The sequence below is a fragment of the Veillonella rogosae JCM 15642 genome, assembly GCF_002959775.1.
GTDB classification, from domain to species: domain Bacteria; phylum Bacillota; class Negativicutes; order Veillonellales; family Veillonellaceae; genus Veillonella; species Veillonella rogosae.
The window spans coordinates 57,672-115,342 of record NZ_PPCX01000004.1 but is presented as its reverse complement, the minus strand read 5'-3'; the positions used below and the strand labels follow the sequence as shown (position 1 = coordinate 115,342).

The window sequence follows — 57,671 nt, the reverse complement described above, 5'->3', positions numbered from 1 at the left end:
TTCTGTACCACACAAAACAATTGAAGCCGTTCAAGAAGCAGCTAAGGCTAAAGGCTGGAACGTTGCTATCGGTGGCGAATTATACTCCGACTCCCTCGGTTCTGAAGGCACTGAAGGCGGCACATATATTGGCATGGTAAAAGCTAACATCGATACCATCGTTAAAGCACTTAAATAAACAATGATTTGATTAACTTAATCAAATACGACAAAGTAAATTTACAGGTCTGGTTACAGTTCGGACTTAGGACTTAGATAGTTTTAAATTTACTTTGTTATTGTAAGTACAAGTGCTACTAGCAATATTAGCTAGTAGCACTATTGATAAAAGGAGGTCTCTATGGAATGGGCCGTTGAAGTTGAAGATATGACCGTAGCCTATACGACAAAACCTGTATTATGGGACGTAGATATGAAGGTACCCATCGGTTCCTTAGCGGCCATCGTCGGCCCTAATGGAGCCGGTAAATCTACATTATTAAAGGCCATGTTAGGCCTATTAACAGTTATCTCAGGTAGTGTTAAGTTTTATATCGACCACCACCTTGCAATGGACAAAAAGGATTACAAGAAAATCGCCTATGTCCCTCAAAGCGGTAGCGTAGACTGGGACTTTCCCACTACCGTATTAGACGTTGTACTTATGGGTCGCTATGGTCATCTAGGTTGGTTCAAACGACCAAGTAAAAAGGATAAGGAGCTCGCCCTCTCCATGATTGAAAAAATGGGCATGAGCGACTATGTAAACAGGCAAATCCGTCAACTTTCAGGGGGCCAACAACAGCGTGTATTCCTCGCGAGAGCCCTCGTACAAGAGGCAGATATATACCTCATGGACGAGCCTTTCAAGGGCGTCGATAAAACGACGGAGCACGCCATTATCTCCCTTTTACAAGAAATGAAAGCGCGCGGTAAAACGGTAATCGTCGTACACCACGATTTAAATACGGTACCTCAATATTTCGACTGGGTAACGATGGTCAACAAGCAAACTGTTGCCTATGGCCCCGTAGTAGATACCTTTACTGATGAGGCCATCGAGCGCACCTACGGCAAGGGGAGGATTGTATGACCATACTCCAATCCTATACAACACAGATGGTATTGCTCGGCACAGCTCTTTTGGGCCTTGCCAGTGGTATTGCAGGCACCTTCGCAGTACTGCGCAAGGAAAGCCTCATCGGTGACGGCCTCTCCCACGCGGCACTGCCCGGTGTCGTTATCGCATTCTTGCTGACCGGTATAAAAGACATTGAGGTACTCATTATAGGTGCCGCCCTGTCCTCTATCACTGCGGCGTGGCTCATAACCATCACCGTTGAAAACAGTAAAATCAAATTCGATGGTGCTCTAGCTACTATACTATCTGCTTTCTTTGGTCTTGGTATGGTTCTACTCACCTACCTTCAAAGTCTGAACAATGCAGGTCAGGCGGGGCTTTCAAAATTTATATTTGGACAAGCCGCCACCATATTAGCCCGCGATGTGTACATTACATCGGCGGCAGCGCTCATCATAATCGTTTTAACAGCCTTATTTTGGAAAGAGCTAAAACTCATTTCCTTTGACGTAGAATACGCTAAAACATTGCAAATTCCCGTCACCTTTACACTCATTTTATATCGTTCACTATTGATCATGACCATCATCATCGGCATTCAATCAGTAGGTGCTATCTTGATTAGTTCCCTACTCATTGCACCGGCCGTAGGGGCCCGTCAGTGGACGAACAAGCTCGGTACCATGTGTATACTAGCAGGATGTTTCGGCATGGTATCTGCTATGGGCGGTACCATTTGGAGTACAACAGTACAAAAACTGCCTACAGGTCCTGCGATCATCGTCATTCTGTCGGTTATCGTACTGTTGAGCCTCATATTTGCACCTAATAGAGGCATCTTGTGGCAATATCGTAAAAACAAACAATCAAAACAAGCTTTATTATCAGAAACTGCAAAGATAAGTCCCTCCGATTTACAACAAAAAATATATAGAGCAGAGCAGCCTCGCATAGGAGGTGCCCCATGACAGTACATACAGAGATTTTACTCATCGCTATTGCGGTATCCATCGCGTGTGCTATCCCTGGTGTATTCCTCGTGCTACGCCGCATGTCCATGATGGCTGACGCCATTACGCACACCGTATTCCTCGGCATCGTGCTCGCTTTCTTTGTAACGGAAGACTTAAACTCTCCCTTGCTTTTAGTAGGGGCAACCGTAGTCGGCGTAGGAACGGTATGGCTTACAGAGATGATTCATAACACGGGCCTCGTCAACGAAGACGCGTCCATTGGTATCATCTTCCCGCTCCTCTTCTCCATTGCCATCATCCTCGTCAGTCTCTATAGCGGTAACGCACACCTTGACGTAGATACGGCACTTCTAGGGGAAATCGCGTTCGCCCCATTCGACAGATGGATTATAAACGGTACCGACTTAGGTCCTGTATCTCTATGGATTTCTCTTGGAGTAGCGGTCATCAACCTCGTATTAGTTATGCTCTTCTACAAGGAATTGCAGCTATCTACCTTCGATCCACTATTAGCAGGGCTCTTCGGCTTCATGCCTGCCCTCATCCACTACGTGCTGATGACCATGGTGTCCCTTACCGTGGTAGCTTCATTCCAAGCAGTAGGCGCTATCCTCGTTATCGGCCTCATGATCGGACCTGCGGTTATCGCTTATTTATGGACGGACTCTGTGAAAGCCATGCTCACTAGCAGCATCATCATCGGCATTATCTGTGCCGTCATCGGTACAGAAGTCGCTTTCACCCTAGACGTATCCATTGCAGGCGCTATCGCAACAACAATCGGTCTCGCCTTATTAATTGCCGTTATTGGCACGCCAAAGACAGGCTATATTGCAACCTATCTTCGCCAGCGCCACTTGCGTCGTCACTATCGAGAAACGATGATGCTCTGCCACATCTATACCCATATGAACACACCTGTGGCGGCCATTGAAAATGGTATCGGCACCATTCACGAACACTTGAACTGGAAACCAGACTATACCCACCAAGCCGCATCACACCTTAAGAAACAAGGCTTGTTGTACGTAACAAATGGGTACTATATGCTGACCGATAAAGGCGTGGCACAGGTAAAGGAAATCATTTAATTAACCATATGAATTTTGGTGTACACAATAATAGGCAAACCCGTATAGTCTAATTAAAGTAATTGTAGAAACTTAATATTTTTCCTTACAAAAAAGAAGCTGAAATCAATGCACTGCAAAGATTTCAGCTTCTTTTATTTGTTGAACTGATGCGTTAATCAGTTAATAGCTTCTAATGGAATGACATGAGGCATGCCTTTGTCGTCCATATAGATTTTAGTTTTAACACGGTATACATCTTCCATCATGGCTTCTGTAAAGATGTCTTTCGGTGCACCTTGAGCGTATACTCTACCCTCTTTGAGCACGATGATTTCATCTGCGAACATAGCCGCCAGATCAAGATGATGTAATGTTACAAGTGTTGTAAAATCATTTTCTTGAGTCAGATTTTTTAGCAATGTTAACAAGTCAAATTGCTTGTGCAAATCTAGCGCACTCGTCGGTTCATCAAGAATTAAGATTTTAGGTTCTTTTACAAGGGCCTGGGCCATGAACACAAGTTGGCGTTGACCACCGCTGAGCTCCATAATGCTGCGCGATGCAAAGCGTTGCAAGTTCAACCGTTCCAACACCTCTTGTGTAGCTGCAATGTCTTCATCACTTACGCGGAAGGACATGGATCCCATGCGCCCTAGCATAACGACTTCAAAAACAGTCAAATTGACTCTACAGTCATTATCTTGAGACAAGTAGCTCACTGTACTACTGAAATCCTTTGTAGAATATTCAGCTACAGATTTACCATTGATGGTAATGTCGCCCTTGCCTTTCAAGATACCCATAATTGTTTTTAACAGTGTAGATTTACCAGCACCATTGGTACCGATGAGAGCCGTCAATTTACCAGTTTTAGCGGCAAAATCAACGCCCTTCAAGATTTGTCCGTCTTCCGTAGAGGAATAGCCAAAGGTTAAATTATGAACTTCAATCATTTGAAATAGCTCCTTTTCCTAGTTAATACCAACGAGAAGAAGAAAGGTACGCCGATGATTGCTGTCACAATACCGATTGGGAACATCGCCCCAGGAACGAGCATTTTACTCGCAATAGATGCGAGAGACAAAATCGCCATGCCACACACTGCAGATAGAGGCAAGAAATACCGTTGATCCTCACCTACGAGCATACGTGCAATATGTGGACCTACAATACCGATAAAACCAATAGTTCCAACGAAGGAAACGGCTACGGCAGTGATAAGGGAAATGAAAGCAAATACTTTTACGCGCAAGCTTTCAACATCAACACCTAGACCAGAGGCCTTTTCATCGCCTAATTTTAAAGCCGTTAAACGCCAAGACTCACGCATCATGAGTGGAAGCATGATAACTAGCACGAGGAGAACGATGGAGATATTAATCCAGTTTGCCTTTGCTAAGCTACCCATTGTCCAGAATACGATGTTTTGAAGGGCCTCAGGAGATGCCATATATTGCATCAAGGATTGAAGTGCTTGGAACAAGAACATCATGCCGATACCAGCGAGAATCATCGTTTCAGAAGAGAAATTCTTAATCTTATTGATGGAATAGATAAAGAAGCTCGTCAAACTAGCAAATACGAAGGCGCCGAATGGAACCATAAAGACACCTAAAAACTCTAATGCACTAGCGCCTACAACTACCATGAGAGAAGCACCGAAGCCAGCCCCTGCAGATATACCAAGTGTATACGGGCTAGATAACGGGTTATCAAGGATAGTTTGCATACCAGCACCAGCAATGCCCAAGGAGGCGCCTACCAGTAATGCCATAATGGCCGTCGGAAGGCGAATTGACCAAATGATGACATACGCATTTTTGGAAACCTCGGATGGGTCTGTTAATGCTAGCCATACATCACTCAACGTAAGTGATGCAGGACCTACAATAATATCGGTAACAAAACTTACCGCGCAAATGATCAGACCGATGATAATAAACATGAGCTTTTTATAGCTCTGTTTCTTATAATTGTACTGATTGTTAGTTTCTGTCACTACGAAAAACTCCTTTTTAGTTCAACTGCATAAACCAAACGCCACCGTAAGAGAATGGAAGGAATTTGTCATAGAATTCCTTAAGTGTACCTTCTGGATCTACGTCCTTGAATTCCTCAGGGTAGAATGTTTTAGCTAAATATTCGAATACTGCAACGTCATATACTTCACGAGGTAAACCATGGTGAGTAGAGTAAACGTTTTTAGATTGAACGGCTTTCAATTCAGGCCAGCCTTGACGTTCTGTGGTGAAAGCTTTCAACAACGCTTGAGATTTTGCTTCATTTGTATCGAAACCTAAACGCATGGATGTCGGTTTCTTAGGCCAGTAGGAACCGATAATGATGATGATATCTGGGTTTCTTTCCAAAATAAATTCTGGGTTAACAGGACCTGCTTTTTGAACTACATCTTTAGTAATAAGGTCGCCACCAACTTGAGTTGCTAATGCGCCCCATGCTACGTTTGCACTATAGGCAAAACCTAAACCTTCTGGACCTTCGTTACCTGTTTCAATGTAAACAGTTGGTTTTGGTTTGTTAATTTTGCTAATGCGGTCCATAACTCTTGTTAAACGTTCAGTATAGAACTTGTTGATTTCTGCTGCACGCTCTTCTTTACCCAATGCTTTACCGATAGCTTCGATAGATTTTTGGTGGTTTTCAAGCTTTTCAGCATGGTAATCGATATAAATAGTAGGGATACCAGCTGCATCGATTTTAGGTTTGTAATCAGACTCGTATTGATCTTTAAAGTATAAAGGCATGAAGATAACATCTGGATTCAAGGAAATTACTTTTTCCACATCAAATGTTTTGTCATTTACGTTACCAATGAGAGGAATTTTTTCCAACTCTGGCACTTCAGATTTGTAACGATCCCACATATCTGTACGCAACTTGCTCAAATAAGGGTCAATACCAACAATAGTCTTAGCCACATCTTTGCCTTGCAATGCAGCCATAGTCAAGAAGGCCCCACCAGAAGCACTCAATTGAACTACTACGCGTTCTGCAGGTTTTTTCAACGTAACTTTTTGACCTGTTACGTCTGTAATCTCAATTTGCTTGCCAGATTGTGCGGCATCCTTTTTCGTATCTGCTGGACCACCACAAGCTGTCATAATCATGCTCACAACTAGCAGGAGCACCGTGGCAAGATAAGCCATAAATTTCTTTTTCTTAAACATAAAAGCACCTCAATTCAAAACTCTCAAAATACACAATCACATGTTATCAACACAAAAAGCCCGTTTCCCCACGAAGAGGAAACGGGCTGTCATCTCAGTTAGACTAACTACCACGCCTAAAAGCTAATAGATAGAATGAACTACCAACTATATACTTATAGTTCGACCATTCATCTATGCAAATCCCCATCCCTGTCACTCGCAGGTCAATTGGCAATTGTTAATTAGGCAGTTCTCCTGGCTTCAGTTTAACGTTACTTTGCGCCTTCCCAAGATATTATCTCAGTGACTAAGAGCATATCGTCATTTATGCAAAGTCCCTCGCTGTTACAGTGGCGTGACCGCTTTGGCTTGTACCAAATTCTCTATTAAGTCTATAAACACCTAACCCAATCATATGTGATTTTTCTCATCGTAGCATGCGCTATATACAGTGTCAATAAACGTATAGGGGTAAGGCTATCCTTGTAACATCTACACTTTTTAGCAAAAAAGAAGCCAAAACTCAACCACAAAGCGGAGTTTTAGCTTCTCATTAGAACAATCTATAAAAATGTCCATCAAACTCTATAATTTATTTTTATCGATTAATAACTATATTGCCATAACAAAGTCACTAAAACGCAACACGCATCTGATACCATTTGGCACCACCATGATCAGACTCTGATTCACCTTCATTTACAAAACCAAACTTTGCGTAATAAGGAATCTTTTCTTCCTTACATGTTAAAATGACACCCTTACGTTTTTCCTCTCTGGCCAAGTCTATGAAAGCCTCTATCAACTGACCTCCAACACCACGGTTGCGGTATTCTGGCAATGTATTTAGGCCAAAAATCATTTGCCATGCACCGTTCAGATTGTGCAGCGAAGCATCGGCGAACATCTCATCCGTTAAGATTTCATCATCAGACACAAAACCATCGATAAAACCAATAGGTGTATCGCCGTCAAAGGCAATTAAAAACTGACCTGCATAATGATCTAATCGTTCCTTAAAAGCCTCACGAGGCGCCGCCTCAGCAGGAGGGAAACAAATTGCTTCTATATGTGTTAACAAATCTAAATCAGAGGTTGTCGCTTTTCGTATTAAAATATCCATATCCATCTCCATCGTATCTACATATCGATTCTAGTATATACCGTTTTACATAACAAAGGCTACACGTAACTCTATGTACGTGTAGCCTTTTATTAACAATTTGACCACTTACTTGCTATACAGATTATCCGACCAATTATTTTTTTGTATATTTCGGCACATTCCGATATTGCATTGGCAAGGAATTCTCTTTTACCTTAAATCCATGTTTCTCATAAAATGGTGCATTCTTGCTATCACCAATCATAACATTAATGTACAGGTAAGACTTGTAAGCCTCTTTCACCACTTCTAGCAAATGACCAGCAATACCGCGGCCATGATACTCAGGATGAACCAGTACATAATTGATGAAGCACACCAACTCGCTATCATCCATGACACGAATAAGACCAACTAAACGGTCACCATCCCACGCAGAAATCACACGAGACGAATTCATGAGAACCTTGTGTAATCGATCAGGATATTTACCTACTACCCAACGAACAGATAGAAATAAATCCGCTACTTGCTGAGGGGTAAAATTTCGTTCTTCTGTATACGTAATCGCCATAAAAGCTCCTTCTAAAGATTATAGAACCACCAATGGATATAATACTCTACAATTGTTTTCTCCCATGTGGTTTATGTTGAAAAATTTCTTTTACAATCCCTTCACCAACAATAGTGCTGCCTTCTATGATAAAGAACTCTGTACCTACTTGTAAGGCAGAATAATCTATATCTTCATTTACTGGCAGAGCATTAGTTCGTATTGGTCGATCAAAGATGACATCTTCACCATCAATAAAATTTACACCTAACATCTGATTAGAACCCTTTATAACAAGACGAGGACAATACTTTCCATTATTCAAATTCGGTGGAGTCCCCCTCTTCTTGCTAAAGAAAGTAACTATACAGCAAATAGTAAAATCTAAATTACTCATATTAGGCCTCATCGATTACATATACCATATCACCTGTAAAGTATATGTTCATTATACAATGTACGGGATTCCCTTCGGTCCGTAACCACCCTTGGAATACTGCTCGGCCCCAGTTATAAGTCTCTGTAATGACCTCGAACTCACTTTCACTATAATCCTGCTGATACTGAGGTAAATCAATCCTTTTACCTTTGAAAGTATCTAAGATTGTACTATTAAAAACGAGAATTTCTAGATCATCAACATCACATTTCTCAAATACAATCTTGGCCTTATGAGTTTGTTCAATACCGTTCTCATAAGAAAAAATATAGTCAAATGTAAAGATTAAACTATCGTCTACGTATTCTATTTTTTGGACTCTTGCATCATGGAGAGAATATTTTGGATACTCTCCGAAAGATTTTGTCGTTTTCATAGGCCCTCTATTTTCAAACAACTATTTAACCAAAATCTATAACTTAAAATCAGTATACCAATTTTTTTGTATAACATAAAAGGGGCTGTAACAAAACAGCCCTCAATCATTAATATTTAAATACCTAAAGTAAAAACCTCTTTATAAAATGCTATCATGTCTTTTGCATATTTCGCGGCCCGAGGAATGCCCAATCTTTTATAATAGTCAGCTACTATCTCTTGATGATTCTTCAAGAGGTCAAATTCAATTATATACAAACCAATACTTGTTATAGAGTATTTTCCTATTTCAATTACAGTTGATTCGTCATCTTCAGACAGATCTTCACCTATAGGAAATTCACCATCTGGATATGAATCAATAGTATCATCGTTATATTGCCAAAACTTTTTAGACCAAACGATAATATCTTTTCCATATTCTTCTATCATTTGCTCGTAAAACTGCACCATCTCTTTTTCTGAAAGCACCTTACAATTAAAGCCTTCTAGTAAGAATTGTCTCTGTCTCAATCGATTTTTTAGCTCTTCTACTTCAACACTTTGTACGTCTTGATTAAAGTTATCGACACCTAGCTCTTTTATAATATCTAAATATATGTCACTAACTAAAAATTCTTTTATGGTTTCCATACCCTGATTTCCTTAAAGATATCTACTAGTAACAACAAAATAGAAAAAATAAATTAGAGCAACTACTACTTTCACAAAAAGCCTCTCACCATAACGATGAAAGGCCTTTGTATATGTATTCTTTAAATACTATGTTGTTCTAATTTTTATTCCCACTCAATTGTAGCAGGTGGTTTAGATGTAATATCGTACACGATACGGTTGATGTGTTGTACTTCGTTTACGATACGACGGGAGATTGTGTCCAATACGTCGTAAGGGATGCGCGCCCAGTCAGCAGTCATGAAGTCTGTTGTTGTTACGCCACGCAATGCCAATGTGTAATCGTATGTACGGAAGTCACCCATAACGCCTACAGTACGTGTAGATGTTAATACTGCAAAGTATTGGTTGATGTCGCGATCAAGACCAGCTTTTGCAATTTCGTCACGGAAGATGTAGTCCGCATCACGCAAGATATCGAGTTTATCTTTCGTGATTTCACCCATTACACGGATAGCAAGACCAGGACCTGGGAATGGTTGACGCCATACGAGATAGTCAGCCAAACCTAATTCAGAACCAAGTTCACGCACTTCGTCTTTGAAGAGATTACGCAATGGTTCGATAAGGCCTTTGAAGTCTACAACTGCAGGCAAGCCGCCTACGTTGTGGTGAGATTTGATAACTTCTGCTTCGCCAGTACCGGACTCAATAACGTCAGGGTAGATTGTACCTTGCGCCAAGAAGTCGACGGAGCCGATTTTACGGCCTTCGTCTTCGAATACGCGGATGAATTCTTCGCCGATAGCTTTACGTTTCGCTTCTGGATCTTCAAGACCAGCCAATTTATCTAAGAAACGTTTTTCAGCATCGACACGGATGAAATGCATACCGGAATCTTTGAAAGCTGCTTCAACTTCGTCGCCTTCGTTTTTACGCATTAAACCATGATCAACGAAGATACAAGTCAATTGGTCGCCTACAGCTTTAGAAATAAGAGCTGCCGCAACGGAGCTGTCTACACCGCCAGACAATGCTAACAATACTTTGCCATCGCCTACAGTGTTACGGATTTCTTCAATAGCAGTTTTTGCATAGTTTGCCATTGTCCATGTGCCTGCGAAACCACATACTTCGTACAAGAAGTTGTGAAGCATTTCTTTACCATGTTCAGTGTGCAATACTTCTGCATGGTATTGCATAGCATATAATTTACGCTCTTTGTTTTGCATAGCTGCTGCAGGGCAGTCTTTTGTATGCGCAACGATTTCAAAACCTTCAGGAACTTTTGCTACATAGTCAACATGGGACATCCAAACAACTTGGTCTTCGTCCAAGCCTTTGAATAATGGGGATGTATTGTCCACTTTAGTAGGTGTTTTACCGAACTCACGGTTATCGGCAGATTTAACTTCGCCGCCCAATGTATGCGCCATAATTTGCATACCATAGCACATGCCAAGAACAGGAATACCAAGTTCAAAAATCTCTTTTTCGATTTTTGGAGAGTTCTCTTCATACACGCTGTTAGGACCGCCTGTGAAGATAATACCTTGCGGCTTTAATTCTTTAATTTTTTCCAGCGCTTTGTTGTATGGATATACTTCGCAGTATACGTGATTTTCACGAACACGGCGCGCGATCAATTGATTATATTGACCACCAAAGTCAACAACAATTACAAATTCCTTGTTTTCCATGCCTTCCTCCATATGCATCTTTGTGAAAGTATATTCACTATTATTTATGCCCATCCATTTCTGTACTGGGGAGCGCGTTTTTTCGAGTCAAACGCTAATTTTTCATTACAGTTTATTATACCATACGAAGTATTCAGACTCCATATATTCCGTATGAAAATTATAAATAAGTTTTTAATGTTCGGATTTTTAATATTCTTAACGTTCGAATTTCCAATATTCTTAAGGTTCGGACTTTCAACATTCCGAATTCTGACTATTACTCTTTGGCGTCTCCCGTTTTCTGACTACTACTCTTTGGAGTCTCCCGTTTATGCATCTTCACAGCCCCAACCGGACAGATTGAATAACAATCGCCACAGCCGATACAGCCTGTACCGATATTAAAACGAGTCATACCTTCAGTGATGCATTGAACAGGACAATCCTCAGCACAAGCACCACACTTAACGCAAGTATCATCGATAGTAAACTTTAGATTTCCCATTATACATCACCTCCTGTATCTAACACCGCTACATCAATTTGCTACATCACTGATATATATGTTTTTTCCAGATACTACCAGTTAAAAGTATATATTTTTAACTGGTAGTATCTCAATTATAGATATATTTCTAACACCATTTAATACAAGCGCCACTTAATACAGGCTTTTTATTTTTAACTGGTAGTGTTTCAAATATAGACATATCTAATCTAATCGATCGGAATTAAAGCTATTTAGTTTAATTTAGCTATTTAGTTTTATTTAGCTCATCGTTATGTGCTATGGCGGAGTAGATTGCTTTTGCCACGCCGTGATGGTTATTATCTGTCGTTTCGTACCGTGCTGCTTCTTTAATATTTGGTTTAGCATTGCCCATGGCAACGCCAGCACCTGCAAAGCGTAGCATAGACAGATCATTTTCGCTATCCCCTAGTGTCATTACTTCGTCTGGGCTAAAGCCCCAGTGTTTTGCCAAGGCTTCTACGGCTGTACCTTTTGTAGTATGAGGCAATACGAATTCTAAATTACCTTCACTAGAGAGCAGTACATCGTAAAATCTTTCACGGCCCGTACCATCGTGAGATAGACCTTGGTATTCATCGCGCAAGTCTTGTAAGATCCGTTGACGCATCGGTTCATCGCCGTAGAATATTTGAATTTTCTCAGGACCTTCGGCTAAAGACTCCATATGAGCTAGTAGGTCACATACCATAGTACGCGTTGCTAAGATAAAGGGACGAATATTAGGTCTAAAGAAGAAATTAGACTGTTCTACTTCACATTCGGACATAGTCGCTTTTGCCGCTTCATCACTTTCAGCAAGAGCATAGCGATCATGGGTTTCACCAGGTAGATGTTCGTCAGGTACACCAAGTTGAGGATGATTCATTGAGCTAGGTAGATGATTATCCATGAGGCTATTCGAACCCTTTTTATTAGGGGCTTTACACTCACTAGCACATGCGCTTAATCGTTCAGGTGTAATACATCTGGACGGTGGGTACATACCAAAGATTTGATCTTTCACATAGGCCTCTACATAGACACCGTAGGTTAAGAGTTTACGCAACAAGTATAATGCTTGTTCCTTATCAAAGTTAACGTGGAATAGACTGCGATTTTCATCCTTGTCCATCACATAGGCGCCATTTGTGCACATAAAATAGCGCAAGCACGGCAATTTTCCGATGACATCGTTCATCTCATTCCAGGCACGACCAGAAGCGATAGCTACGCGAATGCCACTTTCACGAGCCGCTCGAATCGCCTCGATAGCATCCTCAGGGATGGCCTTTTCGTCATTTACCAAGGTACCGTCCACATCAGATGCGATAAAGCGAATTGGCTTATCGCCTGTGAGACCTATGTAGTTTTTAATTTGTAATATTTCAGTTGAGGACATGCAGCCTCCTTTAATACAGTAGTATATAATTAGATAAATAATTAAATAGATAGTAATAGAAATAAATATATTCCTACTAAGTAGGATATTAAAGATTATAAGGTGTAAAATATAAACTAAAAGAACACCTAGATAGAAATTAAAACATAGATTGGAAGCGAGATACTATGCGCATAATAATCGATAGAGACGCCGTTTGTGCAGCGGATGATACTAGTTGGCATCGCGAAGAGTTTACCGTACCAGATGGTATCACCATAGCCGGTTTATTTGAATTTCTTGAGTTTAAATACATCCCTGTCATCGCCGGAAATAACGTAGTATGGGTTCTCTATCACCAAGATGTTGAAGTAGGAACCTATTTTACCAAAATTCAAAGTTTTATAAATGGCAATGTGTCATTATCGTCCATTATTAGTAATTCTGAAGGAGACAATAAATTCTATCTAAGATATTACAGCCACCCTGATAGATATAAAAAGAGCTTTATTTAGTTGCATTAAATTCGGCTACAATCTCTTGTAAAATATCTGGAGTCTCAACCAAGCACAACAATGTACGACCAATGATATTAGCACCATCGATGATGGTTTGTTCAATAGTAGGATCTAGCATGGCAGCGGCAAATTCTTTAGAGTGGCACACTTTATCGTCCCCAGCGAGTCGTAATTTAGGGTGGAACGCCGCACATTGATAGCTTACATTACCAATATCAGAGCTACCTCCGAGGGCCGCCGGACCAGGTTCAAAATCGAGACCCATATCGGCCATTACCTCTTCAATGAGCGCTGTACCACGATGGTTTTGGTTCATATCATCATAAGGATTACCATAAAACTCAACATCTACTGTTGTACCCGTACAAAGGGCAGCACCTTCAAAGATTTTTTTAATCTGTTCAGATAAACCGTTCAAATAGTCACGTTCTGTATGACGCACAGTGACCTCTAATTCACCATATGGAGGAATGACATTGGACGCAGTACCGCCAGCGATAATCCATGTACCGATGCGCGTTTCAGGGCGTACTTGTTGGCGCATCATATCCATAGCATGAATAGCGAGTTGTACACCGTTCACCGCATTGACCCCATTCCAAGGCTCGCCTGCTGCATGGGCCGGTTTACCGTGGAATTTGGCGCGGAAACAATCGAGGGCCAAGAATTGTGAATTAGGACGCGTTTCCTCTCCATCGAGGTGAACCATAATAGCAAAATCATAGTCTTTAAATACGCCGGCATTGCACATATCTACCTTGCATCCCATCGCTTCTTCGTCTGGTGTTCCGATGATATCGATATCCATATTGAAAGCTACACCGTCTTGCTGCATTTTACGGAGTGTTAATGCCGCTAGTATGCTCATGGCACCACTCGCACAGTGGCCGCACGCATGACCTACTTCAGGCAATGCATCATATTCACATAAAATTACCAAACGACCTTGAGGGTTATCTACTTTTACAACAGAGGCCTTGAAGGCTGTTGGTAAGTTACAAAATTCATAAGTTACATCCATGCCATGCTTTTCGAGGACCGCACCAATAGTTTTGACAGACTCAAATTCTTGACTAGAAATCTCAGGGTTCTTAGCTAATGTATAATTCACCGCAAAAGCATCAGTGGCAAAGCTTTTACAAAGATCTGAAAAGATATGTGTAAGGGACATATGGCCTCCAGTGATAAATTAATATATATAAATTAATATAACAATCTAGGATATTCTTAAGTTAACATAATCATTAAGGGTATTCTACCTCGTAAATCACAAGGTTAAGTAGAAAGCATCCTAAAATATGAAAGTCATGTATTCTTAATTATACAATGTTATTGCCTATTGGTGTAAAATTCCGTACAATATAAACAGAAATGTATAAACCATGTATATGGATGTTTGAGGAGGATACTATGTTTAAGTTCAAAAAATTGACAGCCATCGCCCTCGTAGCGGTAGCAGCAATGGGTTTATTGGCTGGTTGTGGCAATGAAAAACCAAAAATGACACAACAAGAAGGTGTATTGCGTGTAGGTTCTGAAACTACATTCCCACCATTCGAATTTACTGAAGGCGAAAAATACGTTGGTTTCGACGTTGATTTGTCCGAAGCAATTTCTAAAAAGATCGGTCTAAAAATGGAATTCAAATCCATGGGCTTTGACGCTTTGATTCCAGCTGTTCAATCTGGTGATATCGACATGATTGCTGCCGGTATCAACGCTACACCAGAACGCGAAAAAGTATTGGACTTCTCCGATGTATACTTCGATCAAGGCGGTTTTATCACAGTTGTTCGTAAAGACAACACAACAATCCACAACATGGATGAATTAGCTGGTAAAACTGTAGGTGCTCAAATCGGCACAATCCCTGTTGAAATGGCTCAAAAAATCCCTGGTACAACAGTAAAACAAATTGATTCTAATGCTAATATCTTCATGGAATTGAAAGCTGGCACAATCGATGGCGCTATCCTCGATAACGCAGTTGCTATGTACTACCTCAAACAAGGTGCTGACCAAGACCTTAAACTCGTAGGCGAACCTACTAAATCCCCAGGCACAGTTCTTGGCGTGAAAAAAGGCAACAAAGCTTTACAAGATGCTGTTAATAAAGCTCTTAAAGAACTTAAAGAAGACGGTACTTACCAAAAGATCTACGACAAATGGTTCGGCGATTATAACAAAAAATAATAGTGATTCTAAGGAATTAGGATAAGTATATCCCCTCTGAAAGATTTCAGATTTCACAGCAACGTAAATCAAAATCTATGCAGAGGGGATTTTTTGTTTAAGTTATGCCTTTTCAAGTCGTATAGGAAACTAACATAATGTCATATATACTAAATTCGAATCAGCTAAAACACATGGAAGTACTGCTATTTCCTCTTTAACCGTACCAGGCGTTCGTTATATAATAAATATATATTCTATCGTATAACAAGGAGGCCTAATGGCACAGTACTTTACGGAACGCCTACAAAAGGTCTTCCACATGATTTTTAGATCTTATAATCAAAAAGCGGCCCAAGAGGGTTTGCGTCAGCTTGAACTTATCGTCAACAATCAGCAAGATGCAGTGTCAACTCATCATCGCGCCTTGCGAAACGATATGTCTACGCTTCTTGAAAGCGAAATTAATACCAAAGAGGATGCGCTTACAATCGCTAATGATCCAGCAGCACGCGAGCTAGGTGATGCATATGCCCTCTTAGCACGCGTTTATGCAGGTCCTCGCTTTACTTGGGAGGAATCTAATTTCCCAGAGGACAATATGCGTACCTATCAATGCCTACACGATAGTATTCGCCGTTGCAGTCCTATTGGTACCTTACAAGCGTTGCGCATTAAAGGTTCTATTACGCCAACTGTCGAAAAGGATATGCAAATCTCCTTTGATGATGCATTCCGCATTGTCCACGATTATGCAGAGCAAGACGATGCCTATTGCCAGTATGTAATTGGTAATGTATTTTTCTGGCGCGACGACAATCGCATTGAAGCAGCAAAAGATATGATTATGCCACCACCTCTAAGTTTGGCAAAACGCATCCAACGAAGTCTACAAAGCGGTTCCATACACGATCGTATTGCGACCTTACAAGGGACAATACCAGACGAGAAACTGCAAGAAAACGCATCGGAGCTGGCGAAAAGATGGCTTAATAAAGCGCTCTACAACGGGCTCGCCATGTTCCAAGGAAATTTGCGTAACATCTATATCGACGAAGGTGACTTTGAGAACGCTCGCCGCGTAGCTAGAACGGCAGCAAACCTTGGCAATCCAGCCATGATGCTCTATACCGGCCTCGACTGCCACGAAAATGGCAACTTTGAAGATGCTTTCACTTGGTTTACTAAAGCAGCGGCCTTAGGACAATCTGAAAGTATCGCCGAGTTAGCGGACTATTACTATCATTTCTACGATGCTAAAGAATTGCGCAGCACCATTCCTTACGATCCCGTGAAGGCGATTGGTCTCTATCGCCGTGCCGCTACTAAGAACTTTAGCGACGCTGGGTATACCGCATTACAAGCAGCTTTTGGCTATATCTTTCACATCGGCCACCTCCCTCTAGACTGGGGCCTCATTGCAGACTTAACGCATATGGCGGCGACCAAGGAACGATTTATGTTCGCCTTGCCATATATTGGTTATATGCGCATCCACGGTTTAGGTGTAACGAAAAATATGCGCTTTGCCGTTCAATCCTTACTGCGCGTCTTAGATGAAGAGCAACGAGCCTTCGAAGAGGAAAATCGAGTTCTCTTCTACGATGTTACGCGCGCCTTAACACGGGTTGCTCTCGGCTATGCCTATGAAAAAGGCTATGTAACAGGTAAGCCAGACCTTGATCAGGCTGTATCCTATTACGAACAATCGCATCAATATATCTTGTCCCATAAGGCAAACTTAGATGAAGAGTTAAAAGGTGTTCCTATCGATGACGAAGGAGCAGAGCGATTAGATGCATTTGAGGAAATTGATGGTCACTGGCAGTATAAGGAAGATATTGCAGAGTCTACTACTACGGTGCGCCCTGCCCCTACTACGTGGCCTCAATATGCAGCTCGGTTATCTGTAAACATGGATGACTTTCTGTGGGATACCACCTTATATGATTGGCAAACCATAGAAAAAGCCTTAACAGCCCAAGATGAAATAAAGTTAAGCTTTTACAATCATTTCCTATCTGTTCCAGACAAATTGCGCAACATTTTTAAGTTAGATGTTTTACGTATGCCTCGAGATATGTATCAAGTGCGAATACACGGCTACGACCCTACGGAAGGGCAAGAAATCATCTATCGTACGGTAATTAATAAGGATGCTACACGCGATCTATTGAAAGACCTCTACGATAATCATGCCTTACCTCATCTAGTAGACAACTGGTCCATCGAAAAAAGCGAAGAAAAACCGACTTGGCACTATGTACTCGATGTAGATCAACAAGCTTTCTTGCTTGAAGAATACGACGATGCGAACGCTATGATTCAAACTGCGTTGCAGGGCCTAAAAGACAAAAAGTACGAACAAATTAATATTCGTACCCATGACTTTGTAGGTCCATCTTATTTCATTTTTAAAGGCAATCAAGCGAATCCATTTAGAGTACAGCTCTATCTGAAAGAATCTGTACGCCACACCATCGATGAGGATGGAAACCAAGAAGATACTCCAGGCAACACCTATTTATTTGAACAATACGTAGGCAACGAAGTATCCTTGAACTATTGGATTCAAAAAACAATCAATACCTTGGAAATCCCTGAACTAGACAACTGGAAACAATTAACAGTTCCAAAGGATTTGCAAACATAAGAAAAAGACCACCGCAAGCAGGGTGGTCTTTTTTCTGGGGAATGAAATTGTTATTTGAATAAAGGCAATAAAGCGTTAGCTAAACCAGTAAGCGCTGCCAAGATTGCTTTAACGATTGCTGCAACCATTTCTCTTCCTCCTTCTCATATAAGAACAAGAACTAAACTAACTATAAACATCTTAAACCGGGAAATTAGTTTTAACATGAAATGCGTAAAAATTTACACATTAAAACTTCATGAACAAAATAACAAAGTCTTAACTGGTACAAATAGTTACATGAGAACGATAGCATACAATGAATTCATAAATTTCTATAAAATTTTAATTTTTTGTAAAGAAATGTACATAGGACGCTTACATCTAGCCATGATACATCTAAGAAAACAATCATATATAAAAACCCTTCTCTGGTGCACATTAGTTTAAAATAAACTAAATGTGTTAGAGAAGGGTTTTCTATTTTATCTATAATTATAGAGTTTTTACAACGTCTGCGCAGCGATCGCAAAGTGTAGGATGTTCGCTATCTCGACCTACTGTATCGCGGTGGATCCAGCAGCGTTCACATTTTTCAAGACCAGATGCAGCAACTACTGTAGCCACGCCTGTTTCTTCGTCTTTAACAGCCTCTGCTGGAGCAGCGCCGTTTACGATGTGAGCTTCGGATACGATAACAAGTTTAGCCAAGCCTTCTTCACCAAGAGCGTTCAATGCGTCGAATGCAGCACCTTCAGCGTATACTGTAACAGATGCATCTAGTGGGTGACCGATTGTTTTGTCTTGACGAGCAAGTTCCAATGCTTTTTGTACGGATGTACGCAAGTCTAACAATTGGTTCCATTTATCAGCCAATTCTTGGTTGAAGTGTTCAGGATGACCTTGTGGCCAATCTTGAAGCATAACGGATACAGGCATGCCTTCTTCTTTAGGCATGTATTTCCAAACTTCTTCTGCTGTGAAAGAAAGTACTGGAGATACCATTGCTACTAATGTTTTTAAGATCTCATACATTGCTGTTTGAGCAGAACGACGAGCTACGTTGTTTTTGCTTTCAGCGTACATAGTATCTTTCATGACATCAAGGTAGATGGAGCTCAAGTCTACTGTACAGAAGTTATGAATTGCATGGTATAACATGTGGAATTCATAGTTTTCGTACGCATCAGAAACTTTTTGACGTACTTCTTCTAAGCGCAACAATGCCCATTTGTCGAATTCAGACATATCTGCGTAAGCCACTTTATCAGTATTTGGATTGAAGTCATCCAAGTTACCAAGCAAGAAGCGGAATGTATTACGGATCTTACGGTATACTTCGGATAATTGTTTTACGATGTCTTTGGACAAACGTACGTCTGCTTGGTAATCCGCGGAGGATACCCACAAACGCATAACGTCAGCGCCGTATACGTCGATGATATCGCTAGGTGCTACTGTATTACCTACAGATTTAGACATTTTGCGACCTTCACCGTCCACAACGAAGCCGTGTGTCAATACGGAGTTGTAAGGTGCCTTACCTGTTGTTGCCACTGCAGTTAACAAGGAAGAGTTGAACCAGCCACGATGTTGGTCAGAACCTTCAAGGTACATAGCACATGGTACTTCAAGATCGTTAACTTCAAGTACGCCAGCCCAAGAGGAACCAGAGTCAAACCATACGTCCATGATGTCTGTTTCTTTTTTGAACTCATCATGACCGCAATGAGGACATTTGAAGCCTTCTGGTAACAATTCTTTAGCACTGTGTGCCCACCATGCGTCGGAACCTTCTACAGCTACTTTTTCAAGTAATGCAGACATAGTGTCGTCATTGATGATGTGCTCGCCACAGCTTTCACAATAGTAAATAGGAATTGGCACGCCCCAAATACGTTGACGGGAAATTACCCAGTCACCGCGGTCGCGAACCATGTTAAAGATGCGGTCATGGCCCCATTTAGGGATCCATTGTACTTGGTTATCGATAGCATCAAGCGCTTGTTGACGGTACCCATCTACAGAGGAGAACCATTGTTCTGTAGCGCGGTAGATAACAGGGTTTTTACAACGCCAGCAGTGCGCGTATTGGTGGCGCAAGCTAGATTTGCTAAGCAATGCATTATTGTGCGCCAAAATTTTAATTACAGGCACCTCTGCATCGTGAATTTCTACGCCAGCCAATGGAAACTCAGTATCGCCATAACGATTGTCGTCTACTTGTTTAGTGTAGTTACCAGTTTCGTTAACAAGGGATACGATAGGAAGCTCAGCTTTGCCTTCTTTATTGTAACGTTGAACGATGTTAAAGTCGTCTTCACCGTGTGCAGGCGCTGTATGTACACAACCAGTACCAGCATCAAGAGTTACGTGATCGCCAAGTAATACTGTGGAATTACGTTCTACGAATGGATGTTTGAAATCAGCCAATTCTAAGTCTGCACCGGAGAAACGATTTACGATTTCGTATTCTTCAATGCCGATATCTTTCATAGCCGCATCAACGAGTTCAGTCGCCATCAAGTAGTATTCGTCACCTACTTTTACCCAGCCATATTCAAGCTCAGGGTTAACGGAGATTGCTACGTTGGCAGGCATTGTCCAAGGAGTAGTTGTCCAGATAACAGCAAATGCTTGTTTTGGATCTACGCCAGCTGGTAATGTTACCTTTTTCTCGGATACGTAAGGGAATTTTACGTAGATAGAGAAAGATTTTTTCTCAGCGTATTCGATTTCTGCCTCTGCCAATGCAGTTTCACAGTGAGTACACCAGTATACAGTTTTAAGGCCTTTATAGATATGACCGCGTTTTGCCATTTCGCCGAAGATACCAAGTTGTTTTACTTCGAACTCAGGGCGTAATGTCAAATAAGGACGCTCCCACTCGCCTAATACACCAAAGCGAATGAAGTCTTGTTTTTGAGTTTCTACGCATTCTAATGCATATTCCTTACATTTGTTGCGCAAGTCTAATGGCGCCATTTCATGGCGGTTAAGACCAGTGTTTTTAATAACCGCATGCTCGATTGGCAAACCGTGCGTATCCCAACCAGGGATATAGCGAGTATAATGACCAGTCATTGTTTTGTATTTCATGATGATGTCCTTCAACGTTTTGTTGAGGGCATGACCGATGTGCAATTTACCATTTGCGTATGGAGGGCCATCATGCAAGATGAAAGGTTTTGCGTCTTTACGCAATTCCAAACGTTTTTCGTAAATTTTGTTGTCTTCCCAGAATTTTAAGATTTCTGGTTCGCGCTTAGGCAAATTGCCGCGCATTGGGAATTCTGTTTCAGGCAAATGTAACGTCTTACCGTAATCCATGATGTGCTCCTTTTACATAAAAAAATCGCCCGCCCCCGAAGGGACGGACGTAATATCCGTGGTACCACCCTACTGACCTTCGTTACTGGTGAAAGCTTCGCCCTGCTTTTCTTCGATTGTCAGACCATGCTAGCGCATGACTGTAACACATTAGGCGAGCTAGTCACGTAAACTGTGAAAGCCACTTAAACATATAACGGTGTTCACCGGCGGCGTTGCCGCTTGCTCCAAAGTGATCCGCAAATCTCTAGATTTCCAAACCTTTCAGCCCATGAGTTTGGTCTCTACTAAATCCGTCTGAGACGTGCCGTCTTTTTCAACGCAATATTCATATAATAGATAATTATAGGGCTCAAATGGGGAAATTGTCAACAAGCAAACTATACACCTTCAGGTATATAAGCATCTTGCACTTTATCTAGTAATTTAAAATTCATTGGTGTCCGAGCTAGCTCATTATATTGTGAAATTACCTCATGATGTGTCTCAGCACTTTGTTCTGCTACAAATGCATCAATAGCCGCATCAAGATTCTTAGCTTGATCAATCCGATTTTGTACCTCTACAGATGTGAACTTAGGCACAATTGCATTTGCTGCTTCCTTTTGAGCTTTCACCCATTGCACATCACTATTAGGTCCTTGATCAATGATATGGCTAATGATATCACTATAATACCCCATCATCTCTACCATATAAGCACCATTCACTTGACCATTCGAACGCATAGACTCAATATCTTTATTACGTTCCTTTTTATGAGCAGCTGTAACGGCCTCATTTAACGCTTCATATTTTGGTTCAAATACTTCTAATAACGCTGAAAGCTTAGCCAGTGTAGCTTGGCTAAATGCATAATTATCTTTTTCATACTGCTTTGCTTTATAATACGAATCTAAAGCCTTTATATCACTTACAATGTCATGCAAGATAGGCAATAGAGCATCTGTTGTGCTTTCAAGATCCTCGTAAGAACGACCTGCCTCCTTAGCAGCTACTAATTCCTGTTCAAGACGCTCATAATCCTGTACCTTAAATCCTGTTAGTGGTTCATTTGCACCTGCCTGTTGCCAGATTAGGTCATATTGGCTCCCGTGTTTAACCGCATTGTAGTTAAACTCATTTGTAGCAGCCAAATAGAAGCGAAACACCCTCTTCGTCTCATCTTTTTTAATGTCTTTCGCTGATGAATCTTGACTATATTGCTTTAGATTATCTAAATTCCACTGACAACCACTAACACAACCTAATGACACCAACACGCAAGCGACCGTCCCTAAACGACGCCACCAATTTATACCACTCATACACGATCTCCTATATACGTTTAATCTTTAGTAAAACTATTGTATTAAAATAGTAGTGTCAAAACAATATGCGACAATAAATAGACATCTAAATTAACTAAAAAGAAAAAGCCTACATACGTAGGCTTTCTTTATAGATATGTTTATGCTTATGCAACGATGCCCATAAGGATTACTTCGAAGATAACGATACCGATGCATGCGAACATGAATTTGCGATCCATATCTTCAGATGGAGTTTCTTTAAGGCCAGTGCGTGCAGCTTCTTCAGCTGTGATTGTTTCATAGCTTACTGGGGAACCATATTGGTTATCGCCTTCATCACCTTTTTGAGCGAGCAAGTAGATAACATAGATAATACCAAATGGAATTAAGCTAATTAAAAGCATCCAACCACTTTTACCAACGTCATGAAAACGACGAACACCAAGGCCAATGGAAGGCAACAAAATTGCAACGTTGTACGCCATGGAAATAAGACCAAAAACGCTTGATAATGCAGTGTTCATAAAAAGTGCGCTCAATACATTAATGATACCAGCAATAACAATTGTGATACCATAGAAACGCCAATATTCACTGCGGCTTGCACGGCCTTTAAAATTAGCAAAATTGCCCATAACCGTATGTTTGAAGTTATCTACATACGAAAGGTTTTTGATAGATAAATCTGTCATTGTATTCTCTCCTACAAAATAACAAATAAAATAAAAATAAAAGCAAATATCATTATATCATTTTTATCTATCATTTTGAATTTCAATTTCTATATATTTTGGGAATAACATATGCATTATATTAACCATTTATACAATTATATTCTATAAAAAACTCTCCCTATAGTGAAGCTATAAGGAGAGTTATCATTTTACATCACACTTGTCGTAAGTAATTGATCTACCAAGAACCACAGTACAAAGATTGCACAGAGCAATCCCGCTGTTAGTCCCATAGTTGGTGTTGCATCGATAAGCCCGATTTCATGAGCCATTTGTTTTGTTAAGATTACTTGTCCTGTAGGAGAACCAAAGCGGTTTGAGTGGCTTTCACCAGGAAGAGCCATGAGAACCAATAGGATAAGTGTCCCGATTACAGGCACAAAACCAATAAATACGAGGCCACCAGAACGACCTTGGTCGTGCAAGCGACGCACTGCAACGGCTACGCCAGGGATTACCATCACTACGGACAGTAGAACCAAGATTACTAAACCGAAGCCTACACCTACTGCACTTGAGAGAGGGCTAATATAACTTAAAAAGGCACATGTGAACAAGATTGCTACAAAGAGCAATTGATACATTAAAAAGAAATTCCAATATTCACTACGGCTGGCGCGGCCTTCAAAGTCAGCATATTTATATACTAAACATTGTTTGAAGTTTTCAATCATGCCTAGATTATATTTATCTAACGAAATAGGGGCTTTGCGGACATGCCCACAGTCTGGGCAATAACGATCATTTCTCAGTACTTCATGTCCACAATATGGACAAGATTTCATAATAAACTCCTTCCATCGACAGACAGGAACGTAAAGCTCATAAGGTCCTGTTGTACATAACACATATAGTAATTTAGATATTATATATTGCTTAATATCTATAAATTTGAATTCATCTTAATTTCATTTTACTACAAAGTGTTATATTGTCTATAAAAGAGTTGTTAAACTTTTATAAAATAAAATAATGAGTATGTTAATAAATACAGGTAGTTATTACATATATCCGTTCCCGTTAAGACCAAACCATAATAGTTCACCTACTACATCTGCAATTTGAATGGATTGGATAAGGAAGATTGTAATACCCATAATCCAATCTTGACGGCGAGAAGGCGTTTCTTCAAGACCTGTTTCTTTACTTATATCAGATGTAACTGGGATGTAACCCGTTCTTTCACCGTAAGCATTTTCCCCTTGATCACCGCGGCGTAATTCATAATTTAAGAACACAAAGAAACCTACAATGGGAATAAAGGAAATCAGCTGCGTCCAGCCACTGCGGCCAATATCATGCATACGTCGCGCCGTAGCTGCTATATTGGGAAGTACTAAAAATAAGGATATAAAAAAACCAACCTTATCAACTATGCTTTCAAAATTAAGAAGGCCCAATGCATTACAAATCATAGCCAAAATCCCTAAGGACCCTTGAATCATTGTAACGCCTGCGACAAAGCGCCAATATTCACTACGGCTAGCACGACCGTTGAAGTTAGCATAGTTTTTAATACCTAGCTTGAAGGCATCGGTATAGTTTAAATCATATGTATTGATAGTTGCCATAACCTAGTCCTCCTCCACGTCTTCGATGCTAATAATGCCCCAGCCCTTGCCTGCGTTATACAAACGAACTAGAATAGGCTCTTGCCCTTTTTCAAAGGTCACTTTAAAACCAGTATAGTTGAAAGTATAGTCATCTTCTTTATCTTGAGAAACGTAATCGAGCTGAATCGTTTCTACTTTAGGATATTGTGCCTTCGCTACCGCTTGTTGCCATAGTTCAAACGTACCGTAGCGCTCCATTTCACGTACACTTAGCTGGCGATATGCGCCATGATAATCCTCTTTACCAAGATTTTCATAGTACGCACTCACCACAGAACGAGCCTCTGTAGTAGCCGTTTCACTTTCTAATAAACGATTAGCCTTTTTCGTTAACGCACTAGGCTCTAAATTACCATAGGCAGCCTCTTCCACCGTCAAATTATGGTTGATCATTGCACTACCAGCACTATTAACAAGCCAGCCTAATACTAATAAGCCCACAATAAACACGCCAGATACAGATTGCTTTTGTAACGTGTTTGCAGCATTGTTATATACGTTTCCCTCATTTTTATATACGCTTACTTCATTGTTATATACGCTTGCTTCATCGTTATATATGTTTGTATCGTTGTTGGATATATCTGGTCGATTTTGGATTGGCGATGTCCGTTTACACAATAGATACAATAAAGCAAGCCATCCTAAAATAGGGACCAACAGTAAAATAATCAACATCGGATCATTATTAGAGTCCCTCAATCGTCTCGCCATGAGCATAATCGTCGGCAAGCATAACAAGATGGATAAAGTGATTAATATACCTCCACCCAAGGATACAGCATAAAGATATCCATACGGTATATAGCTTGCAAGGCCCGTAATGCATGTAATTAAACCATATGCAAAGGATATGGCACTTATGGTTAGCCAAAAATCGGCTGTATTCGTTCGTCCCTTACTGTTCGCGTAGTTTTCTACTAGCTCACGATAGAGGATCTCATATACTCTCTGTTTCATAAAACTCCTACTATAATTTTAGATAATATACAAACATAGATAATCTTATTATACTATGATGTATCAACCTATTTTATTCATCTTATTTTCATCGAACATTTCTATACTTTAATTAGATTTTTTACAACTAAAATTTGTACAACTTATTATAGAGGAGACAATTATGAAAGCTAAATTAACTAAAGTAGTGGCTTTGGCCAGCTTAGCAGCCTTCTTAACTGTTGGTATCGGTGCTAACGTAGCACAAGCTAAGGATTTTCGCTTCACTATCGGCGACTCCCCTCGTATGAAAAAAAATGCTGATGGCACAGTTGATAGCAGTGCTAATCCATGGTTCAAAAAAGGCGAGAAAAAACAAAAACATAAAAAACGCAAATTATCTGACCGTGAAAAACACGATAAAAACAAAGTAGCAGAACGAAGCTATTATGGCATGCGCTCTGAATCTTCTAATGACTAAGCCCCTTTCATAATCAGTTCCTGCTGATTATATAAGACATAACTAAACTAACTAACAAAAGGACGTTATACAATGTATAACGTCCTTTTGTTGTAATCGTTTATATAGATTTGCTAGTTTAAAACATTGAGATTCTAGTAAGCGTTATAAACTGTATAGTTTCCACTAATCAGTATAATAATTATTTCTCTCTAATTTCTACGATTTGGAATTGCGTATATTTATTAGGTCGCAAAATCATAGTGCCACTGCGACGCTCAGTAAATGGTACCCCATCTTTTTTGCCGCTCATTATAATCGCAAAGGCGATTTGCACTTCATCCTTTGAGTCAGCTATGACTTCAAGTTTATCGTAGTCTACGCGGCGCACACCTTCATAGGCTTTAGCGAGGCTTTCTTTGGTTGGATATTTCTCCCGTTCGGCCCCGCCAAGACGAGCATGAGCATCTCTAAAACGCTCATTAACGACCTCTTCAAAGAAACGCTCCACAGAGATCCGAGCCTCAAGGCCATAAGACTTTTCTTCAGGCTTTATCGCCTTAGAGTATCTAGTAGCAGCTTTAAACTCTCCACCTCGAATGACATTAAATACGCCTTCCGCAATATTATAATTGCCATACCACGCAAGGGCCATACTCACAAGGAGTACAGCTATCATCGTACGATCCGTAGAACGAGTGGGACTTGTAGAAATATCTAATCGAGCACTCAAGTTTTCATCGACGGGCTCAGTATACTGCGGTTTCCCAAAGCGATTTTCCTCTGGGCCCCCGGCTTTCACCGTCCAATTTAATAAAACTAATGGACCAATGACAGGCACTAACATAAGCAGTGCCAGCCAACCCGATTGATTCACATCGTGAAGACGACGAATCGTAATATTAACAACTGGAATGATTGTAAAAACAAGCATTATAAAAACTAAGAAAACCCAGGCAATAAATTGATCTGAATCATCTGCATTGGCCCAACCGATAAGAGCACATCCCATGTACATAAGCGCCCATAGAAGTGCTATGACAAGCATAAATCGCCAATAGTTTCCCCGCGAAGAACGCCCACTGATAACAGTCCACTGTATGAGATAGGTATTGATAAAGTTATCCTTATACCCCATGTTATATCGTTCAAAATCTACAATGGTTACACCTGTTTGGCGGTGCACATTTGTATAAATAGGCCCCCCTAAGGGCCCCATATTCCCGCCACAACGTAAACAGACGGCTTGTTCATCTGGCCCTTCTTTACCACAACGTGTACAGCGTTGCATACGACCTCCTAAAACACTACTATAACCATTTTCGTAATATGCTGCATATAAGAATAGGGCCTATCATGATGATAGGTCCTATTTTTACTTGTTGCCTCTATTATATAAGGTAACCCTTTTATGCGCCAGCCTTTTGGACAGCTTGCTTCATAGATTGTACGTAGTCAAATAACGCTTGGTCAGCATGTTCACCGTGTTCTGCAACGATTTTAACGATAGCAGAGCCCACGATAGCACCGTCAGATACGCGCGCCATTGCTTCCGCTTGTTCTGGCTTAGAAATACCGAAGCCAACGGCTACAGGAATATCTGTATATTTGCGAATGGTTTCAACGATGGATTTAATATCCGTTTTGATTTCGCTACGCATGCCTGTAACCCCGAGGGAAGATACGCAGTATACAAAGCCTTCTGCGTCTTTTGCGATCATTTCAATGCGGTTTTCAGATGTAGGAGCAATCAAGGATACCACTTCAACACCATGTTTATTAGCAACGCTAGCGAGTTCTCCTTTTTCTTCAAACGGCATATCTGGCACGATAACACCAGAGATACCAACCTCTTCGCAGAGGGTAAAGAATTTTTCACGACCGAATACATAGATTGGGTTCAAGTAGGTCATGAACACGAGTGGTACTGTCACTGCATCATCACCACTGCGTAAACGACGCACCATATCAAAGATATCGTGAATTTTTACGCCTGTAGATAATGCACGTGTGCTCGCTTCCTGGATAACTGGACCTTCCGCTGTTGGGTCGGAGAAAGGAATACCAATTTCCACCATGTCCGCACCGGCTTTCACCATGACGCGAATATAACGTTCTGTATTCTCAATGCCATGATCACCAGCACTGATGAATGGGATGAATGCCTTGCCCTTTGTGAAAGCGTCTTTAATTTTACTCATGAAGATCCACCCCTCTATATTTCGCCATAGCCGCTACGTCTTTGTCACCGCGACCAGATAAACAAATAATAATGATATCATCCTTGCTCATGGTAGGAGCAATTTTACGAGCATGTGCCACTGCATGCGCACTTTCAATAGCTGGAATAATGCCTTCTAAACGAGACAAGTATTCGAATGCATCCACTGCTTCATCATCCGTTACAGGCACGTATTCAGCACGACCGCTATCGTGCAAGTACGCATGTTCAGGTCCGATGCCAGGGTAATCAAGGCCTGCAGAGATAGAATATACTGGAGCAATTTGACCGTCTTCGTCTTGGCAGAAGTAAGATTTCATGCCATGGAAGATACCAACAGAACCTTTTGCGATTGTTGCTGCATGTTCCTCTGTATCAACACCACGACCAGCTGCTTCACAACCGATGAGGCGAACCCCTTCATCAGGAATGAAGTGATAGAACATACCCATCGCATTGGAGCCACCGCCTACGCAAGCCATAACCGCTGTTGGCAATTTGCCTTCTGCTTCAAGGATTTGCTCACGCGCTTCGCGGCTGATGATAGATTGGAAATCACGAACGATCATCGGGAATGGATGCGCCCCCATAACAGAACCTAATACATAGTGTGTGTCAGACATGCGGTTTGTCCATTCGCGCATCGCTTCAGATACAGCATCTTTTAATGTACTTGTACCAGTTGTTACAGGATGTACCTTAGCGCCCAATAATTCCATGCGGTATACGTTAAGTGCTTGACGTTCACAGTCCTCTGCACCCATGTATACTTCACATTCCATGCCCATCAACGCAGCGATAGTAGCCGTTGCCACGCCGTGTTGACCAGCACCGGTTTCAGCAATAACGCGAGTTTTACCCATCCGTTTTGCCAATAACATTTGACCGATTACGTTATTCAATTTGTGAGAACCAGTATGGTTCAAATCTTCCCGTTTTAAATAGATTTTAGCGCCCCCAAGATCCTCGGTCATGCGTTCTGCATAGTATAAAAGGGATGGACGACCTGTATATTTTTTATGTAAATCCTCAAGTTCGCGTACGAAATCAGGATCATCTTTGTACTTGTTGTACGCCTCTTCCAATTCGATGACTGCATTCATCAATGTTTCTGGCATAAATTGGCCACCAAAGGAGCCAAAATAACCATGTCTTTGTTCACTCATATAACTTACCTTTCTATATATCATTCCTGCTAATGTGCCATGTTATGACAGGGCTACTGTTCTTACGATGTTGGTGAAAGCTTTCATCTTTTCATCGTCTTTCACGCCATTTGTTTCAATGCCGCTGCTAATATCGATACCATAAGGGCGAACCGTACGGATGGCACGGGCCACATTGGTACTATCGATACCACCTGCGAGCATAAATGGTCGTTCAAACTCATCTAAGGATGACCAGTCGAATACTTCGCCTGTGCCGCCCCGTTCGTCTTTGTGGTATGCATCAAATAAAAGCATATCGGCACTGCTATCAATCCATTTTTCTGCATCTGCAGCATTACGGACTTGAACAGCTTTCCAAACCTCTACATTAGACTGTTCTTTTAATATTTGGATGAAAGACTCATCTTCATCGCCATGAAGTTGAATCACATCAAGTTTGACTTCTTCAGCAATCTTAAGTAGGTTTTCTACCGTTTCGTTTACGAATACGCCTATTGTTTTGATTGTTTCAGAATTAGTAGGTTCTAAACTTGTTAATACAGCAGTATGTTCTGTCCTAGAATTATACCGTACTGCATATTGTTTATGTAGTTCTTCCACTAGTGTCTTAGCTTGCTCTACAGTCACTTGCCGTTTGCTCGGTGCAAATACAAGGCCCATGTAGTATGGCTTTGCGTCTACAATAGCCGGAATTGTTTCTACTTTAGAGATGCCACACATCTTAACCTTTGGCGTATAATATGTGGGACCATAGAGATATGCCAACTTTTCAACCTTATTGGGAGAACGCATGAAAGTTTCGCCCATCAAGGCTACGCCGATATTGTTATCCCGCAACACTTGGATATCCTCTGGCGTTTCTAGACCGCTTTCAGATACGAAAATCACATCGTCTTCAACGAGATTGCGCAAGCGCACACTATTTTGTACGTCTACCGTGAAGTCTTTCAAATTACGGTTATTAACACCAATAATGCGTGCCCCACAATCGATGGCCATTTGTACTTCTTTTTCGTCATGAGCCTCTACTAAGGAGGATAAGCCAAGAGAGTCGGCTAACTCACGGAACTTGGTCAATGTTGGTACATCGAGGCATGCACAGATTAATAGGATTGCACTAGCGCCCCATACCTTCGCTTGGTAGATTTGGTATTCATCGATGATAAAGTCCTTACGAAGGACAGGGATTTTGACAGTGCTTGCAATTTCTTGGAGATATTTTTTATCACCTTTAAAGAAGTCTGGCTCTGTCAGTACAGAGATGGCTGCTGCCCCAGCTACTTCATATTCTTTAGCGATATCTAAATATGGGAAATGCTCAGCGATAATGCCCTTTGAAGGAGACGCTTTCTTTACTTCACAAATGAAGTTAAAGTCTTGCTGACGAAGGGCTGCTTCAAAAGGAAATCCTGTATCAGATGGTAATGCCAAAGCCGCTGCTTTCACAGCCTCAGGCGTTTCCACCTCTTTTTCTTGGGCTACCCGAATTTTGGTAGCCTCTATAATCTTATCTAAAATCAATGATTATACCTCTTGGGTTGCTTTCACAAACTGTTCCATTGTAGCAAGCGCCTTGCCAGAGTCGATCATATGTTTCGCCTCTTCAATGCCCTCTGCCAATGTAAGGCCCTCTTTAGCGAGGTAAATGGCCATGCCCGCGTTGAGGAGAACCGCCGTGCGTTTACCGCCTTGCTCACCACCGAGAACGCGGCGAGTAATCTCAGCATTTACCGTAGCATCGCCACCTTCAAGCTCAGTTTTATCAGCGTATTCGAAACCATAGTCCTTAGGATCGAATTCGTAGCTTGTGAAAGTGCCATTATTAATTTCGCATACATACGTTTTATTGGTAGCCGTAATTTCATCAAGACCGTCGAAGCCATGTACTACAGCACCGCGTTTAACGCCAAGGTTAGCCAATACACGAGCCAATGGTTCTACTAAAGATTTATCGTACACGCCCATCAACTCTACTGTAGCACCTGCTGGATTTGCCAAAGGTCCGAGGATGTTGAATACTGTACGAACGCCTAATGACTTACGTACAGGACCAGCATATTTCATAGCTTGGTGGTATACAGGAGCAAACATGAAGCACATATTGGCTTTATTGAGAACTGCCTCATTTTGTTCTCCATTAAGCTCTAATTTAGCGCCTAATGCTTCAATCAAGTCAGCAGCGCCACATTTACTGGATACACTGCGGTTACCATGTTTTGCTACAGGAATTCCTGCAGCAGAAATGATAAAGCCAGACGTAGTAGAAATGTTGAACGTATTCGCTTCGTCGCCACCAGTACCTACGATTTCCACAACAGTACCTTCATGAGGCACAGAACCTGCTTTCTCGCGCATAACCTCAGCGAACGCCGTAACCTCATCTACAGTAGGGCCTTTCGCCGCAAGAGCGCACAAGAAACCAGCCATAGGAACCTCGGATACCTCGCCGCTCATAATCTTGTTCATTGTATCTTTAGCAAGGTCGTAGGATAAATCTTGACCATGCGTTACTGCATATAATGCGTCTTTAATCATTTTATATCTCCTTTTGAGGATATCTATTAAATTGATACCATATCTACCTAGTCGGTACCGATTGGGTCATGCCCTCAGCCTCCAAGAGGCCACCCCCCGCTATGCGGGGCGCCAAGTCGGCTTCGTACATAACCCAATCGCACCTATCAGCTAAAAATCATACCAATTTAATAGACATCCCTCAAACAAACTATTATCAAATGATCCTGCGCATTATATGGAGTAACGCACAGGTCATTCCTTTATAGGGGGTAGGAAAGGTGGTGCATAGCACCACCTTTTTCTTATATTAGGGATTCTGGTTCGTATATTTCTTTAGAAAAATATAGTTGCTGTTTGATATATGTATTGTAGAGGGGCTATTATAGGTATTGCCAAGATTATGTTGGCAGGAAATAAGGTCTTAAGGAACGACTTGGCGGCCCCACGTAGTGGGGTGGTAGCCACTTGGAGTTCCGAGAGACCTTATTTCCGCCCTATCGTTCTAGAACCTAGGAATGGCCCATCGATACATAAATTAGACTATAGTTTATTTTTCTAAGAAATTGCGAATCATTTGTTCCCCGTTTGGTGTCATGATGGATTCCGGATGGAATTGCACGCCGTAGATTGGGTAGTCTTTGTGTTCTACGCTCATTACTTCGCCGTCGTCTGTAACGGATGTAACGATAAGTTCGCTTGGGATTGTTTCGTCTACAATCGCCAAGGAGTGGTAGCGTGCCACTTCGAATTGTTCTGGTACGCCTTTAAGGATTTTGGATGGGTGTACTTGTTTGGCTACGCTTTGTTTACCGTGCATCACTTGTTTTGCGTAAGATACGGTGCCACCGAATACTTCGCCGATGGCTTGGTGACCAAGGCATACGCCGAGGATTGGGAATTCACCTTTGCATTCGCGCAATAGGTCTTCGTATACGCCCGCATCAGCTGGTCTGCCAGGTCCTGGTGAAAGTATCACATAGTCTGGTTTCAAAGCTCGGATTTCTTCAACTGTTAATTCATCGCTACGGATGACTTTAATATCTGGATCGATAGAGCCTACTAATTGGTATAAATTAAAGGAGAAGCTATCGTAATTATCTATAAGGAGTACCATTATTCTACCTCCTGTGCATCTGTAATTGCGGAAATCATGGATTGGCCTTTCATCAAAGTTTCGTTATATTCACTAGCAGGAACACTATCTCGAACGATACCTGCACCAGCGCGAACATAGACCTTACCACCTTTATTCATAGCCATTCGGATGCCGATACATACGTCCATGTTACCGGAGAAATCGATATAACCTACAGCGCCGCCGTATACACCACGCGGGCTTTTTTCAAGTTCATGTAAAATCTCGATGGCACGAATCTTAGGAGCCCCGGACAATGTACCAGCTGGCAATGTAGCACCGATAGCATCGAGTGCATCTTTACCGTCTTGAATGTCACCGCTTACAGTAGATGTAATGTGAATGACATGGGAGAAACGTTGCAACATGTGTAACGCCTCTACTTTTACGGAACCAAATTTAGAAATTTTACCTAAGTCGTTACGGCCAAGGTCAACGAGCATGTTATGTTCAGCCAACTCTTTTTCGTCATTGATGAGTTTTTCCTCAATAGCGAGGTCCTCTGCTTCGTTTTTACCGCGGCGCATAGTGCCTGCAATTGGGAAGGTATACATTTTGCCGTCCGTCAATTTTACCAATGTTTCTGGAGAGGCACCTGTAAGCTCTACATCGCCACCAGATAAGTAGAACATATATGGAGATGGATTCAACGTACGCAATACGCGGTATGCATTTAATAAGCTACCTTCAAACTCAGCTTCACGACGGTTAGATACAACACATTGGAAGATATCCCCTTCCTTGATGTAGTGCTGTGTCTTTTTAACAACTGCTTCAAACTCGTCCTTTGTAAACTCAGAGGTAAACTCTGTTTTAAGAATGCCTTTTGGAATGTCCGCCTCTTTACCATTTACTACGAGATCAGCTAATGCTTTAAGTTCAAGCTCAGCCTTGTTGTAGTTGCGTTCTAAATCGTTTGTACTGATGTTAGCAATTAAGTAGATTTTATTTTTGTAATGGTCAAAGGCGATTACCTTATCAAAGAGCATAAGGTCTACATCGTTTACCATCGCAGAGTCATCATCTGGCGTTGGGAAATCGAGAGTAGGCTCGATGTAGCGGATATATTCACAAGCAAAGTACCCTACAAAGCCACCTGTAAAGGTTGGTAATTCTTCTAAGCGAGGGCTTTTGTATTGGCTCAAAACATTGCGAATTTCTGCAGCTGGGTCAGAGCATTCAAAGGTACGCGTTGTACCGTCTTTGATAGTCATTTGATGATTTTTGCAGAAGAGCTCAATCTTAGGATCGTATCCCAAGAAGGAGTAACGGCCCCAATGATTACTATTATCCGCACTTTCAAGCAAGTACGTATGACTGCTCACTTGTTTTAATGCTTTCAACACACTAATCGGTGTGCGTACGTCGGATAAAATTTCCATATATACAGGCACGATATCGTAGCCCGGTGCGATAGCTTTCACACGGTCAAGACTAGGGAAAATCATGAGAACCTCCATCTGGCGTTTGCCAATAAAAAAACTCGCCCATGACAATGTAACGTCAAGGACGAGTCTATAGTTCTATTTTTACAAGAGTATTAGAAAATACTTGTATTATGCTATAAATCGCGGTACCACCTTGTTTGAATGCAACGCATTCCCCTTTCGCAGGATACTAACATATCCCTCACGACTAACGCTCGTGTGACGTCGCACCATACTAGGAATGAAATTCATTCTTTTCCATGCGCCCTCGGTGGTCCATTTAATAAGCTGCGTACTACGGGTTCTCAGCTAATCCCGCTCTCTGTGAGTGCATTTCCTATTTTTATCTCCACCTCATCGGTTTCTTTTAGGCGAGTATAAAATTATAATCTGATTATAATGTTTCTATAGAATGAAAGTCAAGAAAAATCTCAACTTTCACCTTATCCTTACATTTGTTCATCACCTAATACCCATATATAATCCAATTACTGATTTCTCTAGTCCCTCCAAATTCAGAATATTTATATTGTGTTCCTCTAAACACTAATAGTATACTGAAACTACATATGTTATCAGCTTCTACTGATTATTATGCGGAGGAGAGAGCATGAGTTTTTATTTTACTGATCAAATACAGCAGTCTTTCAATAAAATATTCCATCAATGTAATAAAGATATCGCTTGGGAGGGTAAGGCTGAGCTTGACGCCCTTGTGAAACTTGACGAGGAAGGCCAAAAGATTCCTGGTATTGGCGATGTGTATGCTATTTTGGCGCGCGTCTATTCTGGCCCTCAGTTCACCTGGATTGAAGCAGGTTTTCCTGAGGATGACACAAAGGCGTATAGTTATTTACATACGGCTATTCGCAAAGGCAGTGCCATCGCTATTTTACAGGCTATGCGTACCTCTGGTGCCCTTACACCAACTATTGAAAAAGAATTGCCTATGACAAAGGACCAAGCCTTCCAGCGCGTCTATGAAGGCGCCCAAAAGGGTTGTTCTTACTGCGCCTACGCCATTGCCAATGTATTCCAATGGGGGGATTACCACATCTTACCATCGGCTCAAAAGGTGGCTAATGAAGGTGAACCATCTACCTTTGTCCGTTTCTTAAAAGGCTTGTTTGCCCAAGCAGATCAACGTAGATTCGCAAATAAAATAACGGCCATTGCTCAGCAATGGTTGCGTAAATCCGCCGAAGCAGGCCTTGTTATTGCATACCGCAACTTGCGCATTACCTATGTAGAGCAAAATAATAGTAACATGGAAGAACAAGTCATTTTTGAAGGGGCTGCAGCAGGTTTGCCTCTCATGATGTATTTAGCTGGCGATATTTGTAAGTCTCGCGGGGAGCATGAACGAGCGCTCGAATATTTTGAGCGCGGTGCCGCCATGAATAATGGCATGTGTTTGCGTGAAGCTGCCGAGTACTATGCAAAACCTTGTGAGTCTAACAAAAGAATCCCTCAGAATATTCAAAAGGCCCTCAGATACTACGAGCGTGCTGCTATAAGCCCAGATTATTTAGACTTTAACGACCACGCTTATGCTACAATGCAAGCCATCATTCTTCGCACCTTGAATGTCGATGGTCAGTCCCAAGACTGGTCTCGCATCGCTCACTTATTACAACAGCCAGCTATTTACACTCTCGATGCTATTTGGCCGTATCTAGCTTATGTATTTACTTTCAAAAAAGGTAATACCCCTGCTATAAGAACCGCCATAGAGTGCGTCAATCAGGCTAGTAAATGTTTCGATAGATACGGTAGTTATGACTATGCGGACCATCTATGGCAACTAGCAGCCGGCTATTGCTACGAAATTGGTGCCATTACAAAAGAACCCGATTTAGACCAAGCCGTTACGTTCTACGAGCATGCTCGTGAAAGCATCAATCGTCTCAACACAAGAAACGATAATTGGTTAGGCACTGGTGAGCCGTTGGCAATTCCTGACGAAGCATCTGAGCGATTAGAAGCCTTTGAACTCGTTGATGGACATTATCAGTACAAAGAAGGGATAACGCAATCTTCTACAACGTGTAATCCTATGCCACCTGCATGGCCTCAAAACTCCGTAGATGTATTAGAAATTTTCGAGGACTCTACTACTGGTTGGCGTACCAATAAATACGACTGGCCGTTCATCGAACGCGAATGGGATACACAAAAATACCTCAGTTTTATCATCTACGATAATCGCCAATCCATAGAAAACGTAATTTACGATGTATACAGTATCGTTATGTTCCACAATGAAGATAAGAACACTTGTAATATCTATTTATACGGCTACAGCGAGGATCCTGCGGAATGTGATGAAACCTTGGAGCCTACGATATATGAAATAAGAGACTTTAAGGAGATGTCTATTTCTGAAGGTCTCCGTTTAATTAAAGAATTCTATGATCATGCTACATTGCCTGTGATTGATGAAAGCTGGGAGAAACAGTACAAAAATACTACGCCACCTCGAGAATATGTATTAACTTGCGACAACGATATTTTCTACCTCAATCAATATGAACTTTCCAATCAAATGATTAAGGATGCCTTAGAAGGCGTAGCCAATGGCACGTACGATATCATTGCGGTTCGCCCATCCAACCTCGACGATCCGGGTATTAGCTACTTCATCGAGCGCGGAAAAGGTAAAAACTTACACATTCGCCTCTATATCACTACAGAAGACGACATAGGAGACGAGATCGTATATGGCTTTGAACGGGATTCTAGCAACTTAACCTCTATTAACTACTGGATTCAAGAATCTATAACAAGCAATAAACTGCCGGACTTAAGCGATTGGGAAGAAGTTAAAAAGAAAGACTAAAGGAGGGATACTTTGGAAACGTGGAAACGAACGGTGTACATTTGCGCATTCTGCATATTCTTCATGTCCCTCGGGGTTAGTCAGGTAAGCCCTATTCTTCCTCTATACTTCCATGAAATGGGCTTAAGCGATACAGGATCGATAGCACAATGGTCCGGTGCCTCCATGGGCATCACCTTCCTCATTGTCTGCTTAGCAGCTCCCTTCTGGGGCCGATTAGCAGACCGTAAGGGACGTAAGATTACCCTCATACGCTCTAGTCTTGGTATGGCTATATGTAGTATATTATTGGGCTTTCAGACTACACCAGAAGGTGTGTTCCTCGTTCGTACATTGCAAGGGTTAGTAAGCGGTTTTTACCCCGCATCGGTAACACTTATCGCGTCAGAAACACCGCAAAACCATACAGGTTGGGCTCTAGGGATTATAGGATCCTTTAGCCTTGCAGGCTCACTAGCCGGTCCGCTTGTAGGAGGGTATCTCAGTGATGTAGTAGGTATTCGAAATGACTTCTTTATCATCGGGGCCCTTATGCTTATCTCTTTTGGCTTGACGGCAATGCTGGTACATGAAAACTATGTTCCAAAGCCACTTGTTGAGAAGCAAACCTTTAGAAATCTAAAAACTCACTTACCTGAGTTTTCTAGTTTAGTCGCTTTATCTGCAACCTCCTTCCTGTATGCCATTTCGGTTACCGCCATCTCCCCCATTATGACGGTTTACATTAAAGGAATGCTACCAAGCAATACGGAAAATATAGCCTTTATTTCTGGTGCTGTGTTCTCTGCCATGGGTATCGCCCAATTCTTTAGTAGCTCTCCACTCGGGAAATTAGTAGACCGTATAGGCCCTAGAAAGGTGCTCATCTACTCGATGATCTATGTAGGTCTACTCAATATACCGCAAGCCTATGTGGACTCTGTGTATGTACTTGGGTTTATCCGTTTCTTGCAAGGTTTTGGGCTAGGTGGTATGTTACCTGCGCTCAATACCTATTTAGCATCAAAAACACCTAAGGAATATACGGGACAAATATTCTCGTACAATCAGTCTTGTTTGTCTATGGGTTACTTTCTAGGCTCCTTTGGTGGTTCCATTGTAGCCGCTCAATTTGGCTTCACAACCCTTTTCTGGGCATGTAGCCTTACCTTTATCGGCGCTGCACTATGGGTTGCGTTAAAACTAAAGTAATGCCGTAATACAACGAAAATAGTGCAAATGCATTAAAGAAACTATATAAACAAATAAAAAGAGCTGTTCTCAGAACTCAGATGTGTGTGTACTGATTCCGAAACAGCTCTTTTATTATGTTGTTTGTAAAAGTATAGAAACTTTCACTATCTAGGGGATGATCATTCTATATGTATAGAATAACTATTGTCTCTAGTTAGGTATTATAGGATACCAAGAATTTCCCACCATGCGTAGCCCACTGTAAGGTTTACGATGAAGCACATGATAGCGAAGATACCACCGATAATCCACCAGCTTTTAACTGTGTTGTAACCAGCACCGAATACGATTGGAGCCGCTGCACCGCCGTAGTGAGTCAACGCACCACCGTAGGAGTTTGTAGCAGCTAGTAACAAGGACAACGCCATTGGGTTTACACCCGCTACTTTACCTACAGTAAGAAATACTGGAAGCATTGCAACTACATACGCACTACCAGAAGCGAACAAGTAACGAACAGCGATACTGATAGCGCCGATGATAATAAGAGCCAACATCGGGTTGTCGCCGAAGTTGAAGTGTGTCCCCATAAAGTCAGCTAACCATTCAAAGAATTTAACCTTGGACAACGCACTGGACATACCGATGATACCACCGAACCAGATCAATGTGTTCCAAGCACCTTTGGATTCAAGCATATCTTCCCATTTGATTACGCCTGTTACAAGCGCTGCTACCATGGCTACGATAGCTACTGCTGTTGCATCAAGGGAGAATTTAATGCCAAAGCCTTGCGTCAAGATGGAAGGCAACGCCCAGCCAACTAAGGCAAGAATAAAGATAGCAATAAGAGATTTCTCGCGACCAGACATAGGTCCAAGTTCTTTCAAACCTTCATCAGCAATCGCATGAGAGTCGATGTGTTGAATAGATGGTTTGTCTAAGTAGTATACCAAAGCAGGTGTAATGAGAAGCATTACAAGACCTGGTACTACGAGTGCTAATGCCCAAAGGCCCCAGTTAATATCTACACCGAGGATTTTGTTCATGTAGTCAGCAGCCAATAAGTTTGGTGCCATTGCTGTAGCGAACATCAAGCTTGTTACCTTAGTTACCATGTATGTGTTAACCATGAGGTAAGAACCAGCTTTTTTAGCGCTTTCACCAGGCTCAGAACCTAACGCTTTTGCTACAGAGTTCATGATTGGGAACACGATACCGCCACAACGTGCTGTGTTGGAAGGTGTTACTGGGGAAATAATAAGATCTAATAAAGCAGTTACATAGCCAAGACGCAATGTAGTGTGACCTAAGGATTTAATCAATAGGTACGCAATACGACGGCCAAGGCCTGTTTTTACGAACGCCACACTGAGGGAGAACGCAGAGAATACTAACCATACTGTGGTAGATGCATAACCAGACAATACGTTTTTCGTAGCATTCAAGAAAATTGCAGAACCTGCAATAGATAATAACAAGATAATTGGTGCTGGCCAAGGTTTAACAACAAGACCAACGATAGCCATTAAATAGAAACCTAGCAGTCGCCAAGCTCCAACGCTCAAACCTTCTGGTGGTGTAATGAACCACATTGCCAGAGGAATGGCAAACATAATTGCAATTTTAAGTAGCTTATTCATTCTTACTCTCCTTTTACATAAGCTATGCCTTTCATGATCGGTCGCGCTGTTCTAGCGACGCCCGCCTTCTCCACATGCCAACCCTTATCTTTGGTTAAACATATTTCGAAATCAAATTTCCCTGATGGATGCGCTAAAGTAACTTGATTCGTTTCTTTAGCACGTTCGCTCACTACTTCGTTCGCCACAGTCCCCGTAATAAGCGCTGCTGTAGCTGTACAAATACCACCTGTAACAGCATACGCTTTATGCATTACAGCGAGTGCCTTTGTACGAGCCACGATGTCTATACTATTCCCCTTGATAGTTCGACCATCGCTTGCCACATAGGTTTGTGGTGCGGACACCATGCATACCTTTGGAACTGCAGGACTAGCAGCCTCTTTAGATGGAGCAAATCCCATCATTACAGCTGCAGTAGTGCGAATATCTTCAAGTGTATTGAGTAATACACCGCCATCCGTTTCTGTGAAAGCCGGTAACTCCGTGCCTTCATAACCAAGGTCTGTAGCCTTTACAAATACAGCTGGATTAGCTGCATCTACGAGACTGACTTGGATTGTGCGACCATCAGACAATGTAATTGTGTCTTGTACATTGCCTGTTGGTAGTAGCTTACCTGTCTTAGAACCGCCAGGCTCCAAGAAATATAATGTAATACGAGCACCTGTACCAGGTACGCCATCGATAGCAAAATCACCGTCAATAACAGGTTTGCCTTCTTGGACTGGCACGTGCGCTTCAATAACCTTATTTGTATTTGTGTTAAAGATACGAACCACTGTTTCTGGTTCTACTGCTTTCACAAAGCCTTCCATAATAGCAAATACCCCTGCACCAGCAGAAATATTGCCACAATTACCTTCGTAATCTACCACCGCATCAGCGATACCGACATAGCCAAAGGTGTAGTCGATATCCGCATCATCGCGGTCAGAAGGGTTTACGATAGCCACCTTGCTCGTCAATGGATCAGCACCACCGATACCATTAATTTGACGCGCATCAGGAGAGCCATATAAATCTAAAATCATACGATCCCGAGCAGCTTGGTCAGTTGGAAGCGTATCTTTTAACAGATACGCCCCTTTGCTAGTACCGCCGCGCATATAGGTAACAGGAATTTCTTTATACCCGTTCATAACTTACTCCTTTATGCTCACCACTTACGCTTTGCTATTTGCATAGTAGTTGATGAGACAACCTGCTGCGATAATATCTTTTTCTTCATCGCTAAGGTGACCTAAGTGCAATGTGATTTCTGCTTTCTTCACGCCACCGCTGATAACATATGCTTTGTAATCATCGGAGTCAGAGAATAATTGGTCACGCACATTTGGCACATAAACATAATCGCCTACTGCCATAGTTTTGGAGTCTTCTTCGCTAGTTAGGAACGGTAGCATGCCCCAGTTAATAACATTGCTGCGATAACGTTTTGTAGCATATTCAATAGCAATATTAGCACCGCCACCCAATACGCGTTGACAGGATGCTGCTTGCTCACGTGCGGAGCCATCGCCAGGGCGATTAGCATATACCATACTAGAAACGGCTGTAGACTTAGCCATATCTTCTACGGATTCTGTAAGACCAAGCGCTTGTTTTACCTCTTCATATGCAGTTACTAAATCCGCTGCGCTTTCACCTTCTTGACGAGATTTTTCCCAATCACGAACGGCTTTAGCACGACCTACATATTCAGGAACCTTACGGCTCAAGGCAAATTCAGACAATGCATATGGGTCAGAGCGGTAGGAAGATGTTTCGCCAGACGGAATCAACTCATCTGTAGTTGTTACAGGATCATCGATATAAGCTACTACTTTGAGCAATACATTTGGCGTCAATTCTTCGATAGAAGGCCATGGTTTAATGGATGGGCCATACACAAGTTCAGTATCTTTATTCGGTTCATTGAAACCACTATATACCTTGCTTTCATAAGGTTTATCATCATAGTGGTAAGCTGGCACCACATCATCATATTCGATATCAGTAGCCGCCGTCAATGCACCACCGTTAATAGCCGTAGCTGCTACGGAACGGGAGTCAAGAAGTGCAACGGAAGAAATCTGACCATTCCCTGGTTTAGAACCTTCACGATTCGGGAAGTTACGTGTCGCATGACGACCACTGAGTCCCGTATTATTAGGTGTATCGCCTGCGCCGAAGCAAGGGCCACAGAAGGCTGTACGCACGATGGCACCAGCGCTCATAAGGTCTACAAGGGCACCATTTTTCATAAGTTCTAAGTAAATTGGCTGGCTAGAAGGATATACGCTGAATGCAAAACGGCCGGAGCCTACGCTCTTACCGCGTACGATATTTGCGGCTTGCATAATATTTTCATACAAACCACCAGAACAACCTACGATGATACCTTGATCTAAGTGTAATTTGCCGTCGAAGTGTTTTTCAGGCAATTGCAAGGACAAGGATTTATTATCTAATTGCTCCACTGCTTGACGTTCGATTTCTGCGAGTAAATCGCGACCGCCTTCATTAATTTCTTTAATAGTATATACATTACTTGGATGGAATGGCATAGCAATCATGCTTTCCACTTCGCCAAGATTAACCTTTACAAGGCCATCATAGTAAGCCACATCTCCAGGGTTAAGCTCTTTGTACGCATCACCGCGACCATGAAGTGTTAAGAACTCTTTCGTATTGCTATCTGTTCTCCAGATTGTTGTAAGGCATGTAGTCTCTGTAGTCATTACATCGATGCCGTTACGGAAGTCCATGGATAAGTGTTCAATACCAGGGCCTACAAATTCCATTACTTTATTTTTTACAAAGCCATTTTTAAATACAGCTTTTTCAATAGCCAGAGCCACGTCTTGTGGACCTACGCCGTGTTTAGGTTTGCCATCGAGATAAATTGCGATAACCTCTGGACGTTGTACATCGTAGGTGCGACCGAGCAATTGTTTTACAAGCTCTGGACCGCCTTCACCAATCGCCATCGTACCAAGCGCACCATAACGAGTATGGCTGTCGGAACCGAGGATCATTTTGCCGCAACCTGCCATTGTTTCACGCATATATTGGTGAATAACTGCAAGATGAGGAGGTACATAGACGCCGCCGAAGCGTTGTACTGCAGATAAGCCAAATACATGGTCGTCTTCGTTAATTGTGCCCCCTACAGCGGCTAAACTGTTATGGCAGTTTGTCAAAATGTAAGGGATTGGGAATTTATCTAGACCACTAGCAATAGCCGTTTGAATAATACCAACATAGGTAATATCGTGAGATGTTAAAGCATCAAATTTGATGCGTAAATCTTGATCGCCTTCATGTTGTTGGTGGTCCATTAAAATACGGTACGCCATCGTTTCCTTATAGGCGCGCTCTTTATTAAAAACTTCTTGCTGATCAAGGGCTGCACTAGAATCTGCAGGAACGATATCCGTACCGTGATATAAAAATACACCATTTGAAATTAACTCAACCATGACTTGCTCCTTTATTACTTTCAGGCATGTGTAAACCTTTACAAACACTATACTTTCACCATGTGTATTGGTAAAAGTTCCCTTCCTCTTACTAATACCTAGTCTTTAATAATCTATATAAATCTAGCATCCCTCATCTGAAACTAGTCTTTAGTTATATCTAATCTGTATAGCCCTAACGGTCTCTCAGCTGTACCAACTCTTTGGGATAGAGTACAATAATACATATGTAAAGGAGAGTTTATGGACACGAAAGATTGTACAATTTTAAAAACCTTAGCAGAGGAAAATAATATTACTTATGCGGCGCGTCGTCTATTTATGACACAACCTGCATTGAGTGAACGAATAAAAAAATTAGAAAAGGAATTTAACTGTCCCATCATCAACCGACAAGCTCGTGGCGTAGAGTTTACCTATCAAGGTCAACGCCTTGTGCGATACGCCGAAGATTTGCTCAATTCCTATACTTCGGTGCGCCAAGAGCTATTAGCTATGGGTAGTGAACCACGTGGTACATTAAACCTAGGATGCTCAAATGTATTCGCAAAGTATCACATTCCCCATATTTTATCGACCTTTAAAGAGGCGTATCCACACATTGATATCATCATGTATACGGGACTTAGCTATAAGCTATACCATGACTTCCTTGAAGGTCGCCTACATGCTGCCATTATCCGCGGTGCTCACACTTGGACAGAGTCTAAAGAACATATTTGGTCCGAACCATTCTGCTTCTTTAACAAAACGCCTTGTGCCGTTGAGGACTTACCTCGTCTGCCCTATATTCACTATCAAACAGATCCGAATTTACAGCAAACTATAGATGATTGGTGGTATTCTCACTACTCACAACCACCGATGCGCACCATCGAGGTGAACGACATCGATACCTGCATGAAGCTCGTCAACCAAGGACTTGGTTTTACCATCCTTACCCAAAGCTGTGGCAACGATTACCCTAACCTATTTAAGGAAACCTTAAAGGATCTTGATGGTCATATCATGACTCGTGATACGTGGATGTACACCCGCAACAGTGCCCTTGAGTCCAAGCCAGTACAGGCTTTTTACTCATTTATGAAAACCTGGGCTGACACAAAGGTATAGTATATATTCCTTTAATACATATAATATATTATGGAAATGCAATAAAAACAAATTGCTCTTTTCTTTAGCATCCATAAATTTTACTTATACCTTGTACCTCAGTATATGTAAAAAACCCGTCATGACAAGAATCATGACGGGTTTTCTTTTATATAATAGCTTTTATAAAAATAATTTCTCTACTATGACACAATCACGTATCTTGGATTAGAGTAACAATAGCATAATCACAACTGTAGCAATGATACATGGTATCGCATTGCGTTTTGCCATTTCCATAGGATTGATTCCAGCAATACCAGCGACGATAATACCAGCACCTGCTACAGGACTCATACTACGACCGATACCTGCACCGATTTGCGCCATGGAGCCAAGTTCCATAATGCCATACCCAAAGTCTGCTGCGTGTGGTGTTACAGCACCGTTAAAGGCAAGGGCTGCCGCATTACCGGAACCAGAGATAACAGCCAACAAGAATGGACCAAAGGCCGCACCGATTTGAGCGATTTGTTGAGAGTTCTTCATGCCATCAATAAGAGCATTAGTAAGACCGATAAGTTGCATACCAGCTGTGAAACATGCCGCAGCAGCCATAAGACCTACTACATCACACATACCATCGCCAGTACCGCGGAAGAACTTCTTCACCGCTTCTGTTACATTAGGGCGAACCGCTACAATACCAATCGCTGTACCAATGAGCATAGATACAGGAACGGAAACCTCAGGAATTACGGCCACTTGTTTACTGCCTAATACAAGCAATACAAGCGGAATAATAGGAATAATAGCGTAGAAATAATTTACTTTAAACTCTTTACTGTCCTCAGTAGAATTATGTTTCATCACATACCCTGTATGCTCTTTTTTAACGATAGCTACGATATTTAGTAAGATTGCAGCTACTACGATGCCAATCATGGCTTGCATGGAGAAGCTCGCAATAACTGTCATTACATCTACACCTGCTAGTTGCGCTACTTGAGGGTTAAACATAAGGCCTGGGCTCAAGGAGCTACCCCACGTGCCTAGGAAGATAGCAGAACCAGCCATTGCCGGATGTACACCAGAGCGAATAAGAGCTGGGATTAAGAGCGCACCAACCGCTGCCGCACAGCCTGCCGCTGTAGGCAACGCAATGTTGATTAAGAACGTAATAATAACGGCGCCAGGGATGATGATCTTAGTCATCTTTTTAAGGCCAGCAGAGATGAAATACACCATATGCTCCGTACATTTTGTGTATTCCATAACATAACTAAACCCAAGAACAGTACAAATCGTCGGTACAAGACCTGGGTTTGTCAGTTCTTTTACAAAAGCCGTCGTACCTGCCCCTAGATTACCACCAATAAAACACATCAATAGGCCCGATAGTAATAACACGAGCCGCGTTTCAAACTTTTTAATAATAGCGATGAAGGTCGCTACTACGATAACAATACCTGCAATAACCATATTATATTTTCTCCTATATGTAAAAACAGTAGAAACAAAGTCAATCATTTCTACTGTTTTACACAAAATATCTCACAAAACCATGCTACACACTATACAAGTTTTGTGTCTTCCAAACTAAGCTTTCTAAGCACTTTATCAAGGACCTCTGCGCCCGTTACAATATCATCCATTTCAGCAAATTCCGCCGGATTATGACTGATACCCCCAAGGCATGGAATAAAGATCATTCCCGTTGGCACATCATCAGCCCAGTGCATGGCATCGTGACCAGCACCGCTCGGTAGCGCCATATATTCTACGCCTAATGATGTAACAACCTCTTCGATTTCTCTAATCATAGCAGGATGCATCGCTACCGGATGATCTTGTGCAACAGGTTCAATCGTATAAGATAAGCCACGTTTTTCTGCCGTAACATCGATAAATTCTTTAATTAATGTCACTACCGAGTTGCGGGCAACCTCAGAGATACTACGGATATCTACGCCTAATTTCACCACGCCAGGAATGACGTTCATCGCCCCCGGTGTAACCTCTACTATACCGACGGTGCCTACTACTGGTGGCTCCTCCTGCATAGCGGCGATTTCCTCGATGCCAAGGATAATTTTGGATGCTCCGCAGAGCGCATCATGGCGCAAGTTCATTGGTGTAGCACCGCTATGATCAGCATTACCACGAATGGTCACATAAAACCGTTCTGGTGCTGCAATCCCAGTGACAATACCAATACGTTTCTGTTCGTGCTCTAGCACCTTACCTTGCTCGATGTGAATTTCTGTAAAAGATTTTACAGGTCGCTTGTATTCCACCTGTTCAATTTCATCTGGATTTAAATTGCGACCTTTCAAAACCTCGTATAAGGAAGTACCTTGTTTATCTCTTAATCGATGTAAGTCTTGTACTGTCAACTCACCGCGCATCGCCTTACTACCTAATGTAGAATCCCCAAAGCGTCCGGACTCTTCACACATAAAGGACACAACAGCAATTGTATGATCGTGTTCAAAACCATCATCATTCATGCTACGCACGGATTCAATGGCGGATAACACGCCGACCACGCCGTCATAATTGCCACCATTCGGCACACTGTCCGTATGAGAACCAACCATAACAACAGGCAAGTCAGGATTCTTACCAACCTTATAGCCAATGACATTTCCAAAACCGTCTGTTTCTACAGTTAAGCCTGCGTCAACCATGCGGTCTATAATATATTGGCGGCCTGCCCAGTCTGCATCGGTGAAAGCAAGGCGATTAATGCCTTCACCAGATGCAGTAAACTGCGACATAGCTTCAAAATCGTTAACTAAGCGATCCCGTTGAATCATAACAAACCTCACAATCTATATTATTTCAAATAGTGAGCTGCAATAGTTCCTAATGCAATAACACCATTAAGCATATCTTCTTCATCGATATCAAAGAGTGGGTTGTGATGTGGAGCTTTGATAGCAGAGCCTACTAACATATATGTACCCATGCCACCTCGGCTAATTACGCGATTCAAGAAGTATGCACAGTCTTCACTACCACCGCCACTATAATCTAATGGAACGTCTCTAAAGATACCAAGAGGCTTAATAATAGATTGGATTTCAGGAGCCAATTCATCGCTCATACGACAAGATGGAGTTTCACCTTGTTTTGTAATTTCATAGGAGCAGTCGTGCATTTCTGCAGCGGCTTTGATAATCGTTTCTGCACGGCCGATTACGTAATCATTGATTTCTGTAGTAGCCCCACGAGTTTCTAATTTAAGAACTGCTGTATCTGGTGTTACATTACGGCCAGTACCACTTTCAAAAATGCCAACGTTCATACGAGAAGCACCTTTACCGTGGCGAGCAATAGCTTGTAAATTAAGCACTGCTGTACAACCTGCAAGCATTGCATTTTTCGCTTTCTCTGGAGAGCTACCAGCATGAGCAGCATAACCGTGGAATACCGCATCTAGTTTAGTAGTAGCCAAGAAGCCATGGTTACTACAAGCAAAGCAATTTGCATAATTTTCATTGAAGCCAATGTGCAAACCGAACATGTAGTCTACATCATCTACTACGCCGGCGTTAACCATTGCTTTAGCACCGCGCACGCCTTCCTCTGCTGGTTGGAAGATTAATTTAAGAGTACCTTTGAATTGATCTTTATGCTCTGCTACATATTCGGCAAGACCAAGACCCATTGCCATATGTGCATCATGACCACAAGCATGCATCGCTTTATCATGACAAGAGCGATAGCCACCCTTAACCGGTGCATGGTCAGACTCTTTAGATTCGATAACATCATTAGAGTCCATATCTACACGGAATGCCACTACAGGACCTTGATCACTGAACTTCATAGTTGCTACAATCGCTGTTTTACCAAAGCCCAATTTTTCTACTAGCTCTGGATTAGCACCTTCATCGATGGCACGAGCCATAGCAGCACTCATAACATCCTTGCTAGGCAAGCCCATACGAGAATCCAAATCAAGAACTTCTTCGCCTAACGCTACATCATAGCCCAAGGAAATGAGCGTTGCCGCGATCTTAGCAGCAGAACGATATTCTAACCAAGCAGTTTCAGGATACTTATGAAAATCACGGCGCAATTCAATTAATGCTTCACGGCGTTTTTGTACGAAATCTTTTACAGACATACTTACCTCCTAAAATACAATAGATACCTATACTTCAACTATATGAAGAGCTACACAAATAGCTAATTAAATAGTCAACCAATAAGATGATATACACAGCACTATAAATTTCTATATACATCAATAATTATTCTTGTATATATTATAACTTATATTGAGGTTTTTAGAAATAAAAAAGCATACATACGCAGATCACACGATTTCCTCTTTATTTAATTTTTTTAGTACTTCTCGTTTAATTTGTCGTTGACGATCCCAAGCAATGATAAACACAGTAGCAATAATACAGATCATGCCAAAGATACCGATGAGGGTAAATTCATTCCCGAGAAGTACCCACCCAAATAAGGCAGCGGATATTGGTTCTAAGGATGAAAGTATAGAACCTTGTACAGCCCCAATGAGTTTTACCCCTTCCATATAGGCATTAAAGGATACCACTGTACCAAGTATGATGATGGCAAATAACCCCAGCCACGTCATACCATCCCAAATAGCTTCAGACTCAACTTGTTGGAACATAGCAACAGACAAGATACCGCAAATAAACATAGCAAAACCAACTACAGACGTAGTGCCATATGTTTTTAAAAGCTCAATGGGCTGTAATGTATAAATACAAATACTGGCCGCCGATACGAGACCCCAGAACAAGGCTTCTTCATTGAAGGACGACATATCTAAGCCCTCTTGCATAACAATACAAATGGTACCAACCATAGCAAGCAAAATACAAAATAGCTCTGGTATAGATGGCTTTTTAAAATACCGTAAAAATAGGTAAATAATAATCATCGTCGGTGCTACATATTGAAGCACTGTAGCCACCCCAACCCCTGAAATAGCGATGGCTCTAAAGTACGCATACTGCACCATGGCAATCCCTAATATGCCAAAAATCAGTAGCTTTCCTATGTCTTTCGGCTCTTTAAAGATAGAGAAAACACGCTTCCCCTCTTGTACATAGGCTAATACAATGGTTAAGATCCCTGCTATAAGCAAGCGCGCCTCTAGTAACCACTCCACATTGATGTGCTTTGCATTTTCAAGAAATTGTACAGATGTGCCTGAAAGCCCCCAAAACAGAGCTCCCATAATGGCAAGGCCCATGCCCTTCCATTGTTTTTCCTCCATACGTCCCTCCATGACGAATACTTTCACAATATGTATCATAATAGCAAAGAGGCCCCAACCTCTGCAATACGCAGAGATGAAACCTCTAACATTAAATTATAGATATGTTTAAATCAGTATAGGCTAACCTAAATCAATCATCTATAGATTATTTACGTTTTTCTAAAGCAATAATAATAACAGTGGCAATAATCATGGCCATGCCAATTAGCCCTAATAGACTAAATTGATTGTCTAAAAAAGCCCATCCAAAGAAAGCCGCGGAAATCGGTTCAATAGATGACAAGATGGAGCCTGGCACCGCACCTATTCGTTTAACGCCTTCCAAGTAAGCATTAAAGGATACGATGGTCCCAAGAAAGACAACATTGAAACAACCAATAACGGTCCATACATCCCACATCGCATACGAATTAGGTTGATGGAACAATATGGCAGCAACAATACCACTAAGGAGCATACCAAAGCCTACAATCGGCAAGGTTCCATATTTATATAGTAAATCCACAGGAGAAAGACTATATACAGCGACACCTACAGCAGATAGTAGCCCCCATACAAGCACCGCGAGCGGGAAGCTTTCAATAGATAAGCCGTCGTTCCCCAGCAGGCATATTGTGCCTACTAATGCAAGTATAACAGAAATAATCTCGCCTTTAGACGGACGTTTACCGTAACGAACTAGCAAATAAATAATAATCATAGACGGCGCCAAGTATTGTAGTACCGTTGCAATACCAGCTCCAGCTAAGGCAATAGATTTAAAGTATGTATATTGGCATAAGGCCATGCCAAATACGCCAAAAATGATTAAACCTACTGTATCTTTCAAACTACGAAAGACATTAAAGATGGAATTACCATATTTAAACCAAGCATAGAGCACAGTCAATAGCCCAGCTGTAATTAATCGCATGGTGACTAGCCATTCTAAGTTCATATCCCTAAAATTGCTTAGAAACTGTACTGATGTACCTGATACGCCCCATAGAACCGCACCTAATAGGGTTAGTAAAACACCTATAATTTCATATCGCTTCATACTACTCACCGAGCAGGGATACGTGAACCTTCACAACGACCTTACGGATTTTAATAGGCTTATCGTTTACAGCAAGTAGCGGGCGATGGATATCGGATGGGAAGAATACTGTATAGTACCCTTCTGGACAGTGGATTTGGCCTTCATCGACAGCTTCGTTTGGGTAGAAATAGCAATCACGATCTGGATAAGACTCCACAGGCTTTACGAGGCCTTTATCTACGAAAAAGCCCATATTTTCTTCCCCATCTACCATGAATTGAATATCTACATAGTTGCGATGAGACTCAGGTTTTGTAGTTTCAAATAATTTTGTTTCTACATCGTCTACATTGGCGTACATCATGTCCCCTTCAATGGCATGACGACCACCAGGCAATGCTTTCAAATCTGTATTTTTTAAGAAATCCAAAGCCCGTACGATGGCTTTAGGATATCCCATTTTTGTGTAATCTGCAGCAATACTAGAGAAAAACATATACGATCCTTTCACACTATCTATTTATATAGTAAGCACACGGTTGTAATTATATTTACCCTCTATGTTAGCACATATATACATAAAGGACTAGCAATTCTATTATTTCTACTACAGCGGTACATACCAGTAATCAAAGACCATTGAGGGCTATTCTAATCTATTTCATAGTAAAAGCCCTCCATACGCTACATATATGGAGGGCCAGTGTAAAATACTATTCAGATTTATGACTTTCGTCAATTGTTATACTATGAAATTTTACATATGAAGTTGTTACAATATGCAATTGTCTATTCAGTTGTAGTGATTCTAACTGTATTACATACAGTACGTGGACATGGTCTTACATTATTCTTGAGTTTTATGAGCAGCGATAATTTCTTCCGCTTGCTTATGTGGAACCTCTTCATAAGTATGGAACTGACGGTTAAATACGCCTTGTCCTTGAGTGATAGAGCGCAATGCAGTCACATAATCGGCCATTTCAGCCAATGGTACTTGAGCTTTAACAACAGAAATACCTGTTCTTTCACTTTGTTCCATGCCTAATACACGACCTCGACGGCTATTTAAATCACCCATGATGTCGCCCATGAAAGCATCTGGTGCAAACACGTTAACTTCATAGATTGGTTCTAATAGGACTGGTTTCGCCTTAGGAATTACATCCTTGATAGCCTGTGACGTAGCTACTTTAAATGCTAACTCTGAGGAGTCTACACTATGGTAAGATCCATCCAAGAGTGTCACTTGCACGCCAATCATAGGATATCCCGCAATTAAGCCTTTATCTAGGGTTTCTTTGGCACCCTTTTCCACTGCTGGTATGTATTGTTTAGGTACAGCACCACCAAAGATTTTGTCTACGAATGCAAATTCGCTTCCATCGTATAATGGGTCCACTTGAATCTTAACGTGACCATATTGACCATGACCGCCACTTTGTTTTTTATATTTAGACTCGGTTTCAGCGGAGCCTTTGATAGTTTCGCGGTATGGAATATATGGAGTCACAAGTTTAGCTTGTACGCCGTATTTGCGGTCCATTTTATTGAGAATATGCTCGAGATGTACCTCGCCCATACAATCGACTTGTAATTGGCGGGCCTCAGCATTTTTCACTACTACGCAAGTAGGATCTTCTTCTGCTACCTTAAGAACAGCACTAGCTAATTTTTCCTCCTCACCTTTTTTCACTGGCTCCATAGCCACTGTGTATAGAGGTTGAGGGAAGCGGATAGCATCGTATGTTACTTTAAAGTCAGGAGCAGTTAATGTATCCCCCGTCTTAGCATTAGCCAATTTCGGTATCACTACGATATCGCCAGCTTTAGCAGTGGATACAGGGATTTGTTGCTTCCCGATAAGGGTAACCATCTTGCCCCATTTTTCTTCTACGCCTTGATTTACATCAAAGAGGCGATCGCCTTCTTTGAGTTCACCAGAGAAGATACGTACAAAGCTTTGTTTGCCTGCGAATGGGTCTAACAACGTTTTGAATACGAATGCAGTTAATGGTTTATCTACATGTATTGCCCGTTGTTCGCCAGTTTCTGCATCAGTTGCGGTCATAACCTTTTTAGTTGCATCTGGCATGTAACGGATCATACGATCCAATACTTGATCTAAGCCAATACGAGATGTGGCACTACCACACATGATTGGGCACACACGGCCACTAATCATACCTTCACGCAAGCCTTGGCGAATTTCATCTAAGGATAATTCTTCGCCTTCTAAATATTTTTCCAACAATTCATCGCTACCTTCAGCCGCGGCTTCTACGGTCATTTCCCGAATTTCTTGAGCCTTTTCGATAAGGTGAGCTGGTACAGCGATTTCAGTTGGTTGGCCGTCCTTATAAGTAAACGCAGTCATTTTTGCTACGTCTACGACGCCTTCAAAGTTGGCGCCTTCACCGATAGGAATCTGCAATGGCATGATGCCTTTGCCAAATAATTCCCGCATTCTTTCAATAGTACCGAAGAAGTCGGCACCATCCACATCCATTTTATTGATAAATGCCATACGTGGCATTTGTAACTCAACGGCATAATCCCATGCGCGAACTGTGTCAGTTTCTACACCAGATGTGGCGGATAGTACCATTAACATACCATCACACGCACGCAAAGCAGCACGAACTTCACCATGGAATTCATTGTAACCTGGAGTGTCTACGAAGTTAACCTTATGGTCATGCCACTCACATGGAGCCATGCCCAACTGGATAGTTACGTTACGTTTAATTTCTTCCGGTTCAAAGTCCATGATATGTTTATTATCTTGGCCTTTACCTACGAAATCAACCGCACCAGAGGTTAACAACAAGGATTCAACAAGAGCTGTTTTACCAGCACCATCGTGGGAAACAACAGCAACGTTTCTAATTTTATCACTACTGTACTCTTTCATCGGAATCGCCTCCTTATTGGCAAATTACGGCTTTTGCTAATACATTTCGACACTTCAATAGAAAAGTCCTCTTTTTATGGGAAAAATTTTCCCGAAAAAAGAGGACTATATAAATCTAAAATTCTCCTGTCCGTTTGCCGTAGTGCTTGGAGTCACCATTTTGGTTCCATCCTACAGTATCACCAATGGACATAACGCGGCGCGTCAAGCAGTCTTTACATTGTTCTGCATTGTCGTCTACGCAAGGTTTATTATCGTATAACAAGTATTTTGCACGGTGTTCTGGAATCGTAATGATAGGCATCAAAATGTTTGCTCCCGCGGCTAAACCTTTTTCACGGCCTAGTTTATCCAGTGCTTGCAACGCTGTAGTAGCCGCGATGTTTACATCTTTTAAGAACAAGCGCGTCAACGCAATCATCTTAAGACCTAGTTGAACGCGGCGGAGCTTGCCCGCTTCATCATCAATCCCCATCGCTAGAGCCTCTTGGCCTAGCGGCGTATCATGATGCACCACATAAGGCCCCATACCGATCATGTCGATATCCATGTCACGGTAGAACAAGATATCGTTCACGAGATCTTCTTCCGTTTGACCAGGCAAACCGATCATAACACCTGTACCTACTTGAAAGCCTACGCGGCGCAAACGACGTAAGCATTCAACGCGCGTTTCAAAGGAGTGCAATTCATCTTGAGGATGAATTTTATGGTACAGTTCTTTATTTGTTGTTTCAATGCGCAATAAATAACGGCTCGCACCAGCTTCACGCATGCGACGGTACGCCTCTTCGCTGTGCTCTCCTACGCACATCGTAATGCCCAGAGAACCATCGCCGAGGGCCTTAATATCGCGAATGAGATCTACCACATAATCAACGAATATATCATCACTGCGTTCACCAGATTGTAGCGTAATAGAACCATATTCATGGTCATACGCCCACTGAGCCATCTTGATGATGTCTTCACGGTTCATATCAAAGCGTTCCGTCTTGTCATTTTCACGACGGATACCGCAATAATTACAGTTTTTGATGCATCGGTTCGAGAACTCGATGAGGCCCCGATAGTACGCTACAGGCTGTACATATTTCGCCTTCACTTCGTAAGCCTTTTTATATATTAACTGCAACTCGTCTTCATCAGTTACAGACATGAGAAATCGCAATTCTTCCTCGGTCAGCCATTCATCGCCGACGAGGTCTTTTCCGAGAATGTCTTGCACTTGCAAACAATCACTTCCTTTCATAACGAACCGTCATCGATTCGCTTGGTATAGTAATGGAATCTATGTCAGTGACACAGGTAAACCCATTGATTTCGCGCGGCAAATCCCGCACATGTTTCACTTGTGCTGTTAAACATTCGTGAGCCATCACACCGCGACTCATTTTCGAGGACGTACTCATCTGTTTAAAGGCATCGCCTCGTAACTCCCAAAATTCAACGGTCACTACCTTTGGATGGTTTACCATTTTAGCATATTCTTTAGACGCTAGGTTTAGAATCCAATCTTCCTTGTGAAAGTATGCATCCACCGTTTCCCGCCATATGTCGTATAGATTAATGCCTACCTTATCAACCATATCGAGCCGATAATCGCGCACGCCCATCGTAGGCTCTACGACGCCGTACAATGCAGACATCACAACGAGATGGCTTTCACCAAAGGCCTTGGCCTCATCAGACAAGTTCTGCCAGTCTAAATATTTGAAAGCAATGCCATCGTAGCTTTCACAAGCGATACCTACTGGCTGGGACTCAAACGCTTGATAGAAATCAAAGAGCGCCTGTGCCTTATCATCCTTTAGCTTTAAAGCCTTGCCAAGAGCCGTGACATCGAGAGACTGCACATGTTTTATGATTTCTTGTGTGATCTGCGGCTGAAATTGTCCGTCTCGAACTGCATGATTGACTGCGTTGCTAGCAGCATTAGTAATTGTTTTTGTCTTACTAGGAGAGAGGACGATTTTCATGGGATAATTCCGCCTTGATAGTTTCCTCTGTCAAGTTGTCGATCAACTCAGGATTCCACAACATGAGAGGCACTGCTACAACGTGGCTCGCTTTCAATTCTTTACATAGTTTAATGCATTCTTTAAGGTAATCAGAATCTTCGTCTACAAGGTCACATACGATAACTACATGACGACCTTTAAGATTGACACCTTCGTAATCGATGCTTTCCGCAGATACAGTAAGCATACCTGTTTCCAAGCGACCTTCGCTCATATCGTTTAGACGAGACATCAATACGTGCTCAAGCATAGTAGATACAGGTGTCACTACGCGGCCAATACCAAGAAGAGCCTCAGGTTGTGCATGAACGATAACTGTTTTCTTGCGTTTATCCGTTCTGTACTCAACGAGAGCTTTTTCTAAAGCGCCGAAGAAGACGAATAATTGCCAAGGATCAAAGGAACCAGTTTGGAACATATCGATAACAGAACCGTCCTCGTCAATATTAAGGCGCGCCAATAATTCCTCTGCAATGTCGCTTACGACAGCAGTAAAATCAGATTGCATTGCATCTTGTAATTTAACTTCGTTTGCCATTAGGTCCTCCTAATTTCCATATATCACACTGCTAGATATAACCTAACAGATATTACACTATCCTTAATTGTACCATACTTTATACCCCTCTTGGGTATTTAAAGATACACTTTTTACATAATAGATACATAAACATAGATAGATACATAAACATAGATACATAGATAAATAAATATAGATACCTGCATCAATAGAAAAAGGACCGCCGAATGATATGTACCCCCTTTACTGGACAAGCAGTAAAGGGGGTATTTTCATGAGATATAGTTATGAATTTAAAAGAAAAGCAATTGAATTATTTAATCAAGGTGAATGGCCAGAGACGCCAACTGGAGTATTGACTCATACTTTTCACGAACAAATAATAAAATGGGCTAAACAGGAAGAGTTTAATGGCCCAGAAATCAATAAGCATAATCCAGATAAGCGATGTTGGTCTCCAGAGAAGAAATATGAGTTAGTATGCCAAGTATTATTTGGAGAATCTATCCGCTCTGTATCTATTAGGGCTGGAATTAATACTGGCCAACTGTATCAATGGGTTCATAAATACAAAACTTTGGGATACAATGGTCTTATTAATAAACCTAAAGGACG

At 41.7% G+C, this 57,671-nt stretch carries 50 protein-coding genes and 1 riboswitch (2 of these 51 cut by a window edge); of the genes, 12 read left to right on the top strand and 38 right to left on the bottom strand.

The genetic code is table 11. The annotated features are described in order from the left end of the window. From VRHSUH09_RS02645 to VRHSUH09_RS02630, 4 genes are all read left to right on the top strand, one after another. On the top strand, positions 1 to 178 hold the 3' portion of the coding sequence (locus tag VRHSUH09_RS02645; protein WP_054748179.1) for a metal ABC transporter solute-binding protein, Zn/Mn family. 764 nt of this gene lie to the left of the window's left edge; only the last 178 of its 942 coding nucleotides appear in the window; its start codon lies off the left edge, out of view; it ends in the stop codon at positions 176 to 178. A gap of 162 nt (positions 179 to 340) precedes the next feature. Next, positions 341 to 1,072 (top strand): metal ABC transporter ATP-binding protein, encoded by a 732-nt coding sequence (locus tag VRHSUH09_RS02640; RefSeq protein ID WP_005378256.1) that lies wholly within the window; start codon positions 341 to 343, stop codon positions 1,070 to 1,072. Further along, positions 1,069 to 2,028: a metal ABC transporter permease gene (locus VRHSUH09_RS02635; RefSeq protein WP_105081299.1), complete on the top strand. Its 960-nt coding sequence runs from the start codon at positions 1,069 to 1,071 to the stop codon at positions 2,026 to 2,028. The genes VRHSUH09_RS02640 and VRHSUH09_RS02635 overlap by 4 nt, the downstream gene beginning before the upstream one ends. Further along, on the top strand, positions 2,025 to 3,125 hold the full coding sequence (locus tag VRHSUH09_RS02630; RefSeq protein WP_105081298.1) for a metal ABC transporter permease: 1,101 nt from the start codon (positions 2,025 to 2,027) through the stop codon (positions 3,123 to 3,125). The genes VRHSUH09_RS02635 and VRHSUH09_RS02630 overlap by 4 nt, the downstream gene beginning before the upstream one ends. A gap of 158 nt (positions 3,126 to 3,283) precedes the next feature. Here the strand turns inward: VRHSUH09_RS02630 and VRHSUH09_RS02625 are convergent, their stop codons facing one another. The 11 genes from VRHSUH09_RS02625 to VRHSUH09_RS02575 all read right to left on the bottom strand — a co-directional run bounded on the left by VRHSUH09_RS02625 (position 3,284) and on the right by VRHSUH09_RS02575 (position 12,959). Then, positions 3,284 to 4,060 (bottom strand): ABC transporter ATP-binding protein, encoded by a 777-nt coding sequence (locus VRHSUH09_RS02625; protein ID WP_105081297.1) that lies wholly within the window; start codon positions 4,058 to 4,060, stop codon positions 3,284 to 3,286. Further along, a complete protein-coding gene (locus tag VRHSUH09_RS02620) occupies positions 4,057 to 5,106 on the bottom strand; it encodes a FecCD family ABC transporter permease (protein ID WP_105081296.1) in 1,050 nt (349 codons plus the stop codon). Before VRHSUH09_RS02620 ends, VRHSUH09_RS02625 begins: the two co-directional genes overlap by 4 nt. Positions 5,107 to 5,122: 16 nt before the next feature. Continuing rightward, positions 5,123 to 6,295 carry an ABC transporter substrate-binding protein gene (locus VRHSUH09_RS02615; RefSeq protein WP_105081295.1) on the bottom strand — a complete coding sequence of 391 codons (1,173 nt, stop codon included), beginning with the start codon at positions 6,293 to 6,295 and terminating at the stop codon, positions 5,123 to 5,125. Positions 6,296 to 6,505: 210 nt separating this feature from the next. Further along, positions 6,506 to 6,698, bottom strand: a riboswitch (cobalamin riboswitch). A gap of 213 nt (positions 6,699 to 6,911) precedes the next feature. Then, complete coding sequence (locus VRHSUH09_RS02610; RefSeq protein ID WP_105081294.1) at positions 6,912 to 7,400, bottom strand: GNAT family N-acetyltransferase; 489 nt, start codon at positions 7,398 to 7,400, stop codon at positions 6,912 to 6,914. 136 nt (positions 7,401 to 7,536) lie between these two features. Then, a complete protein-coding gene (locus tag VRHSUH09_RS02605; RefSeq protein ID WP_054748190.1) occupies positions 7,537 to 7,956 on the bottom strand; it encodes a GNAT family N-acetyltransferase in 420 nt (139 codons plus the stop codon). A 46-nt stretch (positions 7,957 to 8,002) separates the two neighbouring features. Continuing rightward, positions 8,003 to 8,332 carry a hypothetical protein gene (locus VRHSUH09_RS02600; protein ID WP_054748191.1) on the bottom strand — a complete coding sequence of 110 codons (330 nt, stop codon included), beginning with the start codon at positions 8,330 to 8,332 and terminating at the stop codon, positions 8,003 to 8,005. A 1-nt stretch (position 8,333) separates the two neighbouring features. Continuing rightward, positions 8,334 to 8,750, bottom strand: coding sequence for a hypothetical protein (locus tag VRHSUH09_RS02595; protein ID WP_105081293.1), 417 nt, complete (start codon positions 8,748 to 8,750; stop codon positions 8,334 to 8,336). Positions 8,751 to 8,866: 116 nt separating this feature from the next. Continuing rightward, a complete protein-coding gene (locus VRHSUH09_RS02590) occupies positions 8,867 to 9,385 on the bottom strand; it encodes a hypothetical protein (RefSeq protein ID WP_054748195.1) in 519 nt (172 codons plus the stop codon). Positions 9,386 to 9,531: 146 nt separating this feature from the next. After that, positions 9,532 to 11,067, bottom strand: a complete 1,536-nt coding sequence (gene guaA / locus VRHSUH09_RS02585; protein WP_009352029.1) for a glutamine-hydrolyzing GMP synthase — start codon at positions 11,065 to 11,067, stop codon at positions 9,532 to 9,534. A gap of 259 nt (positions 11,068 to 11,326) precedes the next feature. Beyond that, positions 11,327 to 11,554 (bottom strand): DUF362 domain-containing protein, encoded by a 228-nt coding sequence (locus tag VRHSUH09_RS02580; protein ID WP_105081292.1) that lies wholly within the window; start codon positions 11,552 to 11,554, stop codon positions 11,327 to 11,329. A gap of 250 nt (positions 11,555 to 11,804) precedes the next feature. Continuing rightward, complete coding sequence (locus VRHSUH09_RS02575) at positions 11,805 to 12,959, bottom strand: HAD family hydrolase (RefSeq protein WP_054748201.1); 1,155 nt, start codon at positions 12,957 to 12,959, stop codon at positions 11,805 to 11,807. A gap of 167 nt (positions 12,960 to 13,126) precedes the next feature. Between VRHSUH09_RS02575 and VRHSUH09_RS02570 the strand changes: the two genes are divergently transcribed. Continuing rightward, positions 13,127 to 13,453, top strand: coding sequence for a hypothetical protein (locus tag VRHSUH09_RS02570; protein WP_054748203.1), 327 nt, complete (start codon positions 13,127 to 13,129; stop codon positions 13,451 to 13,453). On the opposite strand, the gene VRHSUH09_RS02565 is transcribed toward VRHSUH09_RS02570, so the two are convergent. Further along, positions 13,446 to 14,627 (bottom strand): amidohydrolase, encoded by a 1,182-nt coding sequence (locus tag VRHSUH09_RS02565; RefSeq protein ID WP_105081291.1) that lies wholly within the window; start codon positions 14,625 to 14,627, stop codon positions 13,446 to 13,448. The genes VRHSUH09_RS02570 and VRHSUH09_RS02565 overlap by 8 nt on opposite strands. Positions 14,628 to 14,866: 239 nt before the next feature. Here VRHSUH09_RS02565 and VRHSUH09_RS02560 point away from each other — a divergent pair, with 239 nt between their 5' ends. Then, the gene (locus VRHSUH09_RS02560) at positions 14,867 to 15,649 is read left to right on the top strand and encodes a basic amino acid ABC transporter substrate-binding protein (RefSeq protein ID WP_009352166.1); all 783 of its coding nucleotides are present in this window, start codon (positions 14,867 to 14,869) and stop codon (positions 15,647 to 15,649) included. Between the two features lie 259 nt (positions 15,650 to 15,908). Next, positions 15,909 to 18,281: a tetratricopeptide repeat protein gene (locus tag VRHSUH09_RS02555; protein WP_105081290.1), complete on the top strand. Its 2,373-nt coding sequence runs from the start codon at positions 15,909 to 15,911 to the stop codon at positions 18,279 to 18,281. A 474-nt stretch (positions 18,282 to 18,755) separates the two neighbouring features. On the opposite strand, the gene ileS is transcribed toward VRHSUH09_RS02555, so the two are convergent. The 6 genes from ileS to VRHSUH09_RS02525 all read right to left on the bottom strand — a co-directional run bounded on the left by ileS (position 18,756) and on the right by VRHSUH09_RS02525 (position 26,189). Then, positions 18,756 to 21,590 carry an isoleucine--tRNA ligase gene (gene ileS, locus VRHSUH09_RS02550; RefSeq protein WP_105081289.1) on the bottom strand — a complete coding sequence of 945 codons (2,835 nt, stop codon included), beginning with the start codon at positions 21,588 to 21,590 and terminating at the stop codon, positions 18,756 to 18,758. A gap of 380 nt (positions 21,591 to 21,970) precedes the next feature. Then, complete coding sequence (locus VRHSUH09_RS02545; protein ID WP_054748210.1) at positions 21,971 to 22,897, bottom strand: YiiG family protein; 927 nt, start codon at positions 22,895 to 22,897, stop codon at positions 21,971 to 21,973. Positions 22,898 to 23,046: 149 nt separating this feature from the next. Further along, entirely contained in the window at positions 23,047 to 23,574 is a 528-nt protein-coding gene (locus VRHSUH09_RS02540) for a DUF805 domain-containing protein (RefSeq protein WP_174683237.1), read from the bottom strand. Between the two features lie 191 nt (positions 23,575 to 23,765). Then, the gene (locus tag VRHSUH09_RS02535) at positions 23,766 to 24,401 is read right to left on the bottom strand and encodes a DUF805 domain-containing protein (RefSeq protein WP_009351889.1); all 636 of its coding nucleotides are present in this window, start codon (positions 24,399 to 24,401) and stop codon (positions 23,766 to 23,768) included. A 216-nt stretch (positions 24,402 to 24,617) separates the two neighbouring features. Next, positions 24,618 to 25,187, bottom strand: a complete 570-nt coding sequence (locus VRHSUH09_RS02530) for a DUF805 domain-containing protein (protein ID WP_105081288.1) — start codon at positions 25,185 to 25,187, stop codon at positions 24,618 to 24,620. Positions 25,188 to 25,190: 3 nt separating this feature from the next. Beyond that, positions 25,191 to 26,189 carry a DUF805 domain-containing protein gene (locus VRHSUH09_RS02525; protein WP_105081287.1) on the bottom strand — a complete coding sequence of 333 codons (999 nt, stop codon included), beginning with the start codon at positions 26,187 to 26,189 and terminating at the stop codon, positions 25,191 to 25,193. 163 nt (positions 26,190 to 26,352) lie between these two features. Here VRHSUH09_RS02525 and VRHSUH09_RS02520 point away from each other — a divergent pair, with 163 nt between their 5' ends. Beyond that, positions 26,353 to 26,649 carry a hypothetical protein gene (locus VRHSUH09_RS02520; RefSeq protein WP_105081286.1) on the top strand — a complete coding sequence of 99 codons (297 nt, stop codon included), beginning with the start codon at positions 26,353 to 26,355 and terminating at the stop codon, positions 26,647 to 26,649. A 181-nt stretch (positions 26,650 to 26,830) separates the two neighbouring features. On the opposite strand, the gene VRHSUH09_RS02515 is transcribed toward VRHSUH09_RS02520, so the two are convergent. From VRHSUH09_RS02515 to VRHSUH09_RS02485, 7 genes are all read right to left on the bottom strand, one after another. Next, a complete protein-coding gene (locus VRHSUH09_RS02515) occupies positions 26,831 to 27,919 on the bottom strand; it encodes a DUF805 domain-containing protein (RefSeq protein WP_105081285.1) in 1,089 nt (362 codons plus the stop codon). A 118-nt stretch (positions 27,920 to 28,037) separates the two neighbouring features. Then, the gene (gene trpA, locus VRHSUH09_RS02510; RefSeq protein ID WP_054748214.1) at positions 28,038 to 28,829 is read right to left on the bottom strand and encodes a tryptophan synthase subunit alpha; all 792 of its coding nucleotides are present in this window, start codon (positions 28,827 to 28,829) and stop codon (positions 28,038 to 28,040) included. Next, positions 28,822 to 30,015, bottom strand: coding sequence for a tryptophan synthase subunit beta (gene trpB / locus VRHSUH09_RS02505; protein WP_105081284.1), 1,194 nt, complete (start codon positions 30,013 to 30,015; stop codon positions 28,822 to 28,824). Before trpB ends, trpA begins: the two co-directional genes overlap by 8 nt. A 42-nt stretch (positions 30,016 to 30,057) precedes the next feature. Then, complete coding sequence (trpCF, locus tag VRHSUH09_RS02500) at positions 30,058 to 31,539, bottom strand: bifunctional indole-3-glycerol-phosphate synthase TrpC/phosphoribosylanthranilate isomerase TrpF (protein WP_105081283.1); 1,482 nt, start codon at positions 31,537 to 31,539, stop codon at positions 30,058 to 30,060. A 3-nt stretch (positions 31,540 to 31,542) separates the two neighbouring features. Next, entirely contained in the window at positions 31,543 to 32,553 is a 1,011-nt protein-coding gene (gene trpD / locus VRHSUH09_RS02495) for an anthranilate phosphoribosyltransferase (protein WP_054748216.1), read from the bottom strand. A 529-nt stretch (positions 32,554 to 33,082) separates the two neighbouring features. Continuing rightward, positions 33,083 to 33,649 carry an anthranilate synthase component II gene (locus tag VRHSUH09_RS02490; protein WP_008603169.1) on the bottom strand — a complete coding sequence of 189 codons (567 nt, stop codon included), beginning with the start codon at positions 33,647 to 33,649 and terminating at the stop codon, positions 33,083 to 33,085. Then, a complete protein-coding gene (locus VRHSUH09_RS02485; protein ID WP_105081282.1) occupies positions 33,649 to 35,118 on the bottom strand; it encodes an anthranilate synthase component I family protein in 1,470 nt (489 codons plus the stop codon). Before VRHSUH09_RS02485 ends, VRHSUH09_RS02490 begins: the two co-directional genes overlap by 1 nt. 589 nt (positions 35,119 to 35,707) lie before the next feature. Between VRHSUH09_RS02485 and VRHSUH09_RS02480 the strand changes: the two genes are divergently transcribed. After that, entirely contained in the window at positions 35,708 to 37,936 is a 2,229-nt protein-coding gene (locus tag VRHSUH09_RS02480; RefSeq protein WP_105081281.1) for an SEL1-like repeat protein, read from the top strand. Positions 37,937 to 37,948: 12 nt separating this feature from the next. Next, on the top strand, positions 37,949 to 39,127 hold the full coding sequence (locus VRHSUH09_RS02475; RefSeq protein ID WP_004697911.1) for an MFS transporter: 1,179 nt from the start codon (positions 37,949 to 37,951) through the stop codon (positions 39,125 to 39,127). Positions 39,128 to 39,330: 203 nt separating this feature from the next. Here VRHSUH09_RS02475 and VRHSUH09_RS02470 read toward each other — a convergent pair whose 3' ends face one another. From VRHSUH09_RS02470 to VRHSUH09_RS02460, 3 genes are read right to left on the bottom strand one after another with little or no spacing between them, the layout of a single operon-like run. After that, positions 39,331 to 40,752 carry an anion permease gene (locus VRHSUH09_RS02470; RefSeq protein ID WP_008603176.1) on the bottom strand — a complete coding sequence of 474 codons (1,422 nt, stop codon included), beginning with the start codon at positions 40,750 to 40,752 and terminating at the stop codon, positions 39,331 to 39,333. A 2-nt stretch (positions 40,753 to 40,754) separates the two neighbouring features. Continuing rightward, entirely contained in the window at positions 40,755 to 41,894 is a 1,140-nt protein-coding gene (locus VRHSUH09_RS02465) for a 2-methylaconitate cis-trans isomerase PrpF family protein (protein ID WP_105081280.1), read from the bottom strand. A 24-nt stretch (positions 41,895 to 41,918) separates the two neighbouring features. Next, the gene (locus tag VRHSUH09_RS02460; protein ID WP_038124618.1) at positions 41,919 to 44,216 is read right to left on the bottom strand and encodes a hydratase; all 2,298 of its coding nucleotides are present in this window, start codon (positions 44,214 to 44,216) and stop codon (positions 41,919 to 41,921) included. Between the two features lie 243 nt (positions 44,217 to 44,459). Here VRHSUH09_RS02460 and VRHSUH09_RS02455 point away from each other — a divergent pair, with 243 nt between their 5' ends. Next, positions 44,460 to 45,329 carry a LysR family transcriptional regulator gene (locus VRHSUH09_RS02455; protein WP_105081279.1) on the top strand — a complete coding sequence of 290 codons (870 nt, stop codon included), beginning with the start codon at positions 44,460 to 44,462 and terminating at the stop codon, positions 45,327 to 45,329. Between the two features lie 207 nt (positions 45,330 to 45,536). Here VRHSUH09_RS02455 and dcuC read toward each other — a convergent pair whose 3' ends face one another. The 10 genes from dcuC to VRHSUH09_RS02405 all read right to left on the bottom strand — a co-directional run bounded on the left by dcuC (position 45,537) and on the right by VRHSUH09_RS02405 (position 57,074). Next, on the bottom strand, positions 45,537 to 46,790 hold the full coding sequence (gene dcuC, locus VRHSUH09_RS02450; RefSeq protein WP_105081278.1) for a C4-dicarboxylate transporter DcuC: 1,254 nt from the start codon (positions 46,788 to 46,790) through the stop codon (positions 45,537 to 45,539). Between the two features lie 92 nt (positions 46,791 to 46,882). After that, complete coding sequence (locus VRHSUH09_RS02445) at positions 46,883 to 48,127, bottom strand: M20 family metallo-hydrolase (protein ID WP_105081277.1); 1,245 nt, start codon at positions 48,125 to 48,127, stop codon at positions 46,883 to 46,885. 20 nt (positions 48,128 to 48,147) lie between these two features. Next, a complete protein-coding gene (locus VRHSUH09_RS02440; RefSeq protein ID WP_105081276.1) occupies positions 48,148 to 49,443 on the bottom strand; it encodes an amidohydrolase in 1,296 nt (431 codons plus the stop codon). Positions 49,444 to 49,635: 192 nt separating this feature from the next. Then, positions 49,636 to 50,577: a DMT family transporter gene (locus tag VRHSUH09_RS02435; protein ID WP_105081275.1), complete on the bottom strand. Its 942-nt coding sequence runs from the start codon at positions 50,575 to 50,577 to the stop codon at positions 49,636 to 49,638. Between the two features lie 148 nt (positions 50,578 to 50,725). Beyond that, entirely contained in the window at positions 50,726 to 51,619 is an 894-nt protein-coding gene (locus tag VRHSUH09_RS02430) for a DMT family transporter (RefSeq protein WP_105081274.1), read from the bottom strand. A gap of 1 nt (position 51,620) precedes the next feature. After that, the gene (locus VRHSUH09_RS02425; RefSeq protein WP_105081273.1) at positions 51,621 to 52,097 is read right to left on the bottom strand and encodes a NanQ anomerase/TabA/YiaL family protein; all 477 of its coding nucleotides are present in this window, start codon (positions 52,095 to 52,097) and stop codon (positions 51,621 to 51,623) included. Positions 52,098 to 52,448: 351 nt separating this feature from the next. Beyond that, positions 52,449 to 54,515, bottom strand: a complete 2,067-nt coding sequence (gene fusA, locus VRHSUH09_RS02420) for an elongation factor G (RefSeq protein ID WP_105081272.1) — start codon at positions 54,513 to 54,515, stop codon at positions 52,449 to 52,451. 115 nt (positions 54,516 to 54,630) lie between these two features. After that, on the bottom strand, positions 54,631 to 55,767 hold the full coding sequence (hydE, locus tag VRHSUH09_RS02415; RefSeq protein ID WP_245875984.1) for a [FeFe] hydrogenase H-cluster radical SAM maturase HydE: 1,137 nt from the start codon (positions 55,765 to 55,767) through the stop codon (positions 54,631 to 54,633). After that, on the bottom strand, positions 55,754 to 56,494 hold the full coding sequence (locus VRHSUH09_RS02410) for a YaaA family protein (RefSeq protein WP_105081270.1): 741 nt from the start codon (positions 56,492 to 56,494) through the stop codon (positions 55,754 to 55,756). The genes hydE and VRHSUH09_RS02410 overlap by 14 nt, the downstream gene beginning before the upstream one ends. Beyond that, a complete protein-coding gene (locus tag VRHSUH09_RS02405; protein WP_009351834.1) occupies positions 56,472 to 57,074 on the bottom strand; it encodes a hypothetical protein in 603 nt (200 codons plus the stop codon). Before VRHSUH09_RS02405 ends, VRHSUH09_RS02410 begins: the two co-directional genes overlap by 23 nt. 256 nt (positions 57,075 to 57,330) lie before the next feature. On the opposite strand from VRHSUH09_RS02405, the gene VRHSUH09_RS02400 reads away from it, so the two are divergent. Next, positions 57,331 to 57,671, top strand: partial view of a transposase gene (locus tag VRHSUH09_RS02400; protein WP_233187909.1) — the 5' portion only. 229 nt of this gene lie beyond the right edge of the window; 341 of the gene's 570 nt are visible here — the first part of the coding sequence; it begins with the start codon at positions 57,331 to 57,333; its stop codon lies beyond the right edge, outside the window.

Bases quoted from the DNA above. Each gene is read 5' to 3' on its own strand.
- dcuC (WP_105081278.1), bottom strand. From the start codon at position 46,790: ATGGTTATTGCAGGTATTGTTATCGTAGTAGCGACCTTCATCGCTATT.
- trpD (WP_054748216.1), bottom strand. From the start codon at position 32,553: ATGATTAAAGACGCATTATATGCAGTAACGCATGGTCAAGATTTATCC.
- VRHSUH09_RS02630 (WP_105081298.1), top strand. From the start codon at position 2,025: ATGACAGTACATACAGAGATTTTACTCATCGCTATTGCGGTATCCATC.
- VRHSUH09_RS02595 (WP_105081293.1), bottom strand. From the start codon at position 8,750: ATGAAAACGACAAAATCTTTCGGAGAGTATCCAAAATATTCTCTCCAT.
- VRHSUH09_RS02425 (WP_105081273.1), bottom strand. From the start codon at position 52,097: ATGTTTTTCTCTAGTATTGCTGCAGATTACACAAAAATGGGATATCCT.
- VRHSUH09_RS02455 (WP_105081279.1), top strand. From the start codon at position 44,460: ATGGACACGAAAGATTGTACAATTTTAAAAACCTTAGCAGAGGAAAAT.
- VRHSUH09_RS02465 (WP_105081280.1), bottom strand. From the start codon at position 41,894: ATGAACGGGTATAAAGAAATTCCTGTTACCTATATGCGCGGCGGTACT.
- VRHSUH09_RS02520 (WP_105081286.1), top strand. From the start codon at position 26,353: ATGAAAGCTAAATTAACTAAAGTAGTGGCTTTGGCCAGCTTAGCAGCC.
- trpA (WP_054748214.1), bottom strand. From the start codon at position 28,829: ATGAGTAAAATTAAAGACGCTTTCACAAAGGGCAAGGCATTCATCCCA.
- VRHSUH09_RS02635 (WP_105081299.1), top strand. From the start codon at position 1,069: ATGACCATACTCCAATCCTATACAACACAGATGGTATTGCTCGGCACA.
- VRHSUH09_RS02560 (WP_009352166.1), top strand. From the start codon at position 14,867: ATGTTTAAGTTCAAAAAATTGACAGCCATCGCCCTCGTAGCGGTAGCA.
- VRHSUH09_RS02555 (WP_105081290.1), top strand. From the start codon at position 15,909: ATGGCACAGTACTTTACGGAACGCCTACAAAAGGTCTTCCACATGATT.
- VRHSUH09_RS02485 (WP_105081282.1), bottom strand. From the start codon at position 35,118: ATGATTTTCCCTAGTCTTGACCGTGTGAAAGCTATCGCACCGGGCTAC.
- VRHSUH09_RS02525 (WP_105081287.1), bottom strand. From the start codon at position 26,189: ATGAAACAGAGAGTATATGAGATCCTCTATCGTGAGCTAGTAGAAAAC.
- VRHSUH09_RS02570 (WP_054748203.1), top strand. From the start codon at position 13,127: ATGCGCATAATAATCGATAGAGACGCCGTTTGTGCAGCGGATGATACT.
- VRHSUH09_RS02445 (WP_105081277.1), bottom strand. From the start codon at position 48,127: ATGATTCAACGGGATCGCTTAGTTAACGATTTTGAAGCTATGTCGCAG.
- VRHSUH09_RS02575 (WP_054748201.1), bottom strand. From the start codon at position 12,959: ATGTCCTCAACTGAAATATTACAAATTAAAAACTACATAGGTCTCACA.
- VRHSUH09_RS02470 (WP_008603176.1), bottom strand. From the start codon at position 40,752: ATGAATAAGCTACTTAAAATTGCAATTATGTTTGCCATTCCTCTGGCA.
- VRHSUH09_RS02435 (WP_105081275.1), bottom strand. From the start codon at position 50,577: ATGGAGGAAAAACAATGGAAGGGCATGGGCCTTGCCATTATGGGAGCT.
- VRHSUH09_RS02480 (WP_105081281.1), top strand. From the start codon at position 35,708: ATGAGTTTTTATTTTACTGATCAAATACAGCAGTCTTTCAATAAAATA.
- VRHSUH09_RS02515 (WP_105081285.1), bottom strand. From the start codon at position 27,919: ATGCAACGCTGTACACGTTGTGGTAAAGAAGGGCCAGATGAACAAGCC.
- trpB (WP_105081284.1), bottom strand. From the start codon at position 30,015: ATGAGTGAACAAAGACATGGTTATTTTGGCTCCTTTGGTGGCCAATTT.
- VRHSUH09_RS02600 (WP_054748191.1), bottom strand. From the start codon at position 8,332: ATGAGTAATTTAGATTTTACTATTTGCTGTATAGTTACTTTCTTTAGC.
- VRHSUH09_RS02490 (WP_008603169.1), bottom strand. From the start codon at position 33,649: ATGGTACTCCTTATAGATAATTACGATAGCTTCTCCTTTAATTTATAC.
- VRHSUH09_RS02540 (WP_174683237.1), bottom strand. From the start codon at position 23,574: ATGACAGATTTATCTATCAAAAACCTTTCGTATGTAGATAACTTCAAA.
- VRHSUH09_RS02460 (WP_038124618.1), bottom strand. From the start codon at position 44,216: ATGGTTGAGTTAATTTCAAATGGTGTATTTTTATATCACGGTACGGAT.
- VRHSUH09_RS02615 (WP_105081295.1), bottom strand. From the start codon at position 6,295: ATGTTTAAGAAAAAGAAATTTATGGCTTATCTTGCCACGGTGCTCCTG.
- VRHSUH09_RS02590 (WP_054748195.1), bottom strand. From the start codon at position 9,385: ATGGAAACCATAAAAGAATTTTTAGTTAGTGACATATATTTAGATATT.
- VRHSUH09_RS02640 (WP_005378256.1), top strand. From the start codon at position 341: ATGGAATGGGCCGTTGAAGTTGAAGATATGACCGTAGCCTATACGACA.
- ileS (WP_105081289.1), bottom strand. From the start codon at position 21,590: ATGGATTACGGTAAGACGTTACATTTGCCTGAAACAGAATTCCCAATG.
- VRHSUH09_RS02625 (WP_105081297.1), bottom strand. From the start codon at position 4,060: ATGATTGAAGTTCATAATTTAACCTTTGGCTATTCCTCTACGGAAGAC.
- VRHSUH09_RS02535 (WP_009351889.1), bottom strand. From the start codon at position 24,401: ATGAAATCTTGTCCATATTGTGGACATGAAGTACTGAGAAATGATCGT.
- hydE (WP_245875984.1), bottom strand. From the start codon at position 55,767: ATGAAAGGAAGTGATTGTTTGCAAGTGCAAGACATTCTCGGAAAAGAC.
- VRHSUH09_RS02545 (WP_054748210.1), bottom strand. From the start codon at position 22,897: ATGAGTGGTATAAATTGGTGGCGTCGTTTAGGGACGGTCGCTTGCGTG.
- VRHSUH09_RS02410 (WP_105081270.1), bottom strand. From the start codon at position 56,494: ATGAAAATCGTCCTCTCTCCTAGTAAGACAAAAACAATTACTAATGCT.
- fusA (WP_105081272.1), bottom strand. From the start codon at position 54,515: ATGAAAGAGTACAGTAGTGATAAAATTAGAAACGTTGCTGTTGTTTCC.
- VRHSUH09_RS02530 (WP_105081288.1), bottom strand. From the start codon at position 25,187: ATGGCAACTATCAATACATATGATTTAAACTATACCGATGCCTTCAAG.
- VRHSUH09_RS02430 (WP_105081274.1), bottom strand. From the start codon at position 51,619: ATGAAGCGATATGAAATTATAGGTGTTTTACTAACCCTATTAGGTGCG.
- guaA (WP_009352029.1), bottom strand. From the start codon at position 11,067: ATGGAAAACAAGGAATTTGTAATTGTTGTTGACTTTGGTGGTCAATAT.
- VRHSUH09_RS02565 (WP_105081291.1), bottom strand. From the start codon at position 14,627: ATGTCCCTTACACATATCTTTTCAGATCTTTGTAAAAGCTTTGCCACT.
- VRHSUH09_RS02605 (WP_054748190.1), bottom strand. From the start codon at position 7,956: ATGGCGATTACGTATACAGAAGAACGAAATTTTACCCCTCAGCAAGTA.
- VRHSUH09_RS02440 (WP_105081276.1), bottom strand. From the start codon at position 49,443: ATGTCTGTAAAAGATTTCGTACAAAAACGCCGTGAAGCATTAATTGAA.
- VRHSUH09_RS02610 (WP_105081294.1), bottom strand. From the start codon at position 7,400: ATGGATATTTTAATACGAAAAGCGACAACCTCTGATTTAGATTTGTTA.
- VRHSUH09_RS02580 (WP_105081292.1), bottom strand. From the start codon at position 11,554: ATGGGAAATCTAAAGTTTACTATCGATGATACTTGCGTTAAGTGTGGT.
- VRHSUH09_RS02405 (WP_009351834.1), bottom strand. From the start codon at position 57,074: ATGGCAAACGAAGTTAAATTACAAGATGCAATGCAATCTGATTTTACT.